This is a genomic window from Streptomyces sp. JW3 (genome assembly GCF_052216785.1).
Classification (GTDB): Bacteria; Actinomycetota; Actinomycetes; order Streptomycetales; family Streptomycetaceae; genus Streptomyces.
Genome location: NZ_JBQOUX010000018.1, coordinates 26,197 through 82,942, shown reverse-complemented (window position 1 = coordinate 82,942; position 56,746 = coordinate 26,197). Strand labels below are relative to the sequence as shown.

Annotated in this window: 48 protein-coding genes and 3 pseudogenes (1 of these 51 cut by a window edge); 21 read left to right on the top strand and 30 right to left on the bottom strand. The window is 72.0% G+C overall.

Annotated features, from left to right (window positions below; translation table 11 throughout):
• Positions 1-490, bottom strand: partial view of a helix-turn-helix domain-containing protein gene (locus ACTT8P_RS10805; protein ID WP_442831347.1) — the 5' portion only. The gene continues 377 nt to the left of window position 1, outside the view; only the first 490 of its 867 coding nucleotides appear in the window; the start codon lies at positions 488-490; the stop codon falls past the left edge of the window.
• 101 nt (positions 491-591) lie between these two features.
• Between ACTT8P_RS10805 and ACTT8P_RS10800 the strand changes: the two genes are divergently transcribed.
• Complete coding sequence (locus ACTT8P_RS10800) at positions 592-1,149, top strand: YceI family protein (RefSeq protein ID WP_442831346.1); 558 nt, start codon at positions 592-594, stop codon at positions 1,147-1,149.
• A gap of 96 nt (positions 1,150-1,245) precedes the next feature.
• On the opposite strand, the gene uvrA is transcribed toward ACTT8P_RS10800, so the two are convergent.
• A complete protein-coding gene (uvrA, locus tag ACTT8P_RS10795; protein WP_442831345.1) occupies positions 1,246-4,221 on the bottom strand; it encodes an excinuclease ABC subunit UvrA in 2,976 nt (991 codons plus the stop codon).
• 223 nt (positions 4,222-4,444) lie between these two features.
• On the opposite strand from uvrA, the gene ACTT8P_RS10790 reads away from it, so the two are divergent.
• Together ACTT8P_RS10790 and ACTT8P_RS10785 are read left to right on the top strand one after the other, a co-directional pair.
• Positions 4,445-5,131 carry a maleylpyruvate isomerase family mycothiol-dependent enzyme gene (locus tag ACTT8P_RS10790; protein ID WP_442831344.1) on the top strand — a complete coding sequence of 229 codons (687 nt, stop codon included), beginning with the start codon at positions 4,445-4,447 and terminating at the stop codon, positions 5,129-5,131.
• A 52-nt stretch (positions 5,132-5,183) separates the two neighbouring features.
• Entirely contained in the window at positions 5,184-5,840 is a 657-nt protein-coding gene (locus tag ACTT8P_RS10785) for an MBL fold metallo-hydrolase (protein ID WP_442831343.1), read from the top strand.
• 247 nt (positions 5,841-6,087) lie between these two features.
• Here the strand turns inward: ACTT8P_RS10785 and aroQ are convergent, their stop codons facing one another.
• Complete coding sequence (gene aroQ, locus ACTT8P_RS10780; RefSeq protein ID WP_442831342.1) at positions 6,088-6,561, bottom strand: type II 3-dehydroquinate dehydratase; 474 nt, start codon at positions 6,559-6,561, stop codon at positions 6,088-6,090.
• Positions 6,562-6,745: 184 nt separating this feature from the next.
• Between aroQ and ACTT8P_RS10775 the strand changes: the two genes are divergently transcribed.
• Positions 6,746-8,017 (top strand): MFS transporter, encoded by a 1,272-nt coding sequence (locus tag ACTT8P_RS10775; RefSeq protein WP_442831356.1) that lies wholly within the window; start codon positions 6,746-6,748, stop codon positions 8,015-8,017.
• Between the two features lie 66 nt (positions 8,018-8,083).
• On the opposite strand, the gene ACTT8P_RS10770 is transcribed toward ACTT8P_RS10775, so the two are convergent.
• The 5 genes from ACTT8P_RS10770 to ACTT8P_RS10750 form a co-directional block, all read right to left on the bottom strand.
• A complete protein-coding gene (locus ACTT8P_RS10770; RefSeq protein WP_442831341.1) occupies positions 8,084-9,085 on the bottom strand; it encodes a TerC/Alx family metal homeostasis membrane protein in 1,002 nt (333 codons plus the stop codon).
• 295 nt (positions 9,086-9,380) lie between these two features.
• On the bottom strand, positions 9,381-11,684 hold the full coding sequence (locus ACTT8P_RS10765; RefSeq protein ID WP_442831340.1) for a TerD family protein: 2,304 nt from the start codon (positions 11,682-11,684) through the stop codon (positions 9,381-9,383).
• A 125-nt stretch (positions 11,685-11,809) separates the two neighbouring features.
• Positions 11,810-12,388, bottom strand: coding sequence for a TerD family protein (locus ACTT8P_RS10760; RefSeq protein ID WP_442831339.1), 579 nt, complete (start codon positions 12,386-12,388; stop codon positions 11,810-11,812).
• A 140-nt stretch (positions 12,389-12,528) separates the two neighbouring features.
• Entirely contained in the window at positions 12,529-14,670 is a 2,142-nt protein-coding gene (gene uvrB, locus ACTT8P_RS10755) for an excinuclease ABC subunit UvrB (protein ID WP_442831338.1), read from the bottom strand.
• A 40-nt stretch (positions 14,671-14,710) separates the two neighbouring features.
• Positions 14,711-15,592: an MHYT domain-containing protein gene (locus tag ACTT8P_RS10750; protein ID WP_442831337.1), complete on the bottom strand. Its 882-nt coding sequence runs from the start codon at positions 15,590-15,592 to the stop codon at positions 14,711-14,713.
• 276 nt (positions 15,593-15,868) lie between these two features.
• On the opposite strand from ACTT8P_RS10750, the gene ACTT8P_RS10745 reads away from it, so the two are divergent.
• On the top strand, positions 15,869-16,759 hold the full coding sequence (locus tag ACTT8P_RS10745; protein ID WP_442831336.1) for a glycerophosphodiester phosphodiesterase: 891 nt from the start codon (positions 15,869-15,871) through the stop codon (positions 16,757-16,759).
• Between the two features lie 198 nt (positions 16,760-16,957).
• Positions 16,958-17,512 carry a methylated-DNA--[protein]-cysteine S-methyltransferase gene (locus ACTT8P_RS10740; protein WP_442831335.1) on the top strand — a complete coding sequence of 185 codons (555 nt, stop codon included), beginning with the start codon at positions 16,958-16,960 and terminating at the stop codon, positions 17,510-17,512.
• Between the two features lie 47 nt (positions 17,513-17,559).
• Here the strand turns inward: ACTT8P_RS10740 and ACTT8P_RS10735 are convergent, their stop codons facing one another.
• Positions 17,560-17,988 (bottom strand): VOC family protein, encoded by a 429-nt coding sequence (locus ACTT8P_RS10735; protein WP_442831334.1) that lies wholly within the window; start codon positions 17,986-17,988, stop codon positions 17,560-17,562.
• 100 nt (positions 17,989-18,088) lie between these two features.
• Between ACTT8P_RS10735 and ACTT8P_RS10730 the strand changes: the two genes are divergently transcribed.
• Together ACTT8P_RS10730 and ACTT8P_RS10725 are read left to right on the top strand one after the other, a co-directional pair.
• Positions 18,089-18,997: a pseudouridine-5'-phosphate glycosidase gene (locus ACTT8P_RS10730; RefSeq protein WP_442831333.1), complete on the top strand. Its 909-nt coding sequence runs from the start codon at positions 18,089-18,091 to the stop codon at positions 18,995-18,997.
• The gene (locus tag ACTT8P_RS10725) at positions 18,994-19,986 is read left to right on the top strand and encodes a carbohydrate kinase family protein (RefSeq protein WP_442831332.1); all 993 of its coding nucleotides are present in this window, start codon (positions 18,994-18,996) and stop codon (positions 19,984-19,986) included. Before ACTT8P_RS10730 ends, ACTT8P_RS10725 begins: the two co-directional genes overlap by 4 nt.
• A 350-nt stretch (positions 19,987-20,336) precedes the next feature.
• On the opposite strand, the gene ACTT8P_RS10720 is transcribed toward ACTT8P_RS10725, so the two are convergent.
• On the bottom strand, positions 20,337-21,131 hold the full coding sequence (locus ACTT8P_RS10720; protein WP_442831331.1) for a methyltransferase domain-containing protein: 795 nt from the start codon (positions 21,129-21,131) through the stop codon (positions 20,337-20,339).
• 259 nt (positions 21,132-21,390) lie between these two features.
• On the opposite strand from ACTT8P_RS10720, the gene ACTT8P_RS10715 reads away from it, so the two are divergent.
• Entirely contained in the window at positions 21,391-22,518 is a 1,128-nt protein-coding gene (locus tag ACTT8P_RS10715; RefSeq protein WP_442831330.1) for a magnesium and cobalt transport protein CorA, read from the top strand.
• Positions 22,519-22,566: 48 nt separating this feature from the next.
• Here ACTT8P_RS10715 and ACTT8P_RS10710 read toward each other — a convergent pair whose 3' ends face one another.
• Complete coding sequence (locus tag ACTT8P_RS10710) at positions 22,567-23,199, bottom strand: uridine kinase (RefSeq protein WP_442831329.1); 633 nt, start codon at positions 23,197-23,199, stop codon at positions 22,567-22,569.
• A 225-nt stretch (positions 23,200-23,424) separates the two neighbouring features.
• Here ACTT8P_RS10710 and ACTT8P_RS10705 point away from each other — a divergent pair, with 225 nt between their 5' ends.
• Together ACTT8P_RS10705 and ACTT8P_RS10700 are read left to right on the top strand one after the other, a co-directional pair.
• Positions 23,425-23,904 carry an anthrone oxygenase family protein gene (locus ACTT8P_RS10705; protein ID WP_442831328.1) on the top strand — a complete coding sequence of 160 codons (480 nt, stop codon included), beginning with the start codon at positions 23,425-23,427 and terminating at the stop codon, positions 23,902-23,904.
• Between the two features lie 170 nt (positions 23,905-24,074).
• Positions 24,075-25,565: a glutamate synthase subunit beta gene (locus ACTT8P_RS10700; RefSeq protein WP_442831327.1), complete on the top strand. Its 1,491-nt coding sequence runs from the start codon at positions 24,075-24,077 to the stop codon at positions 25,563-25,565.
• Positions 25,566-25,719: 154 nt separating this feature from the next.
• On the opposite strand, the pseudogene ACTT8P_RS10695 reads toward ACTT8P_RS10700, so the two are convergent.
• From ACTT8P_RS10695 to ACTT8P_RS10685, 3 genes and pseudogenes are all read right to left on the bottom strand, one after another.
• Positions 25,720-26,524: pseudogene (locus ACTT8P_RS10695) on the bottom strand (SAM-dependent methyltransferase).
• A 121-nt stretch (positions 26,525-26,645) separates the two neighbouring features.
• Complete coding sequence (locus ACTT8P_RS10690; RefSeq protein ID WP_442831326.1) at positions 26,646-26,921, bottom strand: DUF397 domain-containing protein; 276 nt, start codon at positions 26,919-26,921, stop codon at positions 26,646-26,648.
• Positions 26,921-27,781: a helix-turn-helix domain-containing protein gene (locus ACTT8P_RS10685; protein ID WP_442831325.1), complete on the bottom strand. Its 861-nt coding sequence runs from the start codon at positions 27,779-27,781 to the stop codon at positions 26,921-26,923. The genes ACTT8P_RS10690 and ACTT8P_RS10685 overlap by 1 nt, the downstream gene beginning before the upstream one ends.
• Before the next feature lie 295 nt (positions 27,782-28,076).
• On the opposite strand from ACTT8P_RS10685, the pseudogene ACTT8P_RS10680 reads away from it, so the two are divergent.
• The 3 genes and pseudogenes from ACTT8P_RS10680 to ACTT8P_RS10670 form a co-directional block, all read left to right on the top strand.
• Positions 28,077-28,676 (top strand): annotated as a pseudogene (locus ACTT8P_RS10680) (ATP-binding protein); the annotation flags it as partial.
• 320 nt (positions 28,677-28,996) lie between these two features.
• Positions 28,997-29,440 (top strand): hypothetical protein, encoded by a 444-nt coding sequence (locus tag ACTT8P_RS10675; protein ID WP_442831324.1) that lies wholly within the window; start codon positions 28,997-28,999, stop codon positions 29,438-29,440.
• 302 nt (positions 29,441-29,742) lie between these two features.
• The gene (locus ACTT8P_RS10670; protein WP_442831323.1) at positions 29,743-31,653 is read left to right on the top strand and encodes an ABC transporter ATP-binding protein; all 1,911 of its coding nucleotides are present in this window, start codon (positions 29,743-29,745) and stop codon (positions 31,651-31,653) included.
• A gap of 28 nt (positions 31,654-31,681) precedes the next feature.
• On the opposite strand, the gene ACTT8P_RS10665 is transcribed toward ACTT8P_RS10670, so the two are convergent.
• The 5 genes and pseudogenes from ACTT8P_RS10665 to ACTT8P_RS10645 all read right to left on the bottom strand — a co-directional run bounded on the left by ACTT8P_RS10665 (position 31,682) and on the right by ACTT8P_RS10645 (position 37,402).
• Positions 31,682-31,867, bottom strand: coding sequence for a hypothetical protein (locus ACTT8P_RS10665; RefSeq protein ID WP_442831322.1), 186 nt, complete (start codon positions 31,865-31,867; stop codon positions 31,682-31,684).
• Positions 31,868-32,032: 165 nt separating this feature from the next.
• Positions 32,033-32,722: a DUF899 domain-containing protein gene (locus tag ACTT8P_RS10660; protein WP_442831321.1), complete on the bottom strand. Its 690-nt coding sequence runs from the start codon at positions 32,720-32,722 to the stop codon at positions 32,033-32,035.
• Positions 32,723-32,937: 215 nt separating this feature from the next.
• Positions 32,938-34,227: pseudogene (locus ACTT8P_RS10655) on the bottom strand (amidohydrolase); the annotation flags it as partial.
• A gap of 303 nt (positions 34,228-34,530) precedes the next feature.
• On the bottom strand, positions 34,531-36,414 hold the full coding sequence (locus tag ACTT8P_RS10650) for an FUSC family protein (RefSeq protein ID WP_442831320.1): 1,884 nt from the start codon (positions 36,412-36,414) through the stop codon (positions 34,531-34,533).
• A gap of 121 nt (positions 36,415-36,535) precedes the next feature.
• Positions 36,536-37,402: a helix-turn-helix transcriptional regulator gene (locus tag ACTT8P_RS10645; protein ID WP_442831319.1), complete on the bottom strand. Its 867-nt coding sequence runs from the start codon at positions 37,400-37,402 to the stop codon at positions 36,536-36,538.
• A gap of 139 nt (positions 37,403-37,541) precedes the next feature.
• On the opposite strand from ACTT8P_RS10645, the gene ACTT8P_RS10640 reads away from it, so the two are divergent.
• On the top strand, positions 37,542-38,351 hold the full coding sequence (locus ACTT8P_RS10640; RefSeq protein ID WP_442831318.1) for an SDR family oxidoreductase: 810 nt from the start codon (positions 37,542-37,544) through the stop codon (positions 38,349-38,351).
• A gap of 1 nt (position 38,352) precedes the next feature.
• Here the strand turns inward: ACTT8P_RS10640 and ACTT8P_RS10635 are convergent, their stop codons facing one another.
• The 3 genes from ACTT8P_RS10635 to ACTT8P_RS10625 all read right to left on the bottom strand — a co-directional run bounded on the left by ACTT8P_RS10635 (position 38,353) and on the right by ACTT8P_RS10625 (position 41,450).
• Complete coding sequence (locus ACTT8P_RS10635) at positions 38,353-39,132, bottom strand: nucleotidyltransferase family protein (protein ID WP_442831317.1); 780 nt, start codon at positions 39,130-39,132, stop codon at positions 38,353-38,355.
• A gap of 116 nt (positions 39,133-39,248) precedes the next feature.
• On the bottom strand, positions 39,249-39,986 hold the full coding sequence (locus tag ACTT8P_RS10630) for an aspartate/glutamate racemase family protein (protein WP_442831316.1): 738 nt from the start codon (positions 39,984-39,986) through the stop codon (positions 39,249-39,251).
• Positions 39,987-39,992: 6 nt separating this feature from the next.
• Positions 39,993-41,450: an NCS1 family nucleobase:cation symporter-1 gene (locus ACTT8P_RS10625; RefSeq protein WP_442831315.1), complete on the bottom strand. Its 1,458-nt coding sequence runs from the start codon at positions 41,448-41,450 to the stop codon at positions 39,993-39,995.
• Between the two features lie 205 nt (positions 41,451-41,655).
• Here ACTT8P_RS10625 and ACTT8P_RS10620 point away from each other — a divergent pair, with 205 nt between their 5' ends.
• On the top strand, positions 41,656-42,312 hold the full coding sequence (locus ACTT8P_RS10620) for a GntR family transcriptional regulator (protein ID WP_442831314.1): 657 nt from the start codon (positions 41,656-41,658) through the stop codon (positions 42,310-42,312).
• A 37-nt stretch (positions 42,313-42,349) separates the two neighbouring features.
• Here ACTT8P_RS10620 and ACTT8P_RS10615 read toward each other — a convergent pair whose 3' ends face one another.
• Entirely contained in the window at positions 42,350-43,375 is a 1,026-nt protein-coding gene (locus ACTT8P_RS10615; RefSeq protein WP_442831313.1) for an alpha/beta fold hydrolase, read from the bottom strand.
• A 17-nt stretch (positions 43,376-43,392) separates the two neighbouring features.
• Positions 43,393-44,211 carry a uracil-DNA glycosylase gene (locus ACTT8P_RS10610; RefSeq protein ID WP_442831312.1) on the bottom strand — a complete coding sequence of 273 codons (819 nt, stop codon included), beginning with the start codon at positions 44,209-44,211 and terminating at the stop codon, positions 43,393-43,395.
• A 54-nt stretch (positions 44,212-44,265) separates the two neighbouring features.
• On the opposite strand from ACTT8P_RS10610, the gene ACTT8P_RS10605 reads away from it, so the two are divergent.
• Together ACTT8P_RS10605 and ACTT8P_RS10600 are read left to right on the top strand one after the other, a co-directional pair.
• Complete coding sequence (locus ACTT8P_RS10605) at positions 44,266-44,880, top strand: RNA-binding S4 domain-containing protein (RefSeq protein WP_442831311.1); 615 nt, start codon at positions 44,266-44,268, stop codon at positions 44,878-44,880.
• Positions 44,881-45,178: 298 nt separating this feature from the next.
• A complete protein-coding gene (locus tag ACTT8P_RS10600; protein WP_442831310.1) occupies positions 45,179-47,044 on the top strand; it encodes a CocE/NonD family hydrolase in 1,866 nt (621 codons plus the stop codon).
• A 58-nt stretch (positions 47,045-47,102) separates the two neighbouring features.
• On the opposite strand, the gene ACTT8P_RS10595 is transcribed toward ACTT8P_RS10600, so the two are convergent.
• A complete protein-coding gene (locus ACTT8P_RS10595) occupies positions 47,103-47,795 on the bottom strand; it encodes a class I SAM-dependent methyltransferase (RefSeq protein ID WP_442831309.1) in 693 nt (230 codons plus the stop codon).
• Positions 47,796-47,934: 139 nt separating this feature from the next.
• Between ACTT8P_RS10595 and ACTT8P_RS10590 the strand changes: the two genes are divergently transcribed.
• Complete coding sequence (locus ACTT8P_RS10590; RefSeq protein WP_442831308.1) at positions 47,935-48,198, top strand: DUF6343 family protein; 264 nt, start codon at positions 47,935-47,937, stop codon at positions 48,196-48,198.
• Between the two features lie 127 nt (positions 48,199-48,325).
• Here ACTT8P_RS10590 and ACTT8P_RS10585 read toward each other — a convergent pair whose 3' ends face one another.
• The 5 genes from ACTT8P_RS10585 to rpsA all read right to left on the bottom strand — a co-directional run bounded on the left by ACTT8P_RS10585 (position 48,326) and on the right by rpsA (position 53,844).
• Entirely contained in the window at positions 48,326-48,706 is a 381-nt protein-coding gene (locus tag ACTT8P_RS10585) for a tetratricopeptide repeat protein (RefSeq protein ID WP_442831307.1), read from the bottom strand.
• A 49-nt stretch (positions 48,707-48,755) separates the two neighbouring features.
• Positions 48,756-49,385: a dephospho-CoA kinase gene (coaE, locus tag ACTT8P_RS10580; protein WP_442831306.1), complete on the bottom strand. Its 630-nt coding sequence runs from the start codon at positions 49,383-49,385 to the stop codon at positions 48,756-48,758.
• A 49-nt stretch (positions 49,386-49,434) separates the two neighbouring features.
• Entirely contained in the window at positions 49,435-50,373 is a 939-nt protein-coding gene (locus ACTT8P_RS10575; protein WP_442831305.1) for a PAC2 family protein, read from the bottom strand.
• A gap of 97 nt (positions 50,374-50,470) precedes the next feature.
• Positions 50,471-52,087 carry a flavin monoamine oxidase family protein gene (locus ACTT8P_RS10570; protein WP_442831304.1) on the bottom strand — a complete coding sequence of 539 codons (1,617 nt, stop codon included), beginning with the start codon at positions 52,085-52,087 and terminating at the stop codon, positions 50,471-50,473.
• A 251-nt stretch (positions 52,088-52,338) separates the two neighbouring features.
• Positions 52,339-53,844, bottom strand: a complete 1,506-nt coding sequence (rpsA, locus tag ACTT8P_RS10565; RefSeq protein ID WP_442831303.1) for a 30S ribosomal protein S1 — start codon at positions 53,842-53,844, stop codon at positions 52,339-52,341.
• Between the two features lie 227 nt (positions 53,845-54,071).
• On the opposite strand from rpsA, the gene ACTT8P_RS10560 reads away from it, so the two are divergent.
• Both ACTT8P_RS10560 and ACTT8P_RS10555 read left to right on the top strand, forming a co-directional pair.
• Entirely contained in the window at positions 54,072-55,031 is a 960-nt protein-coding gene (locus ACTT8P_RS10560; protein WP_442831302.1) for a class I SAM-dependent methyltransferase, read from the top strand.
• A gap of 4 nt (positions 55,032-55,035) precedes the next feature.
• Positions 55,036-56,746: helicase-related protein (locus ACTT8P_RS10555; RefSeq protein WP_442831301.1), on the top strand; the 1,711-nt coding region annotated here is incomplete at its 3' end.

Sequence of the window (56,746 nt, the reverse complement as noted above, 5' to 3'; positions counted from 1 at the left end):
ACACGTATCGGAGCAGGTTCGGCCGCTCGGTGTCCAGCAGTCCGATCGGGCCGGTCAGCCGTTCGAACCCGGGGTTGTGGGCGAGGACGTCACCGATCCAGTTGAGCGCGGCCGCGGGGCTGGGCTCCAGCCGGTCCAGTACGGCCCGCACGGTGGGGCGGGCGGTGCGGCTGAGCGGCGGGGCCGCGGCGCAGACCAGCGGGTCGCCGCCGCAGTCCTCCACCCGGGTCAGCCGGCGCAGCAGCAGCCGGTCGGCGAGGGACAGGTGCAGCGCGTCGGCGAGGGCGCCGAGCACCTGCACGGAGGGGTTGCGGTCCCGGCCCTGTTCGAGCCGGGTGAGGTACTCGACGCTGATGTCGGCGAGCGTGGCCAGTTCGGACCGGCGCAGGCCGGGGGTGCGGCGGCGGGGGCCGGTGGGCAGACCGGCCTCGGCCGGGGTGACGGCTTCGCGCCGACCGCGCAGGAACGTACCCAGGTCGTTGTCGCTCACGGCTCGAACGTACCAACGCGCGGACCCCGGAGGGTGTCCCTGCCACTACCACGCTCGGGCCGGTCTCCCTGGCCGGACGCGGGGCGCGCAGGGTGGTGGGCATGACGAACGACACCACCGCGTCCACCGCCCTGCCGATCGCCCCGGGCCAGTGGACGCTGGACCCGCTGCACTCCGCCGTGAACTTCACCATCCGCCACCTGGGCATCGCCAAGGTGCGGGGCCGTTTCAACACCTTCGACGCCGGGCTGTACGTCGGCGACCGGGCCGAGGACGTCCAGGTGTCGGCCACCGTCGACCTGGCCTCCATCGACACCGGGAACGCCGACCGGGACGCCCACGTCCGCGCCTTTGACCTGCTCGACGTCGAGAAGCGGCCGACGATGACGTACCGCTCGACGCGGGTGTCGGGCGAGGGGGCGGACTGGACCATGTCGGGCGAGCTGACGATCGGTGACGTGACCCGGCCGGTGCCGCTCGCCGTGGAGTTCGGCGGGCTGATGGGGATGCCGGTGGAGGGTGCGGGCCGCCATGCCGGGTTCGAGGCGACCGGGGAGATCCGGCGCGGCGACTTCGGCCTCGGTTTCGCTCCCGGCGTGCTCGGGGACGTGGTGAAGATCCAGCTGGACATGCAGTTCGTGGAGCCGGGCGGCGCGTAGGGGCGGGGCCCGGCGGGCGGACACGGCGACGCGCCGTGCCGCACGCCTTCGCGTGGGGCACGGCGCGTCGCCCTGCCTGCCGTACCGCCGGGCCGGTCAGGACTTGCGGGTCCCGGCCGGCTTCTTCGCGGGCGCCTTCTTGGCCGCCGTCTTCTTCGCGGGGGCCTTCTTGGCGGCCGTCTTCTTCGCCGCCGCGCGCGGGGGCTTCACGGGGTCCGCGTCGCTGATCCGGTCGGCGCCGAGGGTGTCGCGCAGGAACTTGCCGGTGTGACTGGCCGGCACGCTCGCGACCTGCTCCGGAGTGCCCTCGGCGACCACCAGGCCGCCGCCCGCGCCGCCCTCGGGACCCATGTCGACGACCCAGTCGGCGGTCTTGATCACGTCGAGGTTGTGCTCGATGACGATGACCGTGTTGCCCTTGTCGACCAAGCCGGACAGGACGGTCAGCAGCTTGCTGATGTCCTCGAAGTGCAGACCGGTGGTCGGCTCGTCCAGGACGTAGACCGTACGGCCGGTGGAGCGGCGCTGGAGCTCGCTGGCGAGCTTGACGCGCTGCGCCTCACCACCGGAGAGGGTGGTGGCGGACTGGCCGAGCCGGACGTAGCCGAGGCCGACGTCCTTGAGCGTCTTCATGTGCCGGGAGATCGCGGGCACCGCCTCGAAGAAGTCGGTGGCCTCCTCGATCGGCATGTTCAGCACGTCGGCGATGGACTTGCCCTTGTAGTGGACCTCCAGGGTCTCCCGGTTGTACCGGGCGCCGTGGCAGACCTCGCACGGGACGTAGACGTCCGGGAGGAAGTTCATCTCGATCTTGATGGTGCCGTCGCCCGCGCAGTTCTCGCAGCGGCCGCCCTTGACGTTGAAGGAGAACCGGCCGGGCAGGTACCCCCGGACCTTGGCCTCGGTGGTCTCGGCGAACAGCTTGCGGATGTGGTCGAAGACACCGGTGTACGTCGCCGGGTTGGACCGCGGGGTGCGGCCGATGGGCGACTGGTCGACGTGCACCACCTTGTCGACGAGGTCGTCGCCGTCCACCCGCGTGTGCCGCCCGGGAACGTTGCGGGCGCCGTTCAGCTCGCGTGCCAGGTGGGTGTACAGGATGTCGTTGACCAGCGTCGACTTGCCGGAACCGGAGACACCGGTGACGGCCGTGAAGACACCGAGCGGGAAGGACACGTCGATGTCCCGCAGGTTGTTCTCGCGGGCGCCGCGCACGACGAGCTGCCGGGACGGGTCGCGCGGGCGCCGGACGTCGGGCAGCGGGATGGCCTTCTTGCCGGACAGATACAGGCCGGTCTGCGACTCGGCGTTGTCGAGCAGTTCCTTCACGGAGCCGCTGTGCACCACCTTGCCGCCGTGCTCGCCGGCGCCCGGGCCGATGTCGACGATCCAGTCGGCGACCTTGATGGTGTCCTCGTCGTGCTCGACGACGATGAGCGTGTTGCCCATGTCGCGGAGCCGGACCAGGGTCTCGATCAGCCGGTGGTTGTCCCGCTGGTGCAGGCCGATGGAGGGCTCGTCCAGGACGTAGAGGACGCCGACCAGGCCGGAGCCGATCTGGGTGGCCAGGCGGATGCGCTGGGCCTCGCCGCCGGAGAGGGTGCCCGCCGCGCGGTTGAGCGACAGGTAGTCCAGACCGACGTCGACCAGGAAGCGCAGCCGCTCGTTGACCTCCTTGAGCACGCGCTCGGCGATCTTCTTGTCGCGGTCGCTGAGCCTCAGCTCGCCGAGGAAGTCGGCGCAGTCGCTGATGGACATCGCGGAGACCTCGGCGATGGACTTGCCCATGACCGTGACCGCGAGGATCAGCGGCTTCAGCCGGGTGCCCTCGCAGGTGGGGCAGGGCACCTCGCGCATGTAGCCCTCGAAGCGCTCCCGGCTGGAGTCGCTCTCGGCCTCGCTGTGCCGGCGCTTGACGAAGGGGATCGCGCCCTCGAAGGCCGTGGTGTACCGGCGCTCGCGGCCGTACCGGTTGCGGTAGCGGACCTCGACCTGGGTCTTGTGGCCGTACAGCAGGGCCTTCCTGGCGCGCTGCGGCAGGCCGGCGAAGGGGATGTCCGTCCGGAAGCCCAGGGCGTCGGCGAGGGCGCCGATCAGGCGGGCGAAGTAGTCCTTGGTGTGCCCGTGCGACCAGGGGTGGATGGCGCCCTCGTCCAGGGACTTGTCGGGGTCCGGGACGATCAGCTCCGGGTCGACCTCCATGCGGGTGCCGATGCCGGAGCAGTCGGGGCAGGCACCGAAGGGCGAGTTGAAGGAGAAGGAGCGCGGCTCCAGCTCCTCGAAGGAGAGGTCGTCGTACGTGCAGTACAGGTGCTCCGAGAACATGCGCTCGCGCTCGGGGTCGTCCTCGGGGAGGTCGACGAAGTCGAGCACGACCATGCCGCCGGACAGGCCGAGCGCGGTCTCCACGGAGTCGGTGAGCCGGCGCTTGGCGGACTCCTTGACCGTGAGGCGGTCGACGACCACCTCGATGGTGTGCTTCTCCTGCTTCTTCAGCGTGGGCGGGGTGGCGAGCTGGACGGTCTCGCCGTCCACCCGCGCCCGGGAGTAGCCCTTGGTCTGGAGGTCGGCGAAGAGGTCGACGAACTCGCCCTTGCGCTCGCGCACCAGCGGCGACAGCACCTGGAAGCGGCTGCCCTCGGGCAGCTCGAGCACCCGGTCGACGATGGCCTGCGGCGACTGGCGGGAGATCGGCCGGCCGCACTCGGGGCAGTGCGGCTTGCCGATGCGCGCGAAGAGCAGCCGCAGGTAGTCGTAGACCTCGGTGATGGTGCCGACCGTGGAGCGCGGGTTGCGCGAGGTCGACTTCTGGTCGATCGAGACCGCCGGGGAGAGGCCCTCGATGAAGTCGACGTCCGGCTTGTCCATCTGGCCGAGGAACTGCCGGGCGTACGAGGAGAGCGACTCCACGTAGCGCCGCTGGCCCTCGGCGAAGATCGTGTCGAAGGCCAGGGAGGACTTGCCCGACCCGGACAGGCCCGTGAAGACGATGAGCGAGTCGCGTGGCAGGTCGAGCGAGACGTTCTTCAGGTTGTGCTCGCGCGCGCCACGGACGATGAGACGGTCGGCCACGCCGGTCCGCACCTTTCTTGAGAGAAGTGACAGGGGCGGGGCCCCCGTCTTTCTCAGACTAGGGGGAGCCACTGACAACGCCGGTCGGATTCACGGGTTGTCAACAAACCCCGGCTCTCCAGCATGCCCGACGCCACGTCCGACCATATAGCACGCGCATTCGATTTACGGGCGGAGTCCGCCTCCTTCACCCGAAGGGGTGGCGCGTTCTAGGGTCAGCACCATGACGGATCATGCGCATGACCTGGCGTCTGTACACGACGCCACCGAGCGACTGCTCAGCGCGGTCGGCACACTGGACAACGCGAGCGTGACCGAGCAGTCACGACTTCCCGGCTGGTCCCGGGGGCACGTCCTCGCCCACCTCGCCCGCAACGCGGACGCCCTGGCGAACGTTCTCGAGGGCCGGCCCATGTACGTCAGCGCCGAGGCCCGCGACGCCGACATCGAACGGGACGCCCCGCGCCCGCTCGACGCGCAGCTCGCGGACGTGCGCGAGAGCGCGGCCCGTTTCCAGCGGGCGGCGGCCGTGCCGGCGGACTGGACGCGCACCGTCACGCTGCGCAACGGGATCTCCGACACCGCCTCCCGGGTGCCTTTCCGGCGCTGGATCGAGGTCGAGCTGCACCACGTGGATCTGGGGATCGGCTACGAGCTGGAGGAACTCCCGGCGGAGTTCACGGAGCGGGAGACCGGCTTCCTCGCCGAGCGGTTCACCGGGCACCCGGACGTGCCGCCGACCCGGATCACGGACGGTACGCGCGCGTGGCGCACGGGGCGGGCGGCGGACGTCCCCGAGGTCACCGTCACGGGCGGCCCGGCGGACCTGCTCGGCTGGCTCACGGGCCGGCGGGACGGCTCGGGCCTCACCGTCACGGGCGGGCCGCTGCCGGCCCTTCCTCCGCTGTAGCGGCACCGCCCGCGGGTCCCCGGCCGCACCTGACCGCACTAGGCTGGCCGCCATGACGTACAGCGGAGAGGTGAGGGTCGGCGGACCCGCCGACGTGCACGAGCTCAAGGACCTGATGATCACCAAGATCGCGGTCGGCCCGATGAACAACAACGCCTATCTGCTGCGCTGCCGGGCCACCGACGAGCAGGTGCTGATCGACGCCGCCAACGACGCGGAGACGCTGCTCGGCACGGTCGGCGCCGACGGCCTCGCGTCCGTCGTCACCACCCACCGGCACGCCGACCACTGGCAGGCGCTGGCCGAGGTGGTCGCCGCCACCGGCGCCCGCACCTACGCCGGCCGGCACGACGCCGAGGGCATCCCCGTGCCCACCCACGTCCCGGTGGACGACGGCGACACCGTCCGGGTGGGGCGCGTACGTCTCACCGCGCGCCACCTCGTCGGGCACACGCCGGGTTCGATCGCCCTGGTCTACGACGACCCGCACGGGCATCCCCATGTGTTCACCGGGGACTGCCTCTTCCCGGGCGGGGTGGGCAACACCCGGAAGAATCCCGAGGCGTTCGCGAGCCTGATCCGGGACGTCGAGACGAAGATCTTCGACCCGCTGCCGGACGAGACGTGGGTCTACCCGGGGCACGGCGACGACACCACGCTGGGCGCGGAACGCCCGCACCTGCCGGAGTGGCGCGCGCGAGGGTGGTGACCGCCCGTTGAGCCAAGGTTGTCGGCGGGGCGCGCGCCCGGCGTGAACGCCGCACGCGCCCCGTGTGAACACTTCGCACACGCCGGCCCCGTACGCGCGCTCCCGGCGCACGTCACCGCGCAGTCAACTGGTGGCACTCCCCGTACGGGACAACGCGCCCCGTACGGTTCGGGCCGCCGGTCTTCTTCCCCGCCCCTGCACCGTCCCCGGCCGGCGGCCCGGTGGAGACAGCGGCCGGGAAGCCGGGTCAGGCCTGGGTCCGGCCCGTGCCGGCCAGCGCGGCGACCCGCTCCACGCCGAACACATACCCCTGCACCCCGCAGCCCGCGATGACCCCGTCGGCCCGCTGCGACACATAGGAGTGGTGCCGGAACGGCTCGCGCTGGTGGATGTTCGAGATGTGGACCTCCACCACCGGCAGCCCGTCACAGGTGTTGAGCGCGTCCAGGATCGCGACGGACGTGTGCGAGTAGGCGGCCGGGTTGATCACGATCCCGCAGTGGTTCTGGCGCGCCTCGTGGATCCAGTCGACGAGTTCGCCCTCGTGGTTGGACTGGCGGAAGTCCACCGTGCCGCCGTGCGCGCCCGCCGCCTTGACGCACAGGGCCTCGATGTCGGCCAAGGTGTCGGATCCGTAGATCTCCGGCTGGCGCTGGCCGAGCAGGTTCAGGTTGGGGCCGTTGAGGATCATGATCGGGGCGTTGGCCAGGGTGCGGGGCACGGTTCCTCCGGTCCGTCGGGTGGGCGGTCCGCCGGACCGCTGTCCGACTCGGTCTATCACGGCGCCCGCCCGGCGCATCACCGTCGTCCGCTGCCCCGCGCACCCCCTGAGCGCCCCGTAACCGCCCATCACCGAGGGTAGTTGGCGCAGCATGCACGAAGTACGCGCCGCCAAGGCGCCCTCCATGCCGCGGCTGGCCACCGCCGCGCTCGCCGGCACCGCGATCGAGTTCTACGACTTCTTCGTCTACGGCACCGCGGCGGCCCTGGTGCTGGGACCGCTGTTCTTTCCGACGATCTCCCCGCTGGCGGGCACGCTGGCCGCGTTCGGCACGTTCGGTGTCGGCTTCGTGGCCCGGCCGCTGGGGTCGGTGCTGTTCGGGCACATCGGGGACCGGCACGGACGCCGTCCGGTCCTCGTCCTGTCGCTGCTGCTGACCGGGGTGTCGACGGTCGCGGTCGGCTGTGTGCCGACGTACGGGACGATCGGGGTGGCGGCGCCGCTGCTGCTGATCGCGCTGCGTTTCCTGCAAGGGCTGGGCCTTGGCGGCGAGTGGGGCGGCGCGGTGCTGCTGACCGCGGAGCACGCGCCGCCCGAGCGGCGCGCATTGTGGTCGAGTTTTCCGCAGGTCGGGCCGGCGCTCGGGTTCCTGCTCGCCAACGGCGTGGTACTGGCGCTCTCCGCGTCGCTGTCCGAGGCGCAGTTCGCCCAGTGGGGGTGGCGGGTGCCGTTCTGGGCGGCGGGCGTGCTGGCCCTGGTCGGGCTGTGGCTGCGCTCCTCGCTCGCCGAGAGCCCCCGCTTCCTGGAGCTGGACGACCGCGCGCGCGTCCCGCTCGCCGAGGTGGTGCGGGACCACTGGCGGCTGGTCCTGCTGACCGCCGGGGCGCTGGCGATCGGGTACGCCGTCTTCTACGCCGTCTCGACCTGGTCCCTGGCCTACGGGACGGAGCGGCTCGGGGTGGACCGGAGCGTGATGCTGGTCTGCATCATGGCCGCGGTGGTGGTGAAGGGGGCGCTCACACCGGTGTTCGCGCTGCTCAGTGACCGCTACGGACGCCGGCCGCTGTGCCTGGCCGGCTGCGGGGCGGCGGCCATGTGGATGTTCCCGATGGTCGCGCTCCTGGCGACCGGGGCGCCGCTGTTGATGTTCCTGGGCTTCCTGGGGGCCATGCTCGCCTTCATCACCATGTTCTCGGTGATCGCGGCGTATCTGCCGGAGCTGTACGAGCCCCGGGTGCGCTGTACGGGTGCCGCGGTGGGGTACAACCTCGGCGGGGTGGTGGGCGGCGCCCTCACGCCCATCGTGGCGACGGCACTGGCAGAGCAGGGTGGCCGGGTGCCGTGGGCCGTGGGCGCGTATCTGACGGCGATCGCACTGCTCAGCCTGTGCTGTTTCGCCCTGCTGCCGGAGACGCGTCCGGCACCGGTGGCGGTGGCGGAGCCCGTGTCGGGGTGACCGGAAGCGGGAGCGCTGCACGGCACGTCGCCGGCACCGCTCCCGCCGCCCGAACCGTCCGGCGGGTCAGACGTCGACGCTGTTCTTCGGAGCGTCCTCGTCCCGGGCGCCGGCCGCTTCGGCCGCCGCCTGCTTTCTGGTCGCCCGCAGACTGGTGAGGGTGGTGACGATCAGGACCGAGCAGATCACGCCGAGCGAGACCGGGATGCTGATCTCGGGGACGTGGACACCGGACTCGTGCAGCGCGTGCAGGACGAGCTTGACTCCGATGAAGCCCAGGATGATCGACAGGCCGTAGGAGAGATGCACCAGCTTCCTCAGCAGACCGCCGATGAGGAAGTACAGCTGCCTGAGACCCATCAGGGCGAAGGCGTTGGCCGTGAACACGATGTACGGATCCTGGGTGAGACCGAAGATCGCGGGGATCGAGTCCAGGGCGAAGAGCACATCGGTGGTGCCGATCGCGAGCATCACGACCAGCATCGGGGTCATGACCCGCTTGCCGTTCTGCTGGATCCACAGCTTGGTGCCGTGGTAGCGGTCGGCCACGCCGAAGCGGCGCTCGGCGGCCTTGAGCAGCTTGTTCTCCTCGTACTCCTCATCCTCTTCGTCGGCCCTGGCTTCCTGGATGAGCTTCCAGGCGGTGTAGATCAGGAATGCCCCGAAGATGTAGAAGACCCAGGCGAAACTGGCGATGATCGCGGCGCCGGCGGCGATGAACACAGCCCTGAGCACCAGGGCTATGAGGACGCCTACGAGGAGCACTCGCTGCTGGTACTGCGAGGGCACCGCGAACTTCGCCATGATGAGGACGAAGACGAAGAGATTGTCGACGCTCAGGGACTTCTCGGTGATGAAGCCCGCGAAGAACTCACCGGCGGGCTGGCCCCCGCCGAAGAGGAGCAGGCCGAGCCCGAACAGCGCGGCCAGCGCGATCCAGACACCTGTCCAGATCCCGGCTTCCTTGATCGACACGTCGTGCGGTTTGCGGCCGATGAAGAAATCGACCGCGATGAGGGCGGCAAGGCCCAGGATGGTCAGGACCCACAAGGTCGTCGTAACTTCCACTGCGCCTCCGGCAGTACGTAACGGCAGGTGTCAGCGTCGTCGCTGCCGGAGGTCTCTTCCACCCGGTTCTCCGATGTGCGAAAAGCACCCGGAACCACGGGCCGACGCCCCGGGATCTGGCCTGATCCGTATTGACGGGTACGCCGCAGCAGACAGGGAGTACTCCCCTCCGTAGAAAAAACAGTACCCCAATCACCAAGGATTGGTAAAGGGTTTCGCTAATTAAGCTCAAAAGTGCAGGTGAGGGACCTTTACCAGTTCTTGGTCAGTGGAACGTCCGCCGCCGGGCCAGAGGTCACCTGCGGGCGGCGGCGACCTGGGCGAGCACCTGTCGCAGCACCTGGCTGCCGGGCGGCACGAGCGACGGCTCGTAGATCCAGGCGTGGCCGACCCAGGGGTCGGCGAGGTGGTCGTCGGCCACCGGGGGCAGGCGCAGCAGCACGCGCCAGAGCGGGTCGAGCAGCGGGCCGTAGCCGGCGGAGTCCTCGCGGTCGGCGACCATCATCAGATGGACACCCCAGGACGGGCCCTCGTCCGCCAGGTAGCGCAGCTGGTTCACCGCACGGTCGTCGAAACCGTGCGGGAAGTCGTGGACGATCAGCAGTCGCTGGGAGGTGTCGAACCCGGGCGGCAGCGAGTCGACGGCGCCGCCGCGCACCGCCATCTGCACCAGGTCGACGCGCTGGGTGAGCCGGGCGAGTACATCCGCGACCCCTGCTGCGCCGACGGCCGGGGGCGCCGCGAGCACGCCGGAGCGCACTAGTGGGGCCAGCGCCCGCTCTCCCGATCCGGCCGCGTCGACGACCTCCACGGTGAACTCGCCCGGCGGGTGGACGGCGAGCAGCCGGGCCGCGTGCGCCACCGCCGCGTCCAGGGCCAGGTCCCTTGGTTCGCGGGAGTCGGCGAAGGATTCGTGAGAGTCGGCCAAGGAGCCGTCGGGCGGCCCGGCGCGTCCGCTGTCGATCCACAGCCCTCGCTCCAGCGGCAGCCTGACCAGCATCGGAATGCGTATCTGGTCGGCTTCGGGCAGATGGAGGTCCCCCAGCCGCAGGGCCATGGGGCTTTCCATCGGCGCCCGGTAGCCGTGCCAGACCGGGCTGTCCCAGCGGGCGTACGCCGGTGGCAGGGCCGGCTCGACCACCTGGGACTCCGCGGCGAGCTGGGCGACGTCCCGGTCGAGGACCTCCCTGGCCCGAGTGACGAGCTCCTCGTACCGCGCGCGGGCCGTCTCGCGGGCGGCGTCCCCCTGTCTCCCGACGCGGGCGCGTGGATCGGACAGGGCCTGGTCGAGTTCCTTCTCCCTGCGGGAGTCCGCGAAGTCGACGGCGCTGCGACAGGCGGCCACGCTGCGGGCTAGGTCCTCGAACATGCCCCACACCTGGTTGTAGAGCCGTTCGTCCATGGACCAGCCGGTGGCATCTCCCGCGACGGGCGGGGCGGGCTGCCCGGGAGGCGGGGCGGGAACGGCGGGTGCGGACCGCCCCGGGGCCAGCGTCGGAGGGGCCGGCGCGGGCTGGCCCAGGACCTGTGGGGGTGTGGTCGACGCGGGCTGGCCCGGGACCGGTGGCGGCGCGGCCGGCGCGTGAGGTGGCGGAGCCGTGCTCCGGCGACGCGGATGGCTGTAGTCGATGGGTTCGCCACCCGTGGTGGCATCGCCGATCCGTACTCCCGGCTGTCCTGGACCACCGTCAGGCCGTACTCCGGACTGCCCTGGACCATCACCGGTCTGCGGCCCGGACTGTGCCGCGCCGCCATCCGACCGTGCCCCGGGCTGCCCGGCATCACCACCGGTCCGCTCCCCCGGCTGCCTCGCACCACCGCCAGTCTCAAGCCCCGGCTGTCCCGGACCACCACCAGTCCGAATCCCCGGCTGTCTCGGACCGCCGCCGGCCTGCGGCCCGATCGCCGATGCGGGCGGCCCGAGGTCCATGCCCCCCGGGGCGACGCCGCCGCGGTCGGAACCCGGCCCCGGAGTGGCGGTCTGCCGGGCGCGGTGGCTGTCGCCGGCGGCCGGGGGCGGAGGCTCGGGCACCGACGAGCGGGCCCGATCCCTGGCCACCGCCTCCTGGATGGCGTCGGCCAGGGATCGGGCCTCGGGCAGCCGCCGGTCGGTGAGCAGTTCGGTGAGTCCGCCCGCGTAGCCCTGACCGATGGCGCGTACCTTCCAGGCGCCCTGTCTGCGGTAGAGCTCCAGGGCGACGACCGCGGTCTCGGCGTCCAGACCGGTGAGGGTGTAGCTGGCGATCTCGGCGCCGTCCGGGCCGGTGACGGCGACGAAGGGAGCGGCGACGGCCCCGAAGCGGTCCGGCCCGCTCCCGTCGGCGTCGGGGAGGGCGAGCAGTACGTCCACCCGGTGCGCCGCGTCCGGGACTGCGTCCAGGTCGACGGCGAGGCGGTGGTCGGCGGCCGCCCGGCGGGAGACCTCCAGGCCAGGCAGGGCGGGCGCGCCGGGATGGGCCACCCACTCGACGCCCGGAATGCCGCCGTCGGCGTCGCCGAGGGTGGCCGCGGCCACGACCGGTGCGCCGGCCGAGACACGGACCTCCAGGCGGGTCCGGGACAGCGGGAGGTTCTGCCCCCGCACCAGCTCGGCCGTCATCGCCTTCTCCCCCGTGTCACCGGTTGACCACCGGTCCTGCGTCTTCCGCCGCGTCTTACCGCTGCCGCCGCGTCGCGCCATCCGTCCGGCCGCCGGAAACGTCCTGGGGGCGGCCCGAGGATCTACTAGAGAACCGGCAGGATCGCCGGCATCAGGTCCTGGAAGGTGCGGCCGTTGGCCGGGGAGCCGAGGGCGGTCATCGTCCAGCCCGGTCCGGCCCGGTGCACCTTCGCCATGATCTGCGCCGTGTACGCTCCGCCGCCGGCCAGGGTGTAGCGGGCGAGTTCCTGGCCGTTGGTCTCGTCGACCAGGCGGCAGAAGGCGTCCTGCACCTCCTGGAAGGTCTGGCCCGTGAAGGAGTTCACGGTGAAAACGATCTGGTCGATGTGGACCGGGACGCGCTGGAGATCGACGAGGATCGCCTCGTCGTCGCCGCCCTGGCCGACGCCGCCCACGAGGTTGTCCCCGGTGTGGCGCACCGAGCCGTCGTCGCTCACCAGGTGGCGGAAGAAGACGACGTCGACCGGCTGCTTGTCCGCGAACAGCACGGCGGAGGCGTCCAGATCGATCTCCCGTGTGCGCGACCCGAACAGGCCGCGCCGGGGAGCCGCCTGCCAGCCGAGGCCCATGCGCACCGACGTCAGGCTGCCGCCGCCGGCCTTCTCCAGGCTGATGGCCTGACCCTTGGTCATGTTGACGGTCACGCGCTGATTCCCCTCTCGAGCGGTCCCCTGCCGCGACGCCCGCGGTTGTTCCAGAACCCTATGCAGGGGCACTGACAGCGCCGTACCCCGGTTCGCGCTTTGTGTCGGTCTTGCAACACAGCGCGGGTCCGGGCACGCCGTCAGGCCAGGCCGGCCTCCCGCATCTGCCGCAGTTCCTTCTTCATCTCCGAGACCTCGTCGCGCAGCCGGGCCGCGATCTCGAACTGGAGCTCCGCCGCGGCGGCCCGCATCCGTGCGGTCATCTCCTCGATCTGCTCCGCCAGCTCGGCCGCGGGACGGTCGGTCGGCACCGTCTCCCCCGACTTCTTCCTGCCGGCCCTGGTGCCGCCCGCGGCCTGCCCGCCGAGTGCGGGGACGGGAGTCTTGGCGCCCTTCCCGTCCTTGCCCTGGCCGCGGTACCCCGAGCCGAGCAATTGTTCGGTGTCGACGTCCTCGCGGGCGATCTGCGCGACGATGTCGTTGATCTTCTTGCGCAACGGCTGGGGATCGATGCCCCTCGCCTTGTTGTAGGCGACCTGCTTCTCCCGGCGGCGGTTGGTCTCGTCGATGGCCTTCGCCATCGCCGGGGTGATCTTGTCGGCGTACATGTGGACCTGGCCGGAGACATTGCGCGCCGCGCGGCCGATGGTCTGGATCAGGGAGGTGCCGGAGCGCAGGAAGCCCTCCTTGTCCGCGTCGAGGATTGCCACCAGGGACACCTCGGGCAAGTCGAGGCCCTCGCGCAGGAGGTTGATGCCGACCAGCACGTCGTATTCACCGGCGCGCAGCTCACGCAGCAGTTCGACGCGGCGCAGGGTGTCGACGTCGCTGTGCAGATAGCGCACCTGGATGCCGAGCTCCAGGAAGTAGTCGGTGAGGTCCTCGGCCATCTTCTTGGTGAGCGTGGTGACCAGGACGCGCTCGTCCTTCTCGGTGCGGGTGCGGATCTCGTGCACCAGGTCGTCGATCTGGCCCTCGGTGGGCTTGACGACGACCTCCGGGTCGACGAGGCCGGTCGGGCGGATGATCTGCTCGACGGCACCGTCCGAGCGGGACAGCTCGTACTGCCCGGGGGTGGCCGACAGGTAGACCGCCTGTCCGATGCGCTCCTGGAACTCCTCCCACTTCAGCGGGCGGTTGTCGAGCGCCGAGGGCAGCCGGAAGCCGTGGTCGACGAGGGTGCGCTTACGGGAGGCGTCGCCCTCGTACATGGCACCGATCTGCGGCACGGTGACGTGCGACTCGTCGATGACCAGCAGGAAGTCGTCCGGGAAGTAGTCCAGCAGGGTGTTCGGCGGGGAACCGGGCGAGCGGCCGTCGAAGTGCATCGAGTAGTTCTCGACGCCGGAGCAGCTGCCGATCTGGCGGAGCATCTCCAGGTCGTACGTGGTGCGCATGCGCAGGCGCTGGGCCTCCAGGAGCTTGCCCTGGCCCTCCAGCTCCGCCAGCCGCTCCCCCAGTTCCTTCTCGATGTCGTTGACGGCCCGCTCCAGGCGCTCGGGGCCGGCGACGTAGTGGGAGGCCGGGAAGACATAGAGCTGCTGGTCGTCGCTGATGATCTCGCCGGTGACGGGGTGGAGGGTGGACAGCGCCTCGATCTCGTCGCCGAACATCTCGATCCGGACGGCCAGCTCCTCGTAGACCGGGAAGATCTCGATGGTGTCGCCGCGCACCCGGAACGTGCCCCGGGAGAAGGCCATGTCGTTGCGCGTGTACTGGATGTCCACGAAGCGGCGCAGCAGCTCGTCCCGGTCGAACTCCTCGCCGACCCGGAGCGGGACCATGCGGTCGACGTACTCCTGGGGCGTACCGAGGCCGTAGATGCAGGAGACCGAGGCGACCACGACGACGTCGCGGCGGGTGAGCAGCGAGTTGGTCGCGGAGTGCCGCAGCCGCTCGACCTCCTCGTTGACCGAGGAGTCCTTCTCGATGTAGGTGTCCGACTGGGGGACGTACGCCTCGGGCTGGTAGTAGTCGTAGTACGAGACGAAGTACTCGACGGCGTTGTTCGGCAGCAGCTCGCGGAACTCGTTCGCCAGCTGGGCGGCCAGGGTCTTGTTGGGTGCCATCACCAGCGTGGGCCGCTGGAGCTTCTCGATCATCCACGCGGTGGTGGCGGACTTGCCGGTGCCGGTGGCGCCGAGCAGGACGACGTCCTTCTCGCCGGCTTCGACACGCCGGGCGAGATCGGCGATGGCCGCCGGCTGGTCGCCGCTCGGCTGGTAGGGGCTGACGACCTCGAAGGGCGCCACCGTGCGTTCGATGTGGGAAACGGGCCGCATGCCATCCACCGTACGACCCCCCACTGACAATGGGCCTCGATCAGCGGTTCTGCGGGGTCCGGGGGCGCCGCTGGGCCAGTGGGCGCCGGTACCGGAGGGCGGGGTGGCGGGGCGCGGGGCGGCGGGCCGGTCCGGCGCCGGTGGGGTGGGCGGGGACGCCGGGCTTGTGGTCGGCCGGGGGCCGGGCGGGCCGGCCCATCACCATGAGCGGGTCGAACATCACGACGACCGCCGCGAGGAGGAGGAAGGCCAGCGGGCCGATCAGCATGGGCGCGAGGAGCCCGGCGGGTGAGTCGCCGGTGACGGGACCGGCCGTGCCGTGCACATGGACGTCGAGCGCGGCCATGCCCGTGTAGTGCATGCCGGCGACCGCGAGTCCCATGATCAGGCTGGCGCCGACGGTCCACAAGAAGCCGCGGACCTGGCCGGCCGCCCACAGGGCCGCGGTGGCGGCGGCCATCGCTATGACGACGGACCCGGCGACGGTGAGGGTGTTGTACTCCAGAGTGCCGTCGAGGCTCATGCTGGCCATGCCCAGGTAGTGCATCGAGGCGATGCCCAGGCCGGTGATCGTGCCGCCGGTGAACAGGGCCGTTCCGCCGGCTCCCCGGTAGCCGACGATGAAGACGCCGATGCCGACCATCACGATGGCGACGGCCAGGCTCGCGAACGTCATCGGCCGGTCGTAGCGGATCGGTGTGCCCTCGACCCTGAAGCCCATCATCGCGATGAAGTGCATGGTCCAGATGCCGGAGCCGATCGCCGCCGAGCCGAGCGCCAGCCAGCCGGGCCGCCACGACTGGGCGACCAGCATGGATCTGGTGGTGCAGCGCAGGCCGAGAGCGCCGCCGAGGCAGGCCATGAGGTAGGCCACCAGCGGTGTGACGAGTCCGTAACTGAATCCGTCGACCGTGCCTTGCATGCGCGGCTACCCTTCCGCCCTCTTACGTCCTGGCTTTCCCTGATATGCGCCCCCTCCCAGGACCGCTTGAGCGGTCAGGGTCCAGAGCAGTATGACCCCCACCGGAATGGTCGAACGATTCTCCGGCAAAGAATCACGGCCTTGCCGCAGTTGTGCCCTCCCGGTGAGCGCAGTTGAGCAACTCCATTCAGCCTGTGGTCATTCTGCGCCCCTCTGCTGGAGACGCTCTGCTGTCACAGTTGTGCTGTCCGTGATACCTCGACGCGAGGAGTACGCATGCACGCGCGCGCAGTTGCCGTCACGACCACCGCGCTCCTGGGAGCGGCCCTGCTGGCGCCCGCCTCCCTGGCCCAGGCGTCCCACGGCGGACCGGGGCCGGTGGTCGTCGCCCACCGGGGCGCCTCCGCGTACGCGCCGGAGAACACCCTGGCCGCCGTCGACAAGGCGGCCGAGCTGGGCATCGACTGGGTGGAGAACGACGTCCAGCGCACGAAGGACGGCGAGCTCGTCGTCATCCACGACGAGAGCCTGCGGCGCACGACCGACGCCGAGGAGGTGTTCCCCGACCGGGCGCCCTGGAACGTGAAGGACTTCACGGTCGCCGAGATCGCCCGCCTGGACGCCGGGAGCTGGTTCGGCGCCGCCTACGCGGGCACGCGCGTGCCGACGCTGGAGCAGTACGTCGGCCGGGTCGAGCGCCACCACCAGAAGCTGCTGCTGGAGATCAAGAGCCCCGAGCTGTACCCGGGCATCGAGCGGGAGACCCTCAAGGTCCTCGGCAACGAGGGGTGGCTGGACCGGCGGCACGTGACCGGCCGGCTGGTCGTGCAGAGCTTCGGCGTGGACTGCGTGCGGACCGTCCATGAGCTGAAGCCGGCCGTCAAGACCGGGCTCCTGGGTACGCCGGCCGTGTCGGACCTGCCCGCGTACGCCGAGTTCGCCGATCAGATCAATCCCTCGTACGACTCGCTCTCGCTGGGTTACGTGTCCGCGGTCCAGGCGTTCACCGGGCCGCACGGCAGGCCGCTGGAGGTCTTCGCCTGGACGGTCGACGACGCGGCCGACGCCCGGCTGACGGCCGGGTACGGCGTCGACGGCATCATCACCAACCGGCCCGACGTGATCCGCGACGCGACGCGGGAGGAGGCGTCGGGCGGGGAGGCGTAGCCGGGTGGGGGGACATCGGGCTCGGAGGCGTCGGGCTCGGAGACGTCAGCGGGCGCGTTGACATCGGGCGCGAGGCGTAGCCGGGTGCGGAGGGTTCGGGCGGCGGTGGGTGGCCGCGGCCGTGCTCCGGCGGCCGGGCTCGGGAGAGGCCGCCGGTTTTCGGGGGCGTTGTCAGTGGCGGGCCGTACGGTGGTGCGCATGGACAGCCTTGGGCAGTACGAGCGGCGGGTGGTGTGGACGGTCGTCGATACCGGCATCGGTCCGCTGCTGCTGGCCGCGACCGGCGAGGGCCTGGTCAACGTCGTGTTCCACGCCGCTGGACCGGTCCGCGACCGGGCGCTGGAGCGGATCGCGTCCCGGCTGGGCACCGAGCCCGTGCAGGCGCCCGGCGACCCGTTGCTGGCGCGGGCGGCGGAGCAGCTCGCGGCGTACTTCTCCGGTGCGCGGCACTCCTTCGACCTGCCGCTGGACTGGTCCCTGATATCGGGGTTCAACCGGGAGGTACTGCGGGAGCTGGCGTCCGGTGTCCCCTACGGAACGGTCGTGGGGTACGGCGCTCTCGCCGGGCGCGTGGGCCAGCCCGGCGCGGCCCAGGCGGTGGGGGCGGCGATGGGCGCCAATCCACTGCCGGTCGTCGTGCCCTGTCACCGGGTCGTGGAGAGCGACGGCGGGATCGGGGGGTTCGGGGGCGGTCTGGAGGCCAAGCGGAAGCTGCTCGCGCTGGAGGGCGTGCTGCCCGAGCCGCTGTTCTGACAGCCGCTGCGGCTACGGGCTGTGGTCGCCGGAGAAGGCCTCCGGGGTCAGGCGTAGTACCGCGCCTCGAAGATGTTGCCGTCCGGGTCGGTGAAGTAGAAGCTGCGCCTGGCCATGCCCCGGGCGCCGTAGGAGTCGTACGAGAAGTCCGAGACCGGCGATCCCTGGTCCTCCAGGCGACCGCGCAGGGCGTCGAAGTCGGCTTCCGGGAGGGACAGGCAGACGTGGTTGACCGGGTGGCCCGCGCTGTCGGCGGCGTCGGGCAGCATCCGCATCCGCGGCGCCATGGTGAGCGGCATGAGGTCGAAGATCGTCTCCTCGTTGAGGCGTACGGAGGGGAACGGCACCGTTCCCGCGGCGAACTCGGTGACCCGCAGGGGCTCCGTCCCCAGCGTCTTCTCGTAGAAGCCGACCGAGGTGAGCGGGTCGCGCACCCAGAGGACGACGTGGTCGAGACGTGCCGTGTTGTCCGTCATGGTCACCAGCCTGGTCCCGGGCTCCAAGGGCCGCAAGGGGTTTGGTCCGGTGCCGCGCCCGCCAGGGATGAAGGAGAGCCGACGGACAGGAGGCGTACCCGTGGTGCTGGTGGTGTCGGAAGAGGTACGAGAGGCGGTCGACTCCCGTCGGCCCGTGGTGGCCCTGGAGTCCACGATCATCGCGCACGGGCTGCCGCGCCCGCGCAACCTCCAGGTGGCGCGGGAACTGGAGGAGGCGGTTCGGCAGGAGGGTGCCGTTCCGGCGACGATCGCCGTGCTGGACGGACGGCCGCACATCGGGCTCGGGAAGGAGCAACTGGAACGGATCGCGGGCGAGGACGGCATCCGCAAGCTCGGTCACCGCGATCTGCCGCTCGCGGTGGCGGCCGGGGCGAGCGGGGCGACCACGGTCTCGGCGACCGCGTCCCTGGCGGCCCGGGCGGGCATCCGGGTCTTCGCAACGGGTGGGCTGGGCGGGGTGCACCGGGAGTGGACTGCGACGCAGGACGAGTCGGCCGATCTGAGTCTCCTGGCGCGCACCCGCGTCACCGTGGTCTGCGCCGGGGTCAAGTCGATCCTGGACGTCCCGGCGACGCTTCAGCGGCTGGAGACCCTCGGGGTCGCGGTGGCCGGGTACGGTACGGACCGGTTCCCCGGCTTCTACCTGGCCGACTCGGGACATCCGGTGGACTGGACACTGCGTACGCCGCAGGAAGTGGCGGCGGTGATGCGGGCTCAGGACACGCTCGGGACACCGGAGTCGGCGCTCGTCGTCGCCCAGCCCGTGCCCGAGGCGGAACAGCTCGATCCCGAGCTGCACGCGCGGGTGCTCGCCGACGCGCTGCGCGCGTGCGCGGAGAAAGGCGTCACCGGGCAGGCGGTCACCCCGTTCCTCCTCGACCACCTGGTACGGCACACGGACGGGGCCTCACTGAGCGCCAACCTGGCGGCGGTGCGCGGCAATGTGCGGCTGGCGGCACGGGTGGCGGCGGCCTGGACCGGGGCGTGACCGCGGGGCCGGGCGGCGCGCTGCTGGTCGTCGGGGACGTGATCACGGACATCGTCGTCCGTCCCCGCGGACCGCTGGCCGCCGGCACGGACACGGCCGCCTCGATCCGGCGGCTGCCCGGCGGGGCGGGTGCCAATGTCGCCTGCTGGGCCGCTCAGCAGGGGTGCGAGGACGTGCGGCTGCTCGGGCGGGTCGGCGCGGACGCGGTGGCCTGGCACGAGCGGGAGCTGGTGGCCGCGGGGGTGCGTCCCCGTCTGGTGGTGGACGAGGAGGCACCGACGGGGACGGTGGTCTGTCTGGTCGACGCGCGCGCCTCGGCCGAGCGGACGTTCCTGACGGACAGCGGGGCGTCGCTCAGGCTGGCGCCCGGCGATTGGTCGGACACGCTGCTCGACGGTGTCGCACGGCTGCATCTGTCGGGTTACCTGCTGTTCTCGGCGGCGAGCCGCGCGCTGGTGACGGTGGCGCTGGAGGCGGCACGCGCGCGTGCGGTGCCGGTGAGTCTGGATCCCGCCTCGGCCGGTTTTCTCGCGGAGCTGGGCGCCGACCGCTTCCGCTCCCTCGTCCAGGGGGTGGAGGTGCTGCTGCCGAGTCACGACGAGGCGTGTCTGATCACAGGACTGTCCCGGACTGCCGACGCGGCGGCGGAGCTGAGCCGTCAGGTGCCGTGGGTGGTCGCCAAGCTGGGCGCGGACGGGGCGCTGGTGGCGTGCGGCGGTACCGTGCGCGCCCGGGTCCGCGCCGTGCCGGCGACCCCTCGGGACACCACGGGCGCGGGCGACGCCTTCACCGGGGCGTTTCTCGCGGCCCTGCTGTCGGGGGCGGAGCCGGAGGACGCGGCGGCGTGGGGGTGCCGGGCAGGGGCGGAGGCGGTCGAACGGGTGGGCGGCCGACCCAGCCGTCAAGGTATCCGGCCTTCGGCGGGGGATGTGCGGCCTTCGGTGCGGGATGTGGGGGCGTCGGTGCGGGATGTGCGGGCGTCGCCGTGACGGGTGAGGTGGTCGCTGCGACGGGGTGCGGTGGTGACTGCGACGGGATGAGATGGTCGCTGCGACGGGGTTCGGTGGTAGCTCCAACGGGGTGGCCGCTGCGACGGCGGCGATGCGGTCGCCGTGCCTGGAGCGAAGTTGTCGCTGTTACGAGCTCCGGAGGCTGATGGGCGGGTGCGGATGCCGGATGCTGGAGGTCGGGCGCGGGAGCCTGGAGGTCGGGAGCGCTGAGCGCAGGGCGGAGGAGCGTGTCGGCGGGCCGCGGTGCACGGGCCGCCGTGCCCCTCGGGCAGGCGAGCAAGCCCCGGTCGGCGACGGTCCGCCGGTGCCCGGGGCTGCGTCCCGCTCCGCTACGCCTTGCGCCCCCAGGCCGAGATCATGGGGGCCGTGGCCAGGTCCATGGAGCCCGAGGCGACGTTCGCGAGATGGCGGTCGATGTCCTGGTCGGTGGCGAGACCCGCGGTGACGAGCTGGTCGCGGACCTGGCGGACCGTGGCGGACTCCAGGGCGGCGCAGGCGGGTGACGTCACCGGGAAGTGGGCGTCCGCCTCGACCCGGCGCAGACCGGCCTCCCGCAGCAGCCGCGGCAGCTGCCGGCCGTAGGAAAGGTCGGCGCCACGGCGGGCCAGCAATTTGCGGAAGCCGTGCCGCAGCTGGTTCGCCAGTTGCTGCTCGGGCCCGTACTCATCGGGGCACAGCAGCGGCTGGAGCGCCGGGTCGGCGTCTTCCAACAGCAGGCGTCCGCCGGGGCGCAGGGCCTTGACCATGGACCGCAACGCCTGTTCCCGCTCCGGCACATGAACGAGTACGAGCCTGGCGTGCACCAGGTCGAAGTTCTCACCCGGCGGGTCCTGGGTGCCCACGTCGTGGACCAGCACCTCGACCGGTGGCCGGGCAGCCGGACCGAGCCGCGAGATGTCGATGTCGGTCGCGACGACCCGCCCCGTGGGGCCCACCTTCTTGGCCAGCCAGGCGACCACGGAGGTGCCGCCGGCTCCGACCTCCCAGCAGCGCCAGCCCGGTCCGATGCCCATCGCTGTGAAGTGCCGGAAGGTCGTGGGGTCGAAGAGGGTGGCGAAGGCATCGAAACGCTCCGCCGCCTCGGTCTGCCGGTTGTCGAGGAGATATCCGTCGGTTGGCGTCATGCGCCGATCATCCCAGTTGACCGGCTTGCCGGAAGTGGCCGACGCTCCGGTGGGACCGGCTGTCCACTCCCGGACCCGGTTGGTTGTCCACAGCCGGACACGACCGGTCGCACAGCCGAATACGGCCGGTTGTCCACAGCCGGGAACCAAGCGGAATCTCCCCTTCCCACAGGCCCACCCGCGGCCCGCGCCGGACTGGCAGACTGGCGCGGCAGGCGCGGGAAGCACGGCGCACGGGGATGCACGCAAGGAGATTCGTATGTCCATGGCAGGAAATCTGCGGAAGGTCACGAGCCTCGGCAGGGGCGGACGTCTCCGTCGCGTGGCGCGGCTCGCCCGCCGGCGCCCGCGTGTCGACCTCAGCCATCCCGCGCGCTCCCCGTTGGGCTCTTCGGTGGTCAACTGCGTGACGTACCGGGACGGAGTCCGCGTGCCCGGAGGCGTCGGTCTGGTGGACGCGGTGGAGCGGGTCCGCAGGCGCGGGGACGGTTTCGTCTGGCTCGGGCTGCACGAGCCGACGGACGAGGAGTTCGCGGACATCGCGGAGCTCTTCGATCTCCATCCGCTGGCGGTCGAGGACGCGGTCGAGGCCCACCAGCGTCCGAAACTGGAGCGGTACGGGGAGACGCTCTTCGCGGTCTTCAAAACGGTCTGTTACGTCGAGCACGAGGAGCTGACGGCCACCAGCGAGGTGGTGAATACCGGCGAGATCATGGTCTTCACCGGCCAGGACTTCGTGGTGACCGTGCGGCACGGACGGCACGGCTCGCTGGGGCCGCTGCGCGAGGAGCTGGAGTCCGATCCCCAGCAGCTCGCCAAGGGACCTTCGGCGGTACTGCACGCGGTCGCGGACCACGTCGTCGACGACTTCCTCACCGCCATCGACGCGGTGCAGACGGATGTCGACCTTGTCGAGACGGCTGTGTTCGCGGAGGACGGCGCGCGGCTCGACCCGGGGCGGATCTACCAGCTCAAGCGCGAACTCCTGGAGCTGAAGCGGGCGGTGGTACCGCTCGGCCGGCCGCTGGAGGAACTGGCCACCCGGCCGATCCGGGTCGTCGCCCCGGAGATACAGGCATACTTCCGCGATGTCTCCGACCACCTGCTGCGGGCCACGGAGCAGATAGCCGCCTTCGACGAACTGCTCAACTCCATCCTCCAGGCGCACCTCGCGCAGGTCACTGTCGCGCAGAACGAGGACATGCGGAAGATCACTGCCTGGGCGGCGATCGTCGCCGTGCCGACCATGGTCTGCGGGGTGTACGGCATGAACTTCGACCACATGCCGGAGCTGGGGTGGCGGTACGGCTACGGCCTGGTCCTCGGGGTGATAGCCGTCGCCTGCCTGACGCTGTACCGGGGTTTCCGGCGCAACGACTGGCTCTGAACTCCGTTCGGGCACAACGGCCCCAGTGGCTGAGGTGGGGCGGGCGCGTCAGCCGTTCCAGGCGGGGTGCCGCGGGTCGTCGGCACGGACCAGGATGTCCGCGGCACCGGCGGGGTCGGTCTCCTGTTCGTAGCGTTCGAAGGCGGGCAGCGTCCACCGCTCGGCCTCGGCGGTACGGCGGCGCAGTGCACCGGGGGTGAGGAAGAGGTGGACGCTCAGGTCGAGGGGGAACCAGTGGCGCAGAAGGAAGGGGCCGTGCAGCAGCAGGATCCCGCCGGGCGGGAGGTGGACGTAGGGACTGCGGGTGGCGCGGTCGGTGACCGGGTCCCAGAGGTCGGGCAGGACCCGTCCGTCGCCGCCCGGTTCGAGAGGGGTGAAGACCTCCCGCCACAGAGCGCGGGTGTCGTACCAGCCGTCGTAGTAGGAGTCGGCGTCCTGGCGGCCGTATTCGAGGCGGAGGGAGGCGGGGCGCAGAAAGCCGTCCGTGCCGACGACCACAGAGGGCCGCCCGAGGGGGCGCAGCGCTTCGGCGACCCGCTCGGCGAGGTCACCGGGACGGGCCGCCGGGGCTCCGTCGAGGGCGACGCGGCACCAGGGTGCGCCGTCGGCCGGTTTCAGGTCGAGCAGACGCTCGGCGAGCAGGTCGCCGAGCCGGTCCCAGGTGATCGTTTCCCATCCCACAGCACCCATCATGCGCCAGTCCCAAGAGACCAGAAGCAGGGGCAAGGGCATGGGCACGCCCACGGACGCGGACACGGACACGGACACGGCACAAGCACACAGGCACAGGCACAGGCACAGGCGAACGCTCGGGTACGGGCCAGGTACGGCTCGGGGCGGCGATGACGAGAGACCAAGTCACGGGGGACAGATGACAACGAGGTTCATCGAGAAGCGGGGGCGGGCATGATCGAGGGACCGTACTTCGTACTGACGGTGCTGGGAGTGCTGGGGACGGGGCTGGTGGCCGGTGTCTTCTGCGGCTTCTCGACCTTCGTCATGCGCGGACTGGCCGCTCTGCCGCCCGCACAGGGCACGGCGGCGATGCAGGCGATCAACGTGGCCGCGGTGACACCGCCGTTCATGGTCCTGTTCGTCGGGTCGGCACTGCTGTGCGCGGTGCTCGCCGTGGTGACCTTCGTGCTCTGGCCGGACGCGGGCACCGTGGAACTGCTGCTGGGCAGCGGACTGCACCTGGTCGGCTCGTTCGGGCTCACCATCGCCGTCCATGTGCCCCGCAACGACGCGCTGGCCCGGCTGCGGCCGGACAGTGCGGAGGCGGCCGCGTACTGGCCGAGGTATATACGCGAGTGGACGGCGTGGAATCACGTCCGTACGGCGGCGTCGGCCGGGGCGGCAATGTCCTACATAGCGGCCCTCACCTGAGCGACGACGGGCGGCCCGGGGACGGCGCCGTCATGGCTGGCCGGCGGACCTCGTGGTCGGCCGCAGGACCAGGGGCGGCCGCCCTGCGGGGGTCGTCGGCCGGACGTATCGTGACAGGGAAGTGCGGCCGACGACGCACGGCCTGCCCCGCGTACGCAAGGAAGACGGCCATGGCCGACCCCAAGGGATTCATCACCACGCCCCGCCAGGAGTGGCCCCGCAGGCCGGTGGCGGAACGGGTCCGGGACTGGGACGAGGTGTACGTCCCAGGAGCACTGCTGCCGATCATCAGCAAGCAGGCCGACCGCTGCATGGACTGCGGCATCCCCTTCTGCCACGAGGCCTGTCCGCTCGGCAACCTGATCCCCGAGTGGAACGACCTGGTCTCCCGGGAGGACTGGCGGGCGGCGAGCGACCGGCTGCACGCCACGAACAACTTCCCGGAGTTCACGGGCCGGTTGTGCCCAGCGCCGTGCGAGGCGGGGTGTGTGCTGGCGATCAACCAGCCGGCCGTCACGATCAAGAACGTCGAGTGCGCCATCGCCGACCGGGCGTGGGAGGAGGGCCTGACACCGCCGTGCCCGCCGGACCGGCTGTCGGGCAGGACGGTGGCGGTCATCGGGTCGGGGCCAACGGGGCTCGCGGTGGCGCAGCAGCTGACCCGGGCGGGGCACACGGTCGCCGTGTACGAACGGGACGACCGGCTCGGGGGGCTGATGCGGTACGGCATCCCCGAGTTCAAGATGGAGAAACGGCATCTGGAGCGGCGGATCGAGCAGATGCGGGCGGAGGGGACGAGGTTCCGTACGTCCGCGGCGGTCGGGCGGGACATCGACGCCGCGGAACTGCGGAGCCGGTACGACGCGGTGGTGGTCGCCACCGGGGCGACGGCATGGCGGGAACTGGAGGTGCCGGGGCGGGAGCTGGCCGGGGTCCATCAGGCGATGGAGTATCTGCCGCTGGCCAACCGGGTGTGCGAGGGGGATCTCGAGGTCTCCCCGCTGTCCGCCGCCGGGAAGCATGTGGTCATAGTCGGCGGCGGTGACACGGGGGCGGACTGTCTGGGCACGGCGGTACGGGAGGGTGCCGCGTCCGTGACCCAGTTGGACATCTATGCGCAGCCGGGTGCGGAACGTGACGAGGAGGTGGAGCCGTGGCCGACGTACCCGCGGCTGTACCGGCTGTCGGCCGCGCACGAAGAGGCCCGGGACGTTCGCTCCGCGCCGGCGGCGCATGCGGACGCGCGGCTGTTCGCGGCGTCCACGCTCCGTCTCACCGGGGACCCGGACGGGCATGTGCGGGAGCTGCACCTGACCGGGGTGGACGCTGGGCGACGTCCACTGCCCGGTACGGAGCGGACGCTTCCGGCCGATCTGGTGCTGCTCGCCCTCGGCTTCTCCGGGCCGGACCGCGAGGACGGGCTGGTCGGCCAGTTGGGGCTGGAGCTGGAGCCGCGCGGCACGCTCGCGCGGGGCACGGGCTTCGAGACCAATGTGCCCGGGGTGTTCGCCGCGGGGGACGCCGCGCGCGGGCAGTCGCTCATCGTGTGGGCGATCGCGGAGGGGCGGGCGGTGGCGGCGGCCGTCGACCGCCGTCTGACCGGCCGGCCCTCACACCTGCCGGCGCCGATCGGTCCGTACGACGGGCCGATGACGGCATGACGCGAGCGGCCGATGACAGCATGAGGAGAGCGGCCGATGACAGCATGAGGAGAGCGGCCGACGACGCCAAGCCGCGACGGGTCGATACCGGCATGACGCGACCGGCCCACTAACCGGCACTGCTAGGCGACGAAAGGGGTGCGAAGGACGTTTGTCAGGGCTTGCGTGCCACCGCCCCGTACCCGGGGATCACACCGTCCTCCTGGCCGGGCACCGGCTCGCCCAGTTCGGGGTGCCACAGGTGCGGCACTTCGATGCCCGGGTCGACGAGATCGAGGCCGTGAAAGAAGCGGGCGAACTCCTCGCGGGAGCGCAGGGCCAGGGTGACCCCCGCGGCCTTGAGCTTCTCGGTGGCCGCCCGGGACTCCTCGGGGGTGAAGTCGGCGGTCGCGTGGGTCACCACCAGGTAGCTGCCGGAGGGGAGCGCGGCCAGCAGGCGGCGGACCAGGTCGTGGGCGCCGTCCGCGTCGGAGATGAAGTGCAGCAGCGCGATGAGCGAGAGCGCGACGGGCCGGTCGAGGTCCAGTACCTTGCGGGCGCCGTCCAGGATGGCGTCCGGGTCGCGGACGTCGGCCTGGAGGTACTCGGTCGCCCCTTCGGGGGTGCCGCGCAGCAGGGCCGCCGCGTGCGCCAGCACGATGGGGTCGTTGTCGCAGTAGACGACGCGGGCGCCGGGCGCGGTCTCCTGGGCGAACCTGGTGGAGATTGGGTTCGGTCGGTATGCCGGTGCCGACGTCCAGGAACTGCCGTACCCCCTGGCCCGACAGCCAGCGGGTGGCCCGGTGCATGAACGCGCGGTTGACGCGCGCCATCACCGGGACCCTCGGGTCGAGGGTGAGCATCTGCCGGCCCATCTCCTCGTCGACGGGGTAGTTGTCCTTGCCGCCGAGGTACCAGTCGTACATGCGTGCGGGGTGTGGTCGGCTCGTGTCGATCTCGGCGGGCTGCTGTCCGGTCATGACGGACTCCAGAGGGCTAAGCCGGTACGGCGGTGGGTGATCAAGTCGATCAAGTCGAAGCCAGGCTCAAGAAAGGGGGACGGAACGGTAAGAGGCTTAACAACAAGCGGTGCGCAAGGTTTCAGGAGAGCAGGAAGTCCGCCTCTCCGGCCTTCGCGCCTTCGATGAAGGCGGTCATCTCGGCGGACGTGTAGATCAGCGCGGGCCCGTCGGGGTCGGTGGACTGGCGGACGGCGATCCGCCCGTCGGCGAGCTTCATCGCCTCCAGGCAGTTGCCGCCGTTGCCGCCGCTCCACGGCTTGTGCCAGCCCTCGCTGCCCAGCTCGCGCGCGGGCATGCCGTTGTAGATCCGCTGGCCGCGGATCCGTGGCCTGGACTGGGACGTGATGCGATCCATTACAGCTCCTTGCGGAGATCCCGGAAGATCTCTTTTGTGCGATGTGCCGTAGCGGCCTGGGCCGCCATGCGGTCCATGACCTCGAGGTGGGTCGCCACCTCGGCACGCGCGTCCAGGTAGACGGCGCCGGTCAGGTACTCGCTGTAAACCATGTCCGGAAGTTCCGGCACGGCGAATCGGAAGAGCACGAAGGGCCCGTACGTCCCGGGGTGCGGCCCGTTCGCGAACGGGACGACCTGGAGGGTCACGTTGGGCAGTTCCGCGGCCTCGATCAGTCTGTCGAGCTGCTCCCGCATCACCTCTGGGCCGCCGACCGGGCGACGCAGCACGGTCTCGTCCATGACCACCCACAGGCGGGGCGCGTCCTTGCGAGTGAGCAGGTCCTGGCGCCGCATCCGCAGATCGACATGGCGTTCGATGTCGTCGGGGCGGGTCTGGCCGATGGCGCCCGACTTCAGCACCCCGCGCGCGTAGTCCTCGGTCTGGAGCAGTCCGGGAACGAAGTGCGGCTCGTAGGAGCGGATGAGGGCCGCGGCACCCTCCAGGCTGACGTACATCGAGAACCAGCCGGGCAGGATGTCGTGGAACCGCTGCCACCACCCCGGCTTGTTGGCGTCCTCGGCCAGCAGGACGAAGGCGTCGGCCTCCTCCTCGGAGACGCCGTACGCCTTCAGGAGCAGCTGGAGGTACGGGATCTTCAGCGCGACCTCGGCCATCTCCATACGGCGGACCGTGGCGGGGGCGACGCGGAGGATGCGGGCGGCCTCCTCGCGCTTCATCCCGGCGCTTTCCCGCAGGTCCAGCAGGCGTCGGCCGAGAACGACCTGGCCGACGGTCGGCGCGGACCGCGGTTCGCTCACCGCTCCACCTCCACGAAGAGTCCCGTTGTCACGTGTCGAGCCGTTCGAGTCGTATCGAGACGTATCGAGTAGTACCGCAGCCCCCGAGCGTGCCGGGCCGGCCGCGAGCGCGCGCGGACAGCCCGGCGGCGCCCTCCTCGGACCCGTCCGAATGCCTGGGCAGACCTCGGACCGGAGCTGAAGTGGCGCCGCTCGACGTGCTGTTGCGAGCAGTGTGCCACGCCTGTCCAGAACGTCACACAGCACTCTGCAATTTTCAGAGTGACTCTTGCCAAGTGTTCACGGCGGGGCGATAGTGGCAAGCGTGATTCCGTCCGCGCCTTTAGGAACAGAGGCCGCCGCGGGCCCCCACGGCCCGGGCGCCGCCACGGGGGCCGCCCCCTCGGGGCCGGCTGCCGAGCGCCGGTTCCGCTTCGAGCTGGCCGCCCATCCGGGTTCTCCCGCCCAGGCCAGACGCCTGACGCGCGCCCGGCTGACCGGCTGGTCGGTGTGTGAGGACACCTGCGACACGGCGGCTCTGGTCGTCTCCGAGCTGGTCACCAACGCCATCGTGCACACGGCGAGCAGCCACATAGTGTGCGAGCTGTACGACCGCGCCGACCTGGTGCGGATAGCCGTACGGGACGAGGGGTGCGCGCCGGGGCAGCCCCAGCCGTCGTCCGGGCGGCAGCCCGAGGACGAGCACGGCAGAGGGCTGCTCCTGGTCGACGCCTTGTGTCACGCCTGGGGCGCACAGGAGCACGGCCCGGGATTGCTGGTCTGGGCCGAGCTGGCGCGGGTGGCGGACGACGTGGCCGGTGCTCCGGAGCCGCGCGACGACCTGGGCTGGGGCGCCCGCCCCAAGCCCGGCCCGCCGGACGAGGACTCCGGCACCGAGGGTCCGGGCGACGAGGGCGCCGGCAACGACGAACCCAGTGACGAGCACCCGCGCAGCGACTCCGCCGACGAGGGCTCCGGCAGCGAGGGCTCCGACCGCGAGGACGTGACGCACACCAGGGCGGACGGGACGCACGTACGCACGGACGACGCGGCTCCCGCCAGGGCACCGCACCGGACCGGGCAGCAGGGGACCGGACAGCTCAGGCAGCAGGGGATCGGACACGGGATCGGAACCGGACCCGGACCCGTACCTGGGACTGGATCCAGGCCCCGGATCGGCCCCGGGCCCGGGTTCGGCACCGAAGCGGGACGTCACGGAACGGGGGGAGAACGACTGTGAGGGCTGTATCGGGTGCACCGGGTGCTCGGGTCCGCGGCCTCGACACGCTGGTCCGGCTCCAGCGCCGGCTGAACGCGCCGCGGACACCGCACCGCCTCCCCGTCCCCGACGGCATGAGCGCCCCGCTGGGCTGCGACGCGGTGGCGGTCCCTCCGATCCTGGGCCAGCAGGTGCTGCCCCGGCTTCCCCGGGTGGGGTGCGTCTACGCCGACGAGGCGCACTGGTGGTGGATCGTCCCCTCCGACTCCGACTACGCCATGGAGTGGCCGGCACCCGCCCGGTACGCCACCGGCGCGGTCCTGCCCGACTCCCCCGACCTCCCCGGACTGATCTACCGCCCGGACGGCGAGGTCCCCTACACCCCGCCGATCCCCCTCTACCTCGCGGTGTGCCGGCTGACAGGCACCACACCGAGCTGGTCCCGCCCGGTCTCCGCCTGACGCCGGGCCGGTAGGACCGCACCACCCGGCGTACGGGAACTGTCGTGCGCCCGCGCGCACCGTTCTCCCCCAGTCGCGCCCTGTCCCCGCGTGCGCCGCCCCGCCATAGTGGCGTCCGTCCACGATCGGGGAGGCCGACGGTGCGGAAGAAGCGTGGCGCGGAGCCTGCCGGAAAATCCGGGCCGACCTGGAAATCCATGCCGCCCTGGAAATCCGAGCCGACCGGAGAATCGAAGCCGACCGGCAAATCGAAGCCGACCGGAAACCCGGAGCCTGCTGCCGGGAAGCCGGAGCCGTCCGGGGTGTCGGAGTCGGAGCGGCTGCTCTTCGGCGGCCCGCTGCGCTACGACACGGGCTGGAACCAGCACTCCGACGCGTTCCTGGAACTGGGCTTCCGGTCCATGGTGACCCGGTTGCCGGCCTTGCTGGCCGCCAGTTTCCGGCTCGCCCGGCGAGCCGACCCGGTGGCCGCGCGGACCGTCCTCGCGGCCGAGGCCGGGCGGGGTGTGGCCCAGGCGGTGAGTCTGCTCGCGGTCAACAGCGTGCTGGGCCGGCTGATGACACCGGGGCCGATCGAGGAGCGGCTGCGCGACGCCCTGCCCGCGCTGGTCACGGTGGCCGCGATGATGCTGGTTGCGGCGCTGCTGCGGGCGGCCACCACGTATGCCACGGGGCGGCTGGAGCCCAAGGTGGAGCGGGTGGCGACGGAGCAGTACCTTCAGCGGGCGACCGAGGTGGAACTGGCCGCCATCGAGGACCACGCCTTCCACAAGCTGCTGGACACCGCCCAGTACGGCGCCGTATCGGCCCGGCACATGATCGCGTACAGCGCGCGGGTGATCAACGCGCTGATCTCGCTGGTGACGGCGGCCGGAGTGCTGACCGTGCTGCACCCGGCGCTGCTGCCGCTGCTGGTGACCATGACGCTGCCGAGTGCCTGGAGCGCGCTGACGGTCGCCCGGCGCCGGTACGAGTCCTATCAGGCGTGGGTGCAGCACGTGCGGGCCGGCCGGCTGATCGCCGGTCTGCTCATCGAGCCGGAGGCGGCGCCGGAGATCCGGGTGCACGGGGTGGGCGGGTTCCTGCTGCGGCACTACCGGGCGATGTCGGAGACGGCGGAGGCGGAGCAGGCCCGGCTGGCGGGGCTGGCGGCCCGTACCGGCCTGATCGCGGCGGCCTGGACCGGGCTGGCGACGGCGGGGACGTACGCGACGCTCGGCGGGCTGCTGCTGGGCGGGGCGATGGCCCTGTCGGTGGCGGGCACCGCGGTGATCGCGATCCGCACCGGCTCGCAGAGCCTGGAGACCCTGGTGGTGGAGGTGAACGCGCTGCACGAGGAGGCACTGTTCGTCGGCGACCTGGAGCGGCTGCACGTCGAGGCGGCCAAGCGCACGATCCCGGCGGGCGGCACGGCGCTGCCCGCCGACCCGCGCGAGATCCGCTTCGAGAACGTCACCTTCCACTACCCGGGCGACGCCACCCGCCCCGCGCTCGACGACGTGTCGCTCAGCCTCCCCCTCGGCCGCATCGTCGCGCTCGTCGGTGAGAACGGTTCGGGCAAGACCACGCTGGTCAAGCTGCTCGCCGGGCTCTACACCCCGGAGCGGGGACGCGTCCTGTGGGACGGGGTCGACGCCGCCGCGGCCGACCGGCGGGAGCTGGCCGAGCGGATCGCGATGGTGGCGCAGGACTTCAAACGGTGGCCGTTCACGGCCCGGGTGAACGTCGCCGTGGGCCGCTCCACCGCCCCGCTGGACGAGGAGCGGGTGGCCGGCGCGGTCGCCGAGGCGGGGGCCGGAGAGGTGGTCGCGGACCTGCCGCACGGTCTGGACACGCTGCTCGCCCGGCACTTCACGGGCGGCCACGAGCTGTCCGGCGGGCAGTGGCAGCGGCTCGGGATCGCGCGCGCCGCCTACCGAAAGGGCCACATCCTCGTGGTGGACGAGCCGACCGCGGCGCTGGACGCGCGGGCCGAGCTGGAGGTCTTCGAGAAGATCCGGGCGCTGGCCGGCAGCGGCCAGACGGTGGTGCTGATCACGCACCGGCTGGCGTCCGTGCGCCACGCGGATCTGGTGCACGTCCTGGACCAGGGCCGCCTGGTGGAGTCCGGGACGCCCGACGAGCTGCTCGCCACCGGCGGTGTCTACGCCGAGTTGTACTCGCTCCAGGCCGAGCAGTTCACCACGCCGGTGCCCGCGCCCAAGCGGGTCTGATCAGCCACCCGCGAAGGGAGCGGCGCGGTCAGGCCGCGGCGTTCCCGGCCGCGTCACCGCCCCGCACGATCACCAGGAACATGTCGGTCGCGAGGTCCATGACGACCTCGGCGGGCAGTCCCTCCTGGCGCCGCGCGTTCGCGAACTCCTCGGCCGGCCAGGACCCGCGTGGTCCACCGGCCGGAAAGCGTTCGAGCACTGTTCGCCCGTTCACTCCGCACCTCCATCCAACGTTGCACTCGTAGAGTTAAACGCCAACGATGGGGTGAACGGCTCGCCAAGTGACGCTATCGAGACGTAGCTGACACTCGTTCACCGCAAAGAGTGAGCTTCGTCTCGCCCTTTCAGCCGTTTCGGTTACTTTCCGTAGCAGTCACTGTCAGTCTTCGTATTCGTCGTGGTAACGGAGGCGCTCACTGCCCACAGGCGCGCCGAGAGCCGACGCGCGCCCCTCGGGTTCCTCCCACGCCTCCTGGCGCCCCAGTGCGGTCAGGTCCAGCAGACTGGTGGTCGAGCCGAGGCAGTCGAGGCCGCGCTCGTACGTCGAATAGGTGTGGAAGACGCGGTCGTGGTCCCGCAGGAAACAGCTCAGGCCCGGCCGCTCGATCAGCTCGCCCTCGTGGTCGAGGGTGACGTCGAAGTCCTCGTTGAAGTCCGTGACGTACGACGAGTACCAGGGCAGCGTCCAGCCCATCCGGGCCTTGAACGGCAGGATCTTGGGGTACGGCGCCCGGGACACCGCCGCGAACGAGGTGCCGCGGGCCCGCAGGTGCGCCAGATGCCCGATCTGGTCCAGGAACGCCGAGCAGCTGCGGCAGCCGGCGTCCCACTCGGGGGCGAACATGAAGTGGTGGACGACGAGTTGCCGCCGTCCCTCGAACAGGTCGAGCAGGGTGGCCTTGCCGTCACCGCCCTCGAACACGTACTCCTTGTCGATCTCCACCATGGGCAGTCCGCGCCGCTCGGCGTTGAGCGCGTCGCGCGCGCGGGTGGCCGCCTTCTCCTTGGCCAGCAACGCCTCGCGCGCCACGCGCCATTCATGGCGGGAGACGATCTCGGGAAGCGACATGGGCTCCTCCTGTGCAACGGTCCGTCAGGAGGTGGACCGGTGGCGGCGGCGGAACTCATCGCGCGCGCGGGAAAAACTTCCGGCACCTCCGGAAGAGACCGCGAGGGACCAGAAGGGATCAGAAGGGATCAGAAGAGAGCGGAAGAGATCAGGAGGGATCAGGAGGGAACCGAAAGGCAGAAGGGAACGGAAAGGATGGGAACGGGCGGAAAGGGTCAGGTGTCGTACGTCTGGACGCGCCTGCCGTGGCCGCGTTCGACCAGCGTGGGCAGCCGCCGTTCCAGTTCCCGTACCACCGACGGGACGTCGAGGGTGAGCAGTTGGCGGTCCCGCATCAGCACCCGTCCGTCGACGACGGTCGTGCGCACGTCGGAGGAACGGGCGCTGTGCACAAGGGTGGCGGCCAGGTCGTGCACGGGCTGGGTGTGCGGTCCGGTGAAGTCGACCAGGACGAGGTCGGCCCGCCGGCCCGGCGCGATCCGGCCGGCCGTCTCCCCCAGGCCGACCGCGCGGGCGCTCTGGACCGTGGCGTGGTGCAGCGCCTGACGCGCGGTCAGCCAGCGCGGGTCGCCCTCGGTCTGCTTCTGGACCAGGGAGGTGAGCGCCATCGACTCCCACACGTCGAGGGAGTTGTTGGAGGCGGCACCGTCCGTGGCCAGTCCCACGTCCACGCCGATGGAACGCAGGGCATGGATCGGAGTGGTGGTGGGCCAGCCGAACTTGAGGTAGCCGCGCGGCGCGGTCGCCACCGCCGTACGGCCGCCCGCCCGAGCCAGCACCGGCAGGTCGCGGTCGAGGATGCCGGTGCCGTGCGCGATCAGCACGTCGGTGTCGAGGACGCCGGTGCGGTCCAGGATCTCGACGGGGGTGGCGCCGTGCCGGGCGAGGCTGCTCTCGGTCTGGTCGCGGTTCTCGGCGGCGTGCAGATGGACGGGCAGGCCGTGGGCGCGGGCGAGTTCGGCGGTGGCGGCCAGGTCGGCGTCGGTGACGGTGTAGGGGGCGTGCGGGGCGAGGGCGGTGGTGATCCGGCCGTCCGCGCCACCCCGACGGCGCAGCGCGAAATCGAGGGACTTCTCGCGCCCCTCGCGCCCCTGCGAGGAGAAGTACGCCTGTCCGAGCAGCGCCCGCATCCCGCACTCGGCGACGACGTCGGCGACCGTGTCCATGGCGAAGTAGTGGTCCGCGAAACAGGTCACGCCGGCCCGGATCATCTCGGCGCAGGCGAGCCGGGCGCCCAGTTCGACATCCCGCGCGGTGAGGTTGGACTCCACCGGCCAGACGACGTCGTTGAACCATTCCTCGGTGGGCAGGTCCTCGGCCAGGCCGCGCAGGGCGACCATGGGTGCGTGCGTATGGCAGTTGATCAGTCCGGGCAGCGCCACCTGGCCGCGCGCGTCGATGCGTTCGGCGGCGGGCAGGGCGGCAGCCGCCTCGGCGGTGGTCACGGACGCGATGACACCGCCGCGCACGACGATGCCGGCGTCCGGCGTGAACGAGAGGCGCTCCGCGGCTTCTCCGGCTTCTCCGGCTTCTCCGCCTTCTCCGGCTTCTCCGCCTTCTCCGGCTTCTCCGCCTTCTCCGGCTTCTCCGCCTTCTCCGGCTTCTCCGCCTTCTCCGGCTTCTCCGCTTTCCCTGGCCTCCCAGGCTTCCCCGGCTTCCCTAACTTCCCCGGTTCTCCCGGCTTCCTCGTGGACGAGGACGGTGCATCCGGTGATGACGAGATCGGCGGGCTGCCCGGGGGGCGACTGCGGCTGCGCGGGATGCGTCATGGGGCCAACGTACGGCGCCCGCGCGGCATCCCGGGCGGGTCAGCCGGCGAGTGGGAGTTCCGGCAGGCGCACGCCGGCGCGAGTGCGCCGCTCGGTGAGTTCGTCACGCAGCTCAGCGAGCCGTTCGAGGTGGCGCGGGGTGAGCCGGCCGGTGTCGTCGAGGTGCACGGCGCACGCGGTGGTGGTGTCGGCGAGCCGTTCCAGGGTGGCGGCGACCTCGTCGGCGCCCTCGGAGTGCCGGGCCAGGGCGGGCAGCTCGGCGGCGGCCAGCGCGATGGCCGCGCGGGCCTCGGCAAGCGTGCGGTACGCCTCCCGGCGCAGCGCCCAGCGCCGGGCCCGGTCGTCGGACTGGCTCAGTACGTGGGCGAGATAGGCGTGCCCGGCGTCCCCGGCGGCGGTGAGCCGGGCGCGGACCCCGGCGCCGCCCCGCCCCGGCATCGGCAGATGCCCGACGACCAGCACGATCGCGCAGGCCAGCAGGGTCTCGCCGATGCGCCCGGCGGACGCCTGCGGCTCGCCGCCGACCATGACCAGGGCCAGCACGAGGACGGTGACCACAGCGGTCTGCGCGGCGAAGTGCCGGGTGGCCACCGGGATCAGCGCACCGGCGACGGCGACCAGCGCGACGAGCCCCTCCGGCCGGGGCAGTACGGCGGCGAGGGCGGTGAAGACCAGGGCGCCGAGGACCGTCCCGGCGGCCCGGCACAGCACCCGGGAGGCCAGCGGCCCGAGATCCGGCTTGACCAGGAAGACGGCGGTGGCGGGCAGCCAGTACCAGTGCTGGTGCGGCCCGTACCACTGGGCGTGGTGCAGTGCCTGCGCGACGGCCGCGCCGGCCCCGAAGCAGAGGCCGACCCGCAGCCCGTACTCCCGTCCGCCCGCGCCGAGGACCGTGCGCAGCACGGAACCGGGCGACCGCCGGCGGGTGGGCAGGTCGCCGCCGCGGCCCCGGTCGAAGGCGACGGCGGCGTGCAGCAGGGCGTCGTCGAGGGCGCGCAGGCCGGGTGCGGAGCGCGCGGGGGCGGGCAGTGGCCCGGTGTGCGCGCCGGCGCGGACGGCTGCCGCGAGCCGCCGGGGCCCTTCACTGGCGCGGCGGGGAAGAGGCTCGCCGGCCCAGGCCAGCGCGGTCGCGGCCTCGGCGAGCGGCAGCGCGGCGGCGTACTGCGCGTGCAGCCGGCGCTCGGCCGAGGAGGAGGCGTAACGGCGCAGCCGGGGGCCCGCGAACGCGTCCTGCGCCTGGTCCAGCGCGGCGGTGAGCGCGGCCCGGCGGGCGACGGCGTGCTCGGTGCCGGTCGCGTCGAGCAGCGCGGCGACGGCGTCGTAGACCCCGGCGACGGCCGCGCGTTCCCCGTCGAACCGGAAGTCGAGGCGGAAGTCCGCGCGGAAGTCGCCGGTCAGCGGGCCGGGCGTGGGCAGGGCCAGCCGCAGGGCGAGCAGCCACCCGGCTCCGGCGAGGAAGGCCAGCACGCGCTGCCAGCCGGGATCGGGCAGCGGCATCCCAGCGCCGATCGCGGCGGCCACCAGCACCTGGGTGGCCGCCCCGGACGCCACCGGTCCGACGGCGCTGAGGCTCCCGGCGAACAGTCCGAGCACGGTCAGTACGAGGGTCAGCACGACGGCGCCGAGGTGCGCCCCGGCGTACGTACCGGCGCCCAGTCCGGCCGCGCCCGCGAGCGCGGGGAAGCCGATCCGCCGGACGGAGACCCGTCGGCTGCCCGGCCGGTCGTTGATCCCGGCCAGCATGGCGGCGATCGCGGCGACGACTCCCAGGGAGATCCGCCCGGCCGCGTCGGCGGCGATCAGCAGCGGCCCGGCGGCGAGCGCCCCGCGCACGACCGCGCTCCAGGGCACCGGTCCGCGCTGGGCGCGCAGGGCGTGCGCCAGCCAGGGCGGAAGGGCGAGGGCGGGGGTGCGGCGGGACACGGCACGGCCTCCAGTCGTCTCGTCGAGGGCGGGTGAGCCTTCGGGCGACGGTGGCCGGGCTTGTCACTTACGGTTCCCCACCGTACGGCGTGCATGTACGCGAAAGCGAACGGCGCCGTTTCTACGAGGTGACGGCTTCCGGGCCCTCGGTGCCTTCCTCGGTCGCTTCCTCTGTCGCTTCCTCTGTCTTCCCCTCTGTCTCTTCCTCTGTGTAGACGACGAGTGTGAACTCCGGCCGTTCGGCCAGGTGGAACGCCGTGTAGACGTACTCGGCCACCGCTCCCCCGGGACGCCGCATCCGTTTCCGTCCGCCGTGCTGGACCTGTACGTCGTACCGCTGCCACCAGGCGCGCACGTGTGCGCTGCCCTCTTTCAGCTCGTCGATCAGCCTGGTGTACCGGGGGTCGCCCGGGTGCCGTCCGGCCAGGGTCCGCAGCCGGGCGAGCAAGCCGCGCGCCTCCGTCTCCCAGTCGACGAGGAAGTCCCGGGCGGCCGGGTCGAGGAAGGTCCAGCGGGCGAAGTTCGCCGGCCGGTCCGCCGGCTCGGCGAGGTTCGGGAACAGGCGCCCGGCCGCCGCGTTGTGGCTGAGCACGTCGTAGGTGCCGTTGATGATGTACGCCGGCCGCGGCTGGAGCAGCAGCGGGACGGCGGCCACCTCGGCGGCGAGCGGCTCGGGCGGCTCGGCCTCGGGCCCGGGGGTGTGTCCGGCCAGCCGGAAGAGGTGGTCGCGTTCGTGGCGGTCGAGCCGCAGCGCCGTGGCGAGGGCGTCGAGCACCTGGTCGGAGGCCCGGATGTCCCGGCCCTGCTCCAGGTACGTGTACCAGGTGGCGCTGATCCCGGCGAGCAACGCGAGTTCCTCCCGGCGCAGTCCGGGCGTCCGGCGACGGCCGGTGGGCGGCATCCCCACCTGGTCGGGGGTGATCCGCTCCCTGCGGCTGCGCAGGAAGGCGGCCAGCTCACGGCGTTGGTCCGGCGGCTGCTGCGGCATGTCGTGGCACCTCTGGTTCCAGAATAAAGCGGCTCTGTATACCAGGCTGAAGCTACCGCAGACTGAAGTCACCCCGTCGGACCCGCCCAATGGGCGTTCCGACGAACGACCCGGCGAACGATCTGAGGAGCACCACACCATGTCCCACACGGACCAGCCCCGTACCGAGACCGGCGAGACCGGCGAGACCGGCGAGACGGGAGAGACGGGCGAGACGGGAGGGATCCGCGACAAGGTCATCGTCGTCACCGGCGCCAGCAGCGGCATCGGCCGGGCCACCGCGCTGGCCCTCGCGGAGCGCGGCGCGACGGTCGTCCTCGGCGCCCGGCGCGGAGACCGGGTCGAGCGGCTCGCCGCCGAGATCCGCGAGGGCGGCGGCCGCGCCCTCGGCGTACCGGCCGACGTACGGCGGCGCGAGGACCTCGTCCGTCTCGTCGGCACGGCGGTCGACGAGTTCGGGCGGCTCGACGTCCTGGTCAACAACGCGGGCATCGGGCCGATCTCCCCGCTGGCGGATCTGCGCGTCGACGAATGGGACGACATGATCGACGTGAATCTGCGGGGCGTGCTGTACGGCATCGCCGCCGCGCTGCCGGTCTTCCGCCGCCAGGCGGCCGGGCACCTGATCACGGTGGCGTCGACGGCCGCGTACCGCACCGTCCCGGGCCAGGCGGTCTACGCCGCGACCAAGGCGGCCGTGTGCACGGTGTGCGAAGGGCTGCGGCAGGAGGTCGGTGACCTGCGTGTCACCGTCGTCTCCCCGGGTTTCGTGCACACCGACTTCGTCAACGCGGTGGCCGACCCGGCCGCCCGCGCCGCGCTCCTGGAACGCCGGGACGCGATCGCCCTGGACCCGGTGGCGATCGCGGACGCCATCGCCTACGCCGTCGCCCAGCCGGACCGGGTCGACCTCAACGAGATCGTCGTACGGCCCACCGCGCAGCGTTGATTCAGCGGCGCGCGGCGGCGTCCACGGCGCTCGCCAGCAGCGTTCTCGCCTCCCCCACCGCCCCGGCGAGGGCCCGCGGCCCCGGGGCCGGCCCGGTCAGCAGCGTGTCGATCGCGCCCAGCCCGGCCCGCTCCACCAGCCCCTTCTCGTTGGTGACCCACTCTCCCCGCCCCGCCAGCACCGCGTGCGCCGTCTGGAGCGTGGCGAGGGCGATCGCGCCCGCGACCTGGGTGACGGCACCCTTGGGGGCGTGCCCGGCCTCGGCGTAGTCGAGGGTGGCGCCGGCCAGGCCCCACCAGTGCTCGGGGGCGGTCCGGCGCAGTGGCTCCGGGTAGGCGGGGCGGGGCAGGTGGCCGCGCAGGGTCCGGTTGACCGCCAGCTCCGCGACGATCAGGTACGTCGGAATACCGGCCAGGTGGAACATCAGCGGCTCGACCCGGAAGCGGCCCGCCGCCGCCTCCCCCAGCTCGTGCTCGACCGCGTCCAGGTCCCGGTAGTGCACGTCGACCCGCCGGCCGTCGATCGTCAGCCACGCCCCGCCGTTGAAGACGCCGCCGCCCCAGGCGCCGATCTCGCTGACCTCACCCGCCCAGCCGACGGCGCGCAGGTCGGCCGGGTCGAAGGCGCCGCGGTAGTAGACCGCCAGGTCCCAGTCGCTGTCGGGGTGGTGGGTGCGCTGGGCGCGGGAGCCGCCGAGGGCGACCGCGCGGACGGCGGGCAGCGCGGCGAGGCGGTCGGCGGTGGCGCCCAGGAAGTCCTGGTCGTCGGTCCGGGCCGGCATACGGGTCCTTCCAGTCGGGGCGGGGCGGACAGTACGCCCCGCGGGGCAAGGGCAGGGGCCGCACCCGTACCGGAAGCGTAGGAGGTTCCCCCCGCGCGGGAAGTAGGGGGACTCGGTCAGGGACCCGGCCGGCCCCACCGGCCCCACTCCCGCCGCTTCGGCAGCGGCGCCGCGTAGCCGCCCGCCCGGCTCGTGGTCAGCCCGAGGGCGACCAGCGACTCCGCCAGCCGCACCGCCGCCGCCACGCCGTCCACGACCGGCAGCCCCAGTTCCCGCCCCACCGCTTCCACCGACCGCCGCAGCCCCGTCATGCCGGCGCAGCCGAGGACCAGCACCTCCGCGCCCGCCGCCCGGACCCGTTCGGCGGCGGTCAGCAGCGCGGCCCGGGTGCGCTCGCCGTTGTCGAGGTCGAGGACGCCGAGGCCGGTGCCGACGACGGCGGCGCAGTTGCGGGCCACGCCCGCCGTCTCCAGGCTGTCCTCGATCTGCCCGCGGGTCCGCTCCAGGGTGGTGACGACGCCGTAGCGCCGACCCAGCAGACAGGCGAGGTGTGCCGCGGCCTCGGTGATGTCGACGACCGGTACGCCGACCAGTTCCCGCACGCCCTCCCGCCCGTGCTCCCCGAACCCGGCCAGGACGACCGCGTCGTACGGCGGTCCGTCGTAGGTCCGCAGGGTGTCGATGACCGCGGCGGCGGAGAGGTAGCTGTCGAGCCAGCCCTCCGCCGATTCGGGTCCCCACCCGGGGGTCAGCCCGGTCACGAGGGTGCCCGGGCTCGCGGCGGCCCGGGCACCCTGGACGATCTCCTCGGTCATCGTCTGCGTCGTGTTGCAGTTGGTGACGACGATCCGCACCGGAACTCAGCCCTCCGCCCCGGCCGTCCGCTCGCTCCGGCACAGGAGTCCGTAGAGCCCGGCGGCCATCGCCGTACCGATGAACCAGGAGTACGGCGCCACATCGCCGAAGGTCTTCACCAGCGCCAGCACGGCCGCCACCGCCGCCGACGGCAGGAACGCCCACAGCGCCTTGGGGTTGACGCCCTTGCGGTAGTGGTACGGGGAGCCCGGTTCGGCGCGGAAGAGCTGGTCGACGTCGACCTGGCCGCGCTTGACCCAGTAGTAGTCGACCATGATCACGCCGAACAGCGGACCGAGGAAGGCGCCGAGGCCGCCGAGGAAGTAGTTGACGACGGTCGGGTTGGAGAAGAGGTTCCAGGGGGTGACGACCAGGGCCGCCACCGTGCTGATCATGCCGCCGATCCGGAAGGTGATCTTCTGCGGCCAGACGTTGGCCAGGTCGTACGCCGGGGAGACGAAGTTGGCGACGATGTTGACGCCCATGGTGGCGATGGCGAAGGTCAGCGCGCCCAGCACCAGGACCCAGGTGTTGCCGATCTCCGCGACCAGATAGGCGGGGTCGGTGATCTCCTTGCCGAAGACCTCGTAGGCGCCCGCGGTGACGACGACGGAGAGGATGACGAAGGCCGTGGAGTTGACGGGGAGGCCCCAGAAGTTGCCGCGCCGGACCGTGCGGTAGTCGGGGGCGAAGCGGGAGAAGTCGCAGAAGTTGAGCATCAGCGTGCCGTAGGTGGCGAGGATCAGGCCGATCGCGCCGAACCACTGGCGCCATTGCTCGCCGGTCGACACCGGGTGCGGGGTGCTGGTCAGGGAGATGCTCCAGCCGGCCTTGGCGAAGATCCAGAGGGCCAGCGCGATCATCACCAGCCAGATCGCGGGGCCGCAGAAGTCCTGGAACTTGCGGACCGACTCCATCCCCCGGCTGATGATCAGCGCCTGGACCAGCCACAGCGCGACGAAGGAGAGCCAGCCGAGCGCGTCGAGGCCGAGGAAGGAGGAGTGCGTCCAGGACTCCAGCCCGGGCCAGGCGGCCAGCAGCATCACGTTGACGGCGACGGAGGCCAGGTAGGTCTGGATGCCGTACCACATGATGGCGATGACGGCCCTGATCAGCGCCGGGACGTTGGCGCCCCAGACACCGAAGGCGATGCGGCTGACGACGGGGAACGGCACACCGGTGCGCTGGCCGATGCGGCCCATCATGTTCATCCCGGCGTAGATGATCACGAAGCCGACGAGCAGGGAGGTGAAGACCTGCCAGACGTTCATGCCGAGGAAGAGCAGTCCGGCGGCGAAGGTGTAGTTGCCGAGGTTGTGGACGTCGGACATCCACAGGGCGAAGAGGTCGAAGACCTTCCAGGTGCGCTTGCCCGCGGGCGCGAGGTCTTCGTTGGTGAGCCGGGGGTCGGGGACGGACGCTGCGGTGGTGCCGGTGGCCGCTGCACGGTCGGCGAGGGACACGGGGCCTCCAGGGGCGATTCGGGGTGGGGCCGGCGGGGAGTCCGTTGGTTTTGAAGTTCGTTGGTTTTGAAGTTCGTCAGTTTTGAAGCCCGTTGATTTTTGGTATACCAAACTGTCGTCATGGTCCTCCCGTCAACCCTTCGGACCGATGTCACGCCCGTTAACGCTCCGTAAAACACCGCCGGAGTCGGCGAAGATGGGACGCATGGGGAAGATCGAACCGCTCGGCGCGGTGCGCGAGCGCGTCCTTGCGGGGCTGCGGCAGGACATCATCGCGGGCCGGCTGCGGCCCGGCGACCGGCTGGTGGAACGGGAGCTGGCCGAGCGTTTCGGGGTGTCCCGGGTACCGGTCCGGGAGGCGATCCGGGCCCTGGTCACCGAGGGTTTCGTGCTGTTCGAGACCCCGCGCCGGACTGTCGTGCGGCGACTGACACCGGACGACGTGCGGGAACTCTTCGAGCTGCGCGAGGCGTTGGAGGTGTACGCGGCCGGGCTGGCGGCGACCCGGGCGACCCCCGCGGCGCTGGCGGAGCTGGCCGAACTGCTGCGGGCGGCGGCGCGGGCCACCGGGGCCGGGGACGCCGAGGCGATCACCGACGTCAACACCCGGTTCCACGACGGCATCCTGGCGCTGGCGGGCAACGGCCTGCTGGTCTCGGTCATGGAACCGGTCGACGGCCGGCTGCGCTGGCTGACCCGGCAGAACGAGGAGTGGCCGCAACTCCTCACCGAGCACCGGGAGCTGTACGAGGCGATCGCCTCCGGCGACCCGGAGCGGGCCCGCGCGCAGGCGCTGCGGCACGTACGGGCCAACTACCGCTCCACGGTGCGGCATCTGTTCGGGGCGGCGGACGCCGGCTGACGGCGGGCGACGCCGACTGACGCGCCGCCCGTCGGCGTCACCCGCGCGCGTACCGGTCCGTCGCCGCCACCAGCAGTTCCGCCATGCCCGGCGCCCCCGCGTTGTGGCCCACCTCGTCCACCATCCGCAACTCGCTCCCCGGCCAGGCGTGGTGCAGCCGCCAGACGATGCCGAGCAGGTTGCCGGGGTCGAGGGCGCCCTGGACCAGGGTGCCGGGGAGGCCGGCCAGCAGGTGCGCGTCGCGCAGGACCACGCCCTCGTCGTTGTCCTTGCTTTCCGTGCCGGGGGAGCCTTGTGTGCCGGGCGGGCCGTCCGCGCGGGGCGGGCCAGGCGTGCCCAGGAAGTGGTCGTTGCCCCAGTAATGCGTGACCGTGCGCGCGAAGCCCATCCGGAAGGCCGGGTCCTCGTACCGCGGTACCGAGCGCGGCGGGACGGACGCGACCGCCGTCTCCCAGTCGGTCCAGGCGCGGGCCGCCCGCTCCCGCAGCGCCCGGTCGGGGGACTCCAGCAGCCGGTTGTAGGTGGCGGCCAGGTTGCCGTCCCGCTCGTCCTCGGGGACCAGGGCGAGGAACTCCTCGAAGGCCGCCGGGAACAGCTTGCCGAGCCCACGGGTCATCAGCGTGACCTCGGGGTTCGAGCCGGTCGCCACCGCCGTCAGGACCAGTTCCGACACCGCGCCGGGGTGCGTCTGCGCGTACCGCAGCCCGAGCACCGAGCCCCAGGACACGCCCCACACCAGCCACCGTTCGATGCCCAGGTGCCGACGCAGCAGTTCCAGGTCGGCGAGCTGGTGCGCGGTCGTGTTGACGCTCATGTCGGTGTCGTAGGCGCTCGCGTGCGGTGTCGAACGCCCGCAGCCGCGCTGGTCGAACAGCACGATCCGGTACGCGGCCGGGTCGAAGTAGCGCCGCAGGGCCGGGCTCTTGGCCGATCCGGGGCCGCCGTGCAGCACCACGGCCGGCTTGCCCTCGGGGTTCCCGCAGGTCTCCCAGTGGACGCGGTTGCCGTCACCGACGTCGAGCAGGCCGTGGTCGTACGGCTCGATCTCCGGATACAGGGCCATCCGGGCACGCTAACCGGCTACGCCGGTCCTGTCGCCCCGTTTTCGGCGGGCAGACCGGCCGTCCGGGCCGCCGTGGCGAGGACTTCGCGAAGCATCTCGGGGGTGAGCCGGCCGGTGAAGGTGTTGCGCTGGCTGACGTGGAAGCAGCCGAAGAGATCCAGGCCGCCGTCTGTCAGGGCCCCGCTGTCCCCGCCGGCGGCCTGTGCCCCGCTGTCCCCAGCCTCGGTCTCGGTCTCGGTCTCGGTCTCGGTCTCGGTCTCGGCGGCGAGGGTGATCCGGGCGCCGTGGGCGAACGCCGGGCGCGGCCGGGGCACCGTCCAGCCCGCGGCGGCGAACGCGGGCAGCGCGGCCTGCCAGCCGAAGGCGCCGAGCACGATCACGGCCCGCAGGGTCGGCCGCAGCAGCCGTAGTTCCTGGACCAGCCAGGGGCGGCACGTGTCGCGCTCCGCCGGGGTGGGCTTGTTGGCGGGCGGGGCGCAGTGCACGGGTGAGGTGACGCGCACGCCGAGCAGTTCCAGCCCGTCGTCGGCGGAGACGGCCGTGGGCTGCGAGGCGAGGCCCACGTCGTACAGCGCCCGGTACAGCACGTCACCAGAGCGGTCGCCGGTGAACATCCGTCCGGTGCGGTTCCCGCCGTGGGCCGCCGGGGCCAGTCCGACGATCAGCAGCCGGGCGTCCGCCGGTCCGAAGCCGGGGACCGGGCGGCCCCAGTACGTCCAGTCGGCGAAGGCCGCCCGCTTGGTACGGGCCACCTCCTCGCGCCAGTCGACCAGCCGCGGACAGGCCCGGCATCCCGCGATCCGCTGGTCGAGTCCGGTGAGGGCGCTGCTGTCCATGCCTCCACCGTAGGGCCAGGACAGCACCGGGTGCCGGACGGCTAAGGTCGGGTCATGGCTTCCGAGCGTGACGAGGACAGGAACGGCGCGGGGACTCATGCGCGGCATCCCGCCGAGGCGACGGCCGACGACCAGACCGGCGGGACACCCACGACGGAGGCCGCCGCCGGGTCCGGGACCGACCCCACTGTCGAGCCCAAGGTTGCCGATCCCAAGGTTGTCGACCCCAAGGTCGCCGCCGCTGTGGCCGCCGCCGAGGCGGCCGGACCGCAGCACGGTGGGACCGTCCGGGTCGACAGCTGGATCTGGGCCGTCCGGCTGGTCAAGACCCGCTCCGTCGGGGCGACCGCCTGCCGGGGCGGCCACGTCCGCGTGAACGGCGAGCGCGTGAAGCCCGCCTACTCCCTGCGCGTCGGCGACGAGGTCCGCCTGCGCCACGAGGGCCGGGAGCGTGTCGTCGTCGTGAAGCGCCTGATCCGCAAGCGGGTCGGCGCCCCGGTGGCCGTCCAGTGCTACGTCGACAACTCCCCGCCGCCCCCGCCGCGCGAGGCCGTCGCCCCCGTGGCCATCCGCGACCGGGGCACGGGCCGGCCGACCAAGCGCGACCGCCGCGAACTGGAACGCCTGCGCGCCCTGAACAGCCTCAAGGACCGCCCCGGCGGCCACTGACCCGGAGCCCTGCCCTCCGATCACCCCCGACCGCCCCTCCTCACCGGCCGCCCCACGGCCGGTGCCCAGGCACGCTCGCACCCGGACACCCGGACACCAGCCCGGACATTCCGACACATCCCCGACACCCCGTCGACGACGCCCCATCGACGGCGGACCGGAATCGCTGCTAGACCTGCTCATCGCACCACCAGAACCACCCGCACCGCCGACACCACCCGCACCTTTCACCCAACTTGGCATGTTCGCACCAATTGCGTCATCTCCGTCCATGACTCCATGACCCCAGGAGGAGCATGTGAGAGCACGTCGCGCGGCCGTCCGGGCCGCCTCGGCGCTCATCGCCGCCTTCGCGCTGACCGGCGCACTCGCCGGTCCCGTCGCCGCGGCCCCCGATGTCACCGCGGCACCGGTCGCCACCGCGACCGACCCGGTCACGCACGAGGAGAACGACCGTGTCCCCGAGGGCTCGGTCTGGACCCAGCACTACTTCCCGTCCGCGGACGACTCCGGCACCGAACTGCACGCCGACGTCCTGCTGCCCGAGTCTCTGCCCAAGAAGAAGAAGGTGCCGGTCATCCTGTCGATCGGCCCCTACTTCGCGCACGCGGGGCAGACCGGCCCGGAGGGCTTCACCCACACCGGCCCCTCCGCCCGGTTCCAGGACTTCATCGAGGGCGCCGACCTGTTCGACAACGGCTACGCCTTCGTCATGGTCGACCTGCGCGGCTTCGGCGGCTCCACCGGCTGCCTGGACTGGGGCGGGCCCGGCGAGCAGGCCGACGTCGAGGCCGCCGTCGCCTGGGCCGCGAGGCAGCCCTGGTCCACCGGCGCGGTCGGCATGTACGGCAAGTCGTACGACGCCGTGACCGGTCTGATCGGCAACAACCTGGACCAGCGCGCGCTGAAGGCCGTGGTGGCCCAGGAGCCCGTCTGGGACATGTACCAGTACATCTACTCCAACGGCGTGCCCCGGCCGAACGTGACCGGCACCGCCGACGCCTACAACTCCATCGCCACGATGGCGCCGATGACGGACGACGACGCCTCCTACCAGGCCAACGCCCGCTATGAGGACACCCATCCGGAGTGCCTGACCGAGAACTCCGCCGGGTACCGAATATCCGACCAGTGGGACCTGCACTGGACCTCCCGTGATCTGGCGGCGATGGCCAAGGGCAGCGACACCCCGCTCTTCGTCACCCAGGGCTTCATCGAGAACAACACCAAGCCCGAGGAGATGGAGGAGTACCTCGACAACCACCAGGGCGTCGAACGCGGCTGGCTCGGCCAGTGGGACCACGTCCGCGGCGGCGACCGCGTCAGCGACGGCCGCCTCGCGATGGGCCGCGAGGGCTGGTACGCGGAGACGCTCTCCTTCTACGACCAGTACCTCAAGGGCGGCAAACCGACGGTCCGTTACCCGTCTTACGCCGTCGAGGACTCCACCGGAGCCTGGCGCGCCCAGCGCACCTGGCCGGTCGTCGAACGGTCCGTCGACCTCTCGCTCGGCGGCGGCTCCTACGTGGACGACGGCGGTGCCTCGGCCCGCGCGGCGCTGACCGCCTCGGGCGGCACCCCGGCGCCCAAGCAGTCCCAGCCGTCGGGCAAGTGGGATCTGGAGAACGCGCCCGCGACCGAGCAGACCGCGCCGAGGGGACTGGCCGAGGCCCAGGCCGAGACCCAGCGGTCCGGTGACATCACCTCCAGTTTCTTCGTGTGGTCGAAGCCCGTGCAGCGCGACGTACGCGTCACGGGCACTCCGCAGATCTCGCTGACCGCCCGGGGCGAGGGCAACATCATGCTCAAGCTCTACGACGTCGCCCCGGACGGCAGCGCCGTCATGTTCGACGAGCAGGTCTCGCTGGTGGAGTCGGGCCGGCTGACCGTCGATCTGAAGTCGACCGACTGGACGCTGACCGCCGGGCACGTCCTGGCCGTCGAGATCGGCTCCATCCAGACCGGCTCGTGGCGTGACACGCCCTCCGGCGAGACCATCAAGGTCAAGAACGCGCGGCTGGAACTGGCCCTGGACGACCCGTCCGACGACGTCGCCACCCAGGGTGACCGGTCACCGTTCCTGGACACCTATCTGAGCCAGTACACGGTGTCCCTGCCGGCCGGCCCGCCGTCGTTCTCGGTGGTCCCGGGCGGTCGCCTCTGACACTCGCCCCCGGCCGTGCCCGCGGCCCTGGCCCGTGGACCGCAGCCAGGTCTTCGGTTCAGGCCGCGGGCACGGCCCGCACCCATATCCGGTCCTCGGTCAGATACCGGTCCACGCTCAGCCCCGCCTCCGCCAGCGCCGCCTCGAACTCCTCCCGTGTCATCGGCCGCGCCCGGAAGGTCTGTGTCCAGACCGCGTCCGGGAACTCGTACTCGGCGCGTACCTCGTGGACTCCGTCGCCGATCGGTTCCGACGAGGCGATGCGCACGGTGAAGCCGCCGGGGTCGGCCCGCTCCCTGGGCACCCGGGTGTGGTAGTCCTCGCCCTCCCGCTGGATCAGGACGCAGCCGTCCTTCGCCACATGCCGGGCGCAGGCCCGCAGCAGCCCCCGCCGCACCTCCGCGTCGGCGGTGTGCACGAGGAACGAGGCGAGCAGCACCACGTCGAACGTCTCGCCCAGGTCGAGGTCCTCGATGGGGCCGCATATCGTGCGGGCGCCCCGGACCCGCTCGAGCATCTCGGCGGACTCGTCGACGGCCGTCACCGTGAACCCGCGCTCCCGCAGCGGGTGGGTCAGCCGCCCGACGCCGCTGCCCAGCTCCAGGACACGGGCGCCCGCCGGCGCGGCGGACGCGACGATGTCCGGCTCGGCTCCGGCCGGCAGCCGGGCGTAGAGCTCGACCGCACAGCCGTCCGGGGTGATGGCCCCGGGTCCCGTCCCCTTGTGCCCCGCTCGCATTCTCAGCTCCATGCCCGTCCAACGGACCGCTCCCGCACGCCGTTCCAACCCCGGACCGGCTCACCCGAACGAGTGAACACAGGCCGTGCGAGGTCCGCCTGGTCAACGGTTCCGGTGCCGAGTACGTTGCCAGTGGGAGCGGGTGATCGAGATGCGTACAGGCAGTGAACCGGCGACCGCGCGCAGTGCCCTGCGGACACGCTTCTGGCTGAGCGTGTGGGGCGAGGTCTGGACGGTCTTCGGCACGGTGGCGTTCGTGCTGGTCGGCCGGCCCGGCTGGGCCGCGGCCTGCGCGGCGCTGTGGCTGGTGGTCACGGTCGACCTGGCCGTGGTGCTGCGGCACATCCGCCAGGGCCCGCACTGGCAGCCCGGCCGGGACATCCCGCCGTACCGGCCGCTGGACGGACGCCGGTAGACAGCGGTACTGACGCCGGTAGACAGCGGCACTTGCGGCACTTGCGGTACTGGACGGACGCCGCCAAGTCGCCGGGGCCTCGTTACCCGCCCACGGGACGTGCCCGCCCGGACACGGCCCGCCGCCCTCAGCCGTCGAAGTCCGCCCGCCGCAGGTACTGCGGATTGGGATCCAGCGCGGCGGCCAGCCGGAAGTGGCGTCGGGCCTGGTCGGGGCGGTTCTGGCGTTCGTAGGTGCGGGCCAGCGCGAAGTGCGCGAAGGCGTTGTCCGGCTCTCGTTCCAGCACGATGGTGAACTCCAGCTCGGCGGGTCTGAGCTGCGCCGCGGCGAAGAAGGCGCGTGCGCGCAGCAGCCGGGCGGCGGTGTTCTCCGGGTGCGCGGCGATCACACTGTCCAGCAGCTTCACCGCGCCCCGCGGGTCCCGGGCCGCGAGCAGCTGCTCGGCGGCACGGAAGTCGATCACGTCCGTCTCCGGTGTGCGTCCGGTCGGTCCGCTGGTCTCGGGCACGGCAGAGTCCTTCCCTCACTGGGGCGGTTCAACGCCCGTGCGGGTGCCGCTATTCCTGGGGCGGCCGGGGTTCCTGGGAGGACGTACGCGCCCGCGCCGCCAGCTCGGCCCACACGTCCTCGACCCGGCGCCGGAGGTCGTCCAGCGGTACGTCGTTGTCGATGACGATGTCCGCGACGGCCCGGCGCTGTGCACGGGTGGCCTGGGCGGCCATCCGGGCGCGGGCGTCCGGTTCGGTCATACCGCGCAGCCGGACCAGCCGGTCCAGCTGGGTGGCGGGGTCGGCGTCGACGACGATCACGAGGTCGTAGAGGGGCGCGAGGCCGTTCTCAGTGAGGAGCGGCACGTCGTGCACGACGACGGCGTCCCGTGCCGCGGCCCGCTCCAGTTCCTCGGACCGGGCGCGCACCAGGGGGTGCACGATCGAGTTCAGTACGCCGAGCCGGTCCCGATCGGCGAAGACGATCGAGCCGAGCTTCGGCCGGTCCAGCCCGCCGTCCGCGGTCAGGACGTCCGCGCCGAAGGCGTCGACCACCGCGGCGAGCCCCTCGGTCCCGGGCTCGACCACCTCGCGTGCGATGCGGTCCGAGTCGATCAGTACGGCGCCGCACTCCACGAGCAGCCGGGACACTTCGCTCTTGCCGGCGCCGATCCCGCCGGTCAGGCCCACCTTCAGCATGACCGCAAGCCTAGGACGTTGCCCCAGTGGACTTCCCCAGGGGGCTTTCTCAGCCGTCCCCCTCGCGCTCCGCCAGGAACCGTTCGAACTCGCGGCCGATCTCGTCCGCGGAGGGGATCTCCACCGGCTCGGCGAGCATGTTGCCCCGGGTCTCGGCGCCCGCGGCGGCGTCGTACTGGTGCTCCAGGCCCTGGACGAGTGCGGTGAGCTCCTCGTCGCCCTCCTGGATCTGCCGGTCGATCTCGGTCTGGGTGCGGTGCGCCTGGGTGCGCAGCGAGTGCGCGATGCCGGGCAGCACCAGGCCGGTGGCGGCCGTGATGGACTCCAGGACGGTCAGCGCGGCGTCCGGGTAGGCGGAGCGGGCGATGTAGTGGGGGACGTGCGCGGCGACGCCCAGGACGTCGTGTCCGGCCTCCATGAGCCGGTGTTCGACGAGTGCCTCGGCGCTGCCGGGGACCTGCGCCTCCTCGAACGGGCTGCGGTGGCCGGGGACCAGGTCGGAGCGGTTGCCGTGCGGGGTGATGCCGACCGGGCGGGTGTGCGGGACGCCCATCGGGATGCCGTGGAAGCTGACGGCCAGGCGGACGCCGAGCCGCTTCACGATCTGTCCGACGGCCGCGGCGAAGCGCTCCCACTCGACATCGGGCTCCGGACCGGACAGCAGCAGGAAGGGCGCTCCGGTGGCGTCCTGGACCAGACGCACCTCCAGGGCGGGCACCTCGTAGTCGGTGTAGCGGTCGCGCTTGAACGTCAGCAGCGGCCGGCGGGCCCGGTAGTCCACGAGCCGGTCGTGGTCGAACCGGGCGACGACCTGGTGGGGCAGCGAGTCGAGCACCTGCTCGACGATCTGGTCGCCGGTCTCCCCGGCGTCGATGTAGCCGTCGAAGTGGTAGAGCATGACAAGACCGGCCGACTCCTGGGCGAGCGCCATGTCGACCACGGCCAGGCCCTTCGGCTCCCATGTGTACAAACCCTGTGGATCAAGCACTGTGGCGGTCCTCCCTTGTCTTCCCCCAGGTCGAACGTCCGCGGGGGTCCGGGCATTCCCGCCCGGACCCCGAGGGACGCAGAACCTCACCGGGTTCTCAGGAAGCGAGCACGCGCGCGTGCAGCTCCGTCACCACCTTGCGGGCGGACGCGATCGCGCCGTGCTGCCAGGCGTCGAGGTAGCTGAGGTAGTCACCGGCGAAGTAGACATGTCCCTGAGCCTGGTTGAGAGGTGCGTAGGCGGGGGCGTCGGGACCGCCGGGCATGGAGTGCCAGGCGCCTTCGAGGTACGGGGTGAGCTTCCACTGGTGGGAGAAGGCGGCGGCCAGTTCGGTCCGGTACTTCTCGCCGTGGATCTTGACTCCTTGGGCCACGGCGCGCGCCTGGCGTTCGGCGGGGGTGAGCGCCGAGTACGTCTCGGAGGCGGTGCCGGTGTTGTAGTAGCCGATGAGCAGGCCGCGTTCGCCGAGGTGGCCGTAGGACGGGTACCAGATGTGGGCGAGGTCGAGGTCGGTCTCGGTGATGCCGCCGAATATCTTGAAGTCGGTCTCCCACCAGCGGCTCCGGTACTCCAGGCCGATCTTCGACGCCTGGGAGGGGCGCACGGCCTCCAGGGCGGTCTGCACGGCGGAGCCGAGGTTGTGGGAGGTCTTGGCCAGGATGTGCGGGGCGAGGGTGGCGACGCAGTAGTCGGCCACCATGGTGCGGGTCCGGCCGTTCTGCCGGTAGGTCACGACGACGCCGTCGCTGGTGTTGCGGACGTCGGTGACGGGGGCGCCGGTGCGGATCCTGTCGTGGCCGATGGCGCGGGCGAACGCCTTGGGTATCGCGTCCATGCCGCCGACCGGCTGGAACATCAGCATCGCCTGGTCGTAGCCGAACTCGAAGGAGAAGTACCGGCCGACGTTGGAGGCGAAGACGTCGCTCAGGGAGGGCACGCCGCCGAGTTCCTCGCCGGGGGTGCCGGTGGCGCCCGGGTCGACGGTGAAGCCCCGGTGCTCGGTGCCGGTGTACTTGTAGTCGGCGCCGAGGGAGCCGTAGCTCTTCAGGAAGGTCCGCAGCCTCTCCTTGTCGTCGGCGGTGAGGGCGGCGTCCAGGGCGCCGGAGTCGGTGGCCTTGGCTAGCAGTTCGGAGACGTAGCCGTAGACGTCGGCCTTGGCGGTGCGGTACTGGACCGGGGCCGTCATGCCGCTGTTCTCGTTGTAGATGAGCGCGCTGGCGTTGCTGTTGGTGAACACCTCGACGTCGACGCCCAGTTCGCGGCAGTAGTCGAGGGTGACCATCCACTGGGCGAGCCGGCCGGGGCCGCAGTTCATGTACTGGCCGTCGCTGAACTTCGCCGTCTGGCGGTGTCCGGCGAGGTCGACGGTGGTGTCGCCGCCGCGGACGGTGAAGTTGCGGCCGCCCACGCGGTCGCGGGCCTCCAGGACGGTGCAGTCGTAGCCGGCCTTGCCGAGTTCGTAGGCGGTGGTGAGGCCGGCGATGCCGCCGCCGATGACGGCCACCTTGGCGGGCTTGCCGTGCCGGCCCTGGAGGTGGAAGTCGCCGCTGCGGGGCGCCCGGAAGGGCGGCTCCTTCTCGGCCGCGTAGGCGGCGGTGGGGGCGAGGCCGAGGGCCCCCATGGTGGCGAACATGGCGCCGGCGCCGCCCGTGACGCCGACGCTGCGCAGAAAGCCGCGGCGGCTGGTTCCCGTTCCCGCTTGAGGTTCTGCCATGCGGCGGATCCCCTTTCCCTTGGGTCCCGTCAGATGTCCCTGGGGATCACCGCCGTACCCGACGGCGGCGATCTTGGAGTCGGGAGGGATCCTCACAGCGCCGTGTTACACGCCGACACACTTCGTCATCTCGCACAGATTTCCGATTGTTACGGCTGTCAGGGCAGGGGCCGGAGACGCGGAAGACCCCGCCCCCTCGAAGAGGGAACGGGGTCTTCCGTACAGCTACTGCCGGTGTACCGGGGTGAGCGTCAGCTCTGGCCGCCGGCCAGCTTCTCGCGCAGCGCGGCCAGCGCCTCGTCCGACGCCAGGGCGCCGGAGTTGTCGCCGCCCTCGGACGAGTACGAGCCGCCGCCACCGCCGGAGGCGACCGGAGCCGCACCCGCGACGTCGGTGCCCTCGGCAGCGGCCTTCTCGTCCGCCTCGCGGGACTTGATGACCTGCGCCTGGTGCTGCTCGAAGCGCTGCTGCGCCTCGGCGTACTGGGTCTCCCACGCCTCGCGCTGGGTCTCGTAGCCCTCGAGCCAGTCGTTGGTCTCGGGGTCGAAGCCCTCGGGGTAGATGTAGTTGCCCTGGTCGTCGTAGGACGCGGCCATGCCGTACAGGGTCGGGTCGAACTCGACCGTCGACGGGTCGGCGCCGAAGGCCTCGTTGGCCTGCTTCAGCGAGAGGCTGATGCGACGGCGCTCGAGGTCGATGTCGATGACCTTGACGAAGATCTCGTCGTTGACCTGGACGACCTGCTCCGGGATCTCCACGTGGCGCTCGGCCAGCTCGGAGATGTGGACCAGACCCTCGATGCCCTCGTCCACACGGACGAACGCACCGAACGGAACCAGCTTCGTGACCTTGCCGGGCACGACCTGGCCGATCTGGTGGGTGCGGGCGAACTGCTGCCACGGGTCTTCCTGGGTCGCCTTCAGCGACAGGGAGACGCGCTCGCGGTCCATGTCCACGTCGAGGACCTCGACGGTGACTTCCTGGCCGACCTCGACAACCTCGGAGGGGTGGTCGATGTGCTTCCAGGACAGCTCGGACACGTGGACCAGACCGTCGACGCCACCCAGGTCCACGAAGGCACCGAAGTTGACGATCGAGGAGACGACGCCGGACCGCACCTGGCCCTTCTGGAGGGTGGTGAGGAAGGTCTGGCGGACCTCGGACTGGGTCTGCTCCAGCCAGGCACGGCGGGACAGGACCACGTTGTTGCGGTTCTTGTCCAGCTCGATGATCTTGGCCTCGAGCTCCTTGCCCACGTAGGGCTGGAGGTCACGGACGCGGCGCATCTCGACCAGGGAGGCCGGGAGGAAGCCACGGAGGCCGATGTCGAGGATGAGACCACCCTTGACGACCTCGATGACGGTACCGGTGACGATCCCGTCCTCTTCCTTGATCTTCTCGATGGTGCCCCAGGCACGCTCGTACTGGGCGCGCTTCTTCGAGAGGATCAGGCGGCCTTCCTTGTCCTCCTTCTGGAGAACAAGGGCCTCGATCTCGTCACCCACGGCGACGACCTCATTGGGGTCGACGTCGTGCTTGATCGAGAGCTCGCGGCTCGGGATAACGCCTTCGGTCTTGTAACCGATGTCGAGCAGGACCTCGTCCCGGTCGACCTTCACGATGACGCCGTCGACGATGTCGCCGTCGTTGAAGTACTTGATCGTCTCGTCGATCGCGGCGAGGAAGGCTTCCTCGTTACCGATGTCGTTGACCGCTACCTGCGGGGTGGTGGCGGTGGTCTCGGTGCTGCTCGTCATGTGGGAAAGGGCTCCGGTACGGACATTGAAGTCGTAGGTACTGCTACGCCGGAGCCCGTTTCGCCCTGTAGAAGCCGGACAGCCAAGGAAGCGCCCCACCGGATGACCGGTGATGCGCCTCGACAACCGAGGGGACATACATACAGATGCGAGCGCAGCCTGCTACGTCTGAGGTGCGCAAGCCCGCAGCGCAACTTGTAGCATACGGGGGCAGCCGGGCAGGGTCAATGCGCGAAGCCGCACACCCGGGGCGGATCGCCGCATACCCGGCACAAATCGTGTCTCCCGAGGCCACGCGGGCCCTGCGGCGCCCCCTTGTGACACCCGTGGGACACGGTCGTACGGAGGAGCCGCAGATTAGTACGAGGGAGCCCGTCATCCAAGAGCCCGAAGGTCCCGAACCGGAGGCCACCCGGCGTGCGGCAGGCGTCACCGAGAGCGCCCGCGCCAACCGTGGCTGGTGGGACCGCAACGCGGACGAGTACCAGGTCGAGCACGGCACCTTCCTCGGCGACGACCGCTTCGTGTGGTGTCCCGAAGGACTCGACGAGGTGGAGGCCGAGCTGCTCGGCCCGCCGGAGGAGCTGAAGGGCCGGGACGTCCTGGAGATCGGCGCCGGCGCGGCCCAGTGCTCGCGCTGGCTGGCCGCCCAGGGGGCCCGCCCGGTCGCCCTGGACCTCTCGCACCGCCAGCTCCAGCACGCCCTGCGGATCGGCAGTCCGTTCCCCCTGGTGTGCGCCGACGCGGGCGCGCTGCCGTTCGCCGACGCCTCCTTCGACCTGGCCTGCTCGGCGTACGGGGCGCTGCCCTTCGTGGCCGATCCGCGGCTGGTGCTGTCGGAGGTGCGGCGGGTGCTGCGCCCCGGCGGGCGGTTCGTGTTCTCCGTGACGCATCCGATCCGCTGGGCCTTCCCGGACGAGCCGGGCCCGGAGGGGCTGAGCGTCGCGTCGTCCTACTTCGACCGCACGCCCTACGTCGAGCAGGACGACGACGGCCGCGCGGTGTACGTCGAGCACCACCGCACGCTCGGCGACCGGGTCCGCGACGTGGTCGCCGCGGGCCTGACCCTGGTCGACCTGGTGGAACCGGAGTGGCCCGCCTGGAACACCTCCGAGTGGGGCGGCTGGTCCCCGCTGCGCGGGAACCTGATCCCGGGGACGGCGATCTTCGTGTGCGTACGAGACTGAGTGCGTGATCCGTTACGACGCCCTGGACGCCCTTCCCGTACGCGCCGCCCTGCCCGGTCTGGACGACGCCCTGGCGGCGCACGGCACCGCCGTGCTGGTCGCCCGGCCCGGCACCGGCAAGACCACGCTGGTGCCGCTGGTGCTGGCCGGGCTGGTCGGCGGGGGTGTCCCCGCGCGGGTGACCGTGGCGGAGCCGCGGCGGATCGCCGCCCGCGCGGCGGCCCGGCGGATGGCCTGGCTGCTGGGCGAGAAGCCCGGCGAGAGCGTCGGGTTCACCGTGCGCGGGGAGCGGGTCGTGGGGCGGCACACGCGCGTGGAGGTCGTCACGACGGGCGTACTGCTCCAGCGGCTCCAGCGCGACCAGGAGCTGACCGGCGTGGACGTGGTGATCCTCGACGAGTGTCATGAGCGGCATCTGGACGCGGACACGGCGGCGGCGTTCCTGTGGGACGTGCGCGAGACGCTCCGCCCCGAGCTGCGGCTGGTGGCCGCGTCGGCGACGACGGACGCGGCGGGCTGGGCGGCGCTGCTGGGCGGGGCGCCGGTCGTCGAGGCGGCGGGTGCCTCGTACCCGGTGGAGACGGTGTGGGCGCCGCCGGCCCGGCCGGTCCGGCCGCCGCACGGGATGCGGGTCGATCCCGCGCTGCTGACGCACGTGGCGTCGGTGGTGCGGCGGGCGCTGGCCGAGCGGGACGGGGACGTGCTGTGCTTCCTGCCGGGCGTGGGCGAGATCGCGCGGGTCGCGGGGCAGCTCGGCGGGCTGGACGGCGTGGACGTCCTCCAGGTGCACGGGCGAGCGCCGGCCGCCGTGCAGGACGCGGTACTGGCGCCCGGGCAGCGGCGCCGGGTGGTGCTGGCGACGTCGGTCGCGGAGTCGTCGCTGACGGTCCCCGGGGTGCGGGTGGTCGTCGACTCGGGGCTGGCCCGGGAGCCGCGGGTGGACCACGCGCGCGGGCTGAGCGCGCTGGCCACGGTACGGGCCTCGCAGGCCGCCGCGCGGCAGCGGGCGGGGCGGGCCGGGCGGGAGGCGATGGGTGCGGTCTACCGGTGCTGGACGGAGGCGGAGCACGGCCGTCTGCCGCGGTTCCCGGCGCCGGAGATCAAGGTGGCCGACCTGACGGCGTTCGCTCTCCAGGCGGCGTGCTGGGGCGATCCGGACGCGTCCGGCCTGGCGCTCCTGGACCCGCCGCCGGGCGGGGCGATGGCGGCGGCGCGGTCGGTCCTGACCGCCGTGGGCGCGGTCGACGCCACCGGCCACGCCACCGCGCGGGGCACCCGGCTGTCCCGACTGGGGGTGCATCCGCGGCTGGGGCGGGCGCTGCTGGACGCGGCGGGTTCCGGTGGGCCGGCCGGGGCCCCGGACGCCGTGGTGGAGGCCGTCGCACTACTCAGTGAGGAGGCGCCCCGGGAGTACGGAGACGACCTGGCCGCCGCCGTGCGGGCCGCCCGGCGCCGGGGTGACGCCTACGGCACCCGGTGGCGGGCGGAGGCGCGGCGGTTGCGGGACGGGGCCCGGGAGGTGGCGCCCGGCCGGGCGGCGGGCGGAGCCGACGAGGGACGGCGGCGGAGCACGGCCGGGGCCGGGGCCGGGAACAGCGGGCCCGAGGACGCTCCCGGGTCCGGCCGGCCGGACAACGGCGCCGACCAGAGACGATCACAGACCCCGGCCCGAAACAGCACGCCCGAAGACGCTCCCAGATCCGGCCGGCCGGACA

Bases quoted from the DNA above. Each gene is read 5' to 3' on its own strand.
- ACTT8P_RS10800 (WP_442831346.1), top strand. From the start codon at position 592: ATGACGAACGACACCACCGCGTCCACCGCCCTGCCGATCGCCCCGGGC.
- ACTT8P_RS10790 (WP_442831344.1), top strand. From the start codon at position 4,445: ATGACGGATCATGCGCATGACCTGGCGTCTGTACACGACGCCACCGAG.
- ACTT8P_RS10785 (WP_442831343.1), top strand. From the start codon at position 5,184: ATGACGTACAGCGGAGAGGTGAGGGTCGGCGGACCCGCCGACGTGCAC.
- ACTT8P_RS10775 (WP_442831356.1), top strand. From the start codon at position 6,746: ATGCCGCGGCTGGCCACCGCCGCGCTCGCCGGCACCGCGATCGAGTTC.
- ACTT8P_RS10765 (WP_442831340.1), bottom strand. From the start codon at position 11,684: ATGACGGCCGAGCTGGTGCGGGGGCAGAACCTCCCGCTGTCCCGGACC.
- uvrB (WP_442831338.1), bottom strand. From the start codon at position 14,670: ATGCGGCCCGTTTCCCACATCGAACGCACGGTGGCGCCCTTCGAGGTC.
- ACTT8P_RS10750 (WP_442831337.1), bottom strand. From the start codon at position 15,592: ATGCAAGGCACGGTCGACGGATTCAGTTACGGACTCGTCACACCGCTG.
- ACTT8P_RS10745 (WP_442831336.1), top strand. From the start codon at position 15,869: ATGCACGCGCGCGCAGTTGCCGTCACGACCACCGCGCTCCTGGGAGCG.
- ACTT8P_RS10740 (WP_442831335.1), top strand. From the start codon at position 16,958: ATGGACAGCCTTGGGCAGTACGAGCGGCGGGTGGTGTGGACGGTCGTC.
- ACTT8P_RS10735 (WP_442831334.1), bottom strand. From the start codon at position 17,988: ATGACGGACAACACGGCACGTCTCGACCACGTCGTCCTCTGGGTGCGC.
- ACTT8P_RS10720 (WP_442831331.1), bottom strand. From the start codon at position 21,131: ATGACGCCAACCGACGGATATCTCCTCGACAACCGGCAGACCGAGGCG.
- ACTT8P_RS10715 (WP_442831330.1), top strand. From the start codon at position 21,391: ATGTCCATGGCAGGAAATCTGCGGAAGGTCACGAGCCTCGGCAGGGGC.
- ACTT8P_RS10705 (WP_442831328.1), top strand. From the start codon at position 23,425: ATGATCGAGGGACCGTACTTCGTACTGACGGTGCTGGGAGTGCTGGGG.
- ACTT8P_RS10700 (WP_442831327.1), top strand. From the start codon at position 24,075: ATGGCCGACCCCAAGGGATTCATCACCACGCCCCGCCAGGAGTGGCCC.
- ACTT8P_RS10690 (WP_442831326.1), bottom strand. From the start codon at position 26,921: ATGGATCGCATCACGTCCCAGTCCAGGCCACGGATCCGCGGCCAGCGG.
- ACTT8P_RS10660 (WP_442831321.1), bottom strand. From the start codon at position 32,722: ATGTCGCTTCCCGAGATCGTCTCCCGCCATGAATGGCGCGTGGCGCGC.
- ACTT8P_RS10645 (WP_442831319.1), bottom strand. From the start codon at position 37,402: ATGCCGCAGCAGCCGCCGGACCAACGCCGTGAGCTGGCCGCCTTCCTG.
- ACTT8P_RS10640 (WP_442831318.1), top strand. From the start codon at position 37,542: ATGTCCCACACGGACCAGCCCCGTACCGAGACCGGCGAGACCGGCGAG.
- ACTT8P_RS10635 (WP_442831317.1), bottom strand. From the start codon at position 39,132: ATGCCGGCCCGGACCGACGACCAGGACTTCCTGGGCGCCACCGCCGAC.
- ACTT8P_RS10620 (WP_442831314.1), top strand. From the start codon at position 41,656: ATGGGGAAGATCGAACCGCTCGGCGCGGTGCGCGAGCGCGTCCTTGCG.
- ACTT8P_RS10615 (WP_442831313.1), bottom strand. From the start codon at position 43,375: ATGGCCCTGTATCCGGAGATCGAGCCGTACGACCACGGCCTGCTCGAC.
- ACTT8P_RS10610 (WP_442831312.1), bottom strand. From the start codon at position 44,211: ATGGACAGCAGCGCCCTCACCGGACTCGACCAGCGGATCGCGGGATGC.
- ACTT8P_RS10605 (WP_442831311.1), top strand. From the start codon at position 44,266: ATGGCTTCCGAGCGTGACGAGGACAGGAACGGCGCGGGGACTCATGCG.
- ACTT8P_RS10595 (WP_442831309.1), bottom strand. From the start codon at position 47,795: ATGGAGCTGAGAATGCGAGCGGGGCACAAGGGGACGGGACCCGGGGCC.
- ACTT8P_RS10590 (WP_442831308.1), top strand. From the start codon at position 47,935: ATGCGTACAGGCAGTGAACCGGCGACCGCGCGCAGTGCCCTGCGGACA.
- coaE (WP_442831306.1), bottom strand. From the start codon at position 49,385: ATGCTGAAGGTGGGCCTGACCGGCGGGATCGGCGCCGGCAAGAGCGAA.
- ACTT8P_RS10570 (WP_442831304.1), bottom strand. From the start codon at position 52,087: ATGGCAGAACCTCAAGCGGGAACGGGAACCAGCCGCCGCGGCTTTCTG.
- rpsA (WP_442831303.1), bottom strand. From the start codon at position 53,844: ATGACGAGCAGCACCGAGACCACCGCCACCACCCCGCAGGTAGCGGTC.
- ACTT8P_RS10560 (WP_442831302.1), top strand. From the start codon at position 54,072: ATGCGCGAAGCCGCACACCCGGGGCGGATCGCCGCATACCCGGCACAA.